The organism is Moraxella sp. 179-F 1C4 NHS (assembly GCF_045370505.1).
GTDB lineage: Bacteria > Pseudomonadota > Gammaproteobacteria > Pseudomonadales > Moraxellaceae > Faucicola > Faucicola tetraodonis.
This window is the reverse complement of the sequence record NZ_JBIQEC010000020.1, coordinates 1-45,630: the sequence shown is the minus strand read 5'-3', so window position 1 is coordinate 45,630 and position 45,630 is coordinate 1. Positions and strand designations below refer to the sequence as shown.

General features: G+C 42.1%; 40 protein-coding genes and 1 pseudogene. 23 read left to right on the top strand and 18 right to left on the bottom strand.

What is annotated here, in order from left to right; translation table 11 throughout:
- Window positions 1-75: 75 nt before the first annotated feature.
- From ACH0AB_RS09425 to dld, 3 genes and pseudogenes are all read left to right on the top strand, one after another.
- A pseudogene (locus ACH0AB_RS09425) lies at window positions 76-411 on the top strand (L-threonine dehydrogenase); the annotation flags it as partial.
- 133 nt (window positions 412-544) lie between these two features.
- Window positions 545-844 (top strand): hypothetical protein, encoded by a 300-nt coding sequence (locus ACH0AB_RS09420; protein ID WP_050324237.1) that lies wholly within the window; start codon window positions 545-547, stop codon window positions 842-844.
- Window positions 845-881: 37 nt separating this feature from the next.
- The gene (gene dld / locus ACH0AB_RS09415) at window positions 882-2,585 is read left to right on the top strand and encodes a D-lactate dehydrogenase (RefSeq protein ID WP_406878007.1); all 1,704 of its coding nucleotides are present in this window, start codon (window positions 882-884) and stop codon (window positions 2,583-2,585) included.
- A gap of 240 nt (window positions 2,586-2,825) precedes the next feature.
- On the opposite strand, the gene metF is transcribed toward dld, so the two are convergent.
- The gene (gene metF, locus ACH0AB_RS09410; protein WP_406878011.1) at window positions 2,826-3,668 is read right to left on the bottom strand and encodes a methylenetetrahydrofolate reductase [NAD(P)H]; all 843 of its coding nucleotides are present in this window, start codon (window positions 3,666-3,668) and stop codon (window positions 2,826-2,828) included.
- 166 nt (window positions 3,669-3,834) lie between these two features.
- The gene (gene ahcY, locus ACH0AB_RS09405) at window positions 3,835-5,223 is read right to left on the bottom strand and encodes an adenosylhomocysteinase (RefSeq protein WP_406878010.1); all 1,389 of its coding nucleotides are present in this window, start codon (window positions 5,221-5,223) and stop codon (window positions 3,835-3,837) included.
- Window positions 5,224-5,698: 475 nt separating this feature from the next.
- Here ahcY and ACH0AB_RS09400 point away from each other — a divergent pair, with 475 nt between their 5' ends.
- Entirely contained in the window at window positions 5,699-6,508 is an 810-nt protein-coding gene (locus tag ACH0AB_RS09400; RefSeq protein ID WP_406878006.1) for a hypothetical protein, read from the top strand.
- Window positions 6,509-6,573: 65 nt separating this feature from the next.
- Here the strand turns inward: ACH0AB_RS09400 and ACH0AB_RS09395 are convergent, their stop codons facing one another.
- On the bottom strand, window positions 6,574-7,044 hold the full coding sequence (locus ACH0AB_RS09395; protein WP_036601597.1) for an Lrp/AsnC family transcriptional regulator: 471 nt from the start codon (window positions 7,042-7,044) through the stop codon (window positions 6,574-6,576).
- Between the two features lie 164 nt (window positions 7,045-7,208).
- Between ACH0AB_RS09395 and leuA the strand changes: the two genes are divergently transcribed.
- The 6 genes from leuA (at window position 7,209) to ACH0AB_RS09365 (ending at window position 14,526) form a co-directional block, all read left to right on the top strand.
- On the top strand, window positions 7,209-8,939 hold the full coding sequence (gene leuA / locus ACH0AB_RS09390; protein WP_406878005.1) for a 2-isopropylmalate synthase: 1,731 nt from the start codon (window positions 7,209-7,211) through the stop codon (window positions 8,937-8,939).
- 206 nt (window positions 8,940-9,145) lie between these two features.
- The gene (locus ACH0AB_RS09385) at window positions 9,146-9,466 is read left to right on the top strand and encodes a YcgL domain-containing protein (RefSeq protein WP_095355610.1); all 321 of its coding nucleotides are present in this window, start codon (window positions 9,146-9,148) and stop codon (window positions 9,464-9,466) included.
- Window positions 9,467-9,532: 66 nt separating this feature from the next.
- Window positions 9,533-9,988: a resolvase gene (locus tag ACH0AB_RS09380; protein WP_201664355.1), complete on the top strand. Its 456-nt coding sequence runs from the start codon at window positions 9,533-9,535 to the stop codon at window positions 9,986-9,988.
- A gap of 148 nt (window positions 9,989-10,136) precedes the next feature.
- Window positions 10,137-11,039, top strand: a complete 903-nt coding sequence (locus ACH0AB_RS09375; protein ID WP_406878004.1) for an AAA family ATPase — start codon at window positions 10,137-10,139, stop codon at window positions 11,037-11,039.
- A gap of 73 nt (window positions 11,040-11,112) precedes the next feature.
- Window positions 11,113-13,287 (top strand): AAA family ATPase, encoded by a 2,175-nt coding sequence (locus tag ACH0AB_RS09370; protein ID WP_406878003.1) that lies wholly within the window; start codon window positions 11,113-11,115, stop codon window positions 13,285-13,287.
- A gap of 51 nt (window positions 13,288-13,338) precedes the next feature.
- Window positions 13,339-14,526: a vWA domain-containing protein gene (locus ACH0AB_RS09365; RefSeq protein ID WP_406878002.1), complete on the top strand. Its 1,188-nt coding sequence runs from the start codon at window positions 13,339-13,341 to the stop codon at window positions 14,524-14,526.
- 114 nt (window positions 14,527-14,640) lie between these two features.
- Here ACH0AB_RS09365 and ACH0AB_RS09360 read toward each other — a convergent pair whose 3' ends face one another.
- Both ACH0AB_RS09360 and rodA read right to left on the bottom strand, forming a co-directional pair.
- Entirely contained in the window at window positions 14,641-15,225 is a 585-nt protein-coding gene (locus ACH0AB_RS09360) for a septal ring lytic transglycosylase RlpA family protein (protein WP_099833790.1), read from the bottom strand.
- A 425-nt stretch (window positions 15,226-15,650) separates the two neighbouring features.
- Window positions 15,651-16,796 (bottom strand): rod shape-determining protein RodA, encoded by a 1,146-nt coding sequence (rodA, locus tag ACH0AB_RS09355; protein ID WP_219333131.1) that lies wholly within the window; start codon window positions 16,794-16,796, stop codon window positions 15,651-15,653.
- A 335-nt stretch (window positions 16,797-17,131) separates the two neighbouring features.
- On the opposite strand from rodA, the gene ACH0AB_RS09350 reads away from it, so the two are divergent.
- The gene (locus ACH0AB_RS09350) at window positions 17,132-18,070 is read left to right on the top strand and encodes a D-Ala-D-Ala carboxypeptidase family metallohydrolase (RefSeq protein WP_406878001.1); all 939 of its coding nucleotides are present in this window, start codon (window positions 17,132-17,134) and stop codon (window positions 18,068-18,070) included.
- A gap of 30 nt (window positions 18,071-18,100) precedes the next feature.
- On the opposite strand, the gene ACH0AB_RS09345 is transcribed toward ACH0AB_RS09350, so the two are convergent.
- Complete coding sequence (locus ACH0AB_RS09345) at window positions 18,101-19,573, bottom strand: M16 family metallopeptidase (RefSeq protein ID WP_406878000.1); 1,473 nt, start codon at window positions 19,571-19,573, stop codon at window positions 18,101-18,103.
- 97 nt (window positions 19,574-19,670) lie between these two features.
- On the bottom strand, window positions 19,671-21,185 hold the full coding sequence (locus ACH0AB_RS09340; RefSeq protein WP_406877999.1) for a M16 family metallopeptidase: 1,515 nt from the start codon (window positions 21,183-21,185) through the stop codon (window positions 19,671-19,673).
- Window positions 21,186-21,505: 320 nt separating this feature from the next.
- Between ACH0AB_RS09340 and ftsY the strand changes: the two genes are divergently transcribed.
- The 3 genes from ftsY to ACH0AB_RS09325 are packed head-to-tail and all read left to right on the top strand — an operon-like array spanning window position 21,506 to window position 24,368.
- The gene (gene ftsY / locus ACH0AB_RS09335; protein WP_406877998.1) at window positions 21,506-22,717 is read left to right on the top strand and encodes a signal recognition particle-docking protein FtsY; all 1,212 of its coding nucleotides are present in this window, start codon (window positions 21,506-21,508) and stop codon (window positions 22,715-22,717) included.
- Window positions 22,718-22,720: 3 nt separating this feature from the next.
- A complete protein-coding gene (locus tag ACH0AB_RS09330; protein ID WP_188874319.1) occupies window positions 22,721-23,842 on the top strand; it encodes a DUF4268 domain-containing protein in 1,122 nt (373 codons plus the stop codon).
- A 1-nt stretch (window position 23,843) separates the two neighbouring features.
- Complete coding sequence (locus ACH0AB_RS09325) at window positions 23,844-24,368, top strand: methylated-DNA--[protein]-cysteine S-methyltransferase (RefSeq protein WP_406877997.1); 525 nt, start codon at window positions 23,844-23,846, stop codon at window positions 24,366-24,368.
- 19 nt (window positions 24,369-24,387) lie between these two features.
- Here the strand turns inward: ACH0AB_RS09325 and ACH0AB_RS09320 are convergent, their stop codons facing one another.
- Complete coding sequence (locus tag ACH0AB_RS09320) at window positions 24,388-27,057, bottom strand: AAA family ATPase (protein WP_406877996.1); 2,670 nt, start codon at window positions 27,055-27,057, stop codon at window positions 24,388-24,390.
- A gap of 303 nt (window positions 27,058-27,360) precedes the next feature.
- Here ACH0AB_RS09320 and glpK point away from each other — a divergent pair, with 303 nt between their 5' ends.
- From glpK to ACH0AB_RS09305, 3 genes are all read left to right on the top strand, one after another.
- Window positions 27,361-28,959 carry a glycerol kinase GlpK gene (glpK, locus tag ACH0AB_RS09315; RefSeq protein WP_406877995.1) on the top strand — a complete coding sequence of 533 codons (1,599 nt, stop codon included), beginning with the start codon at window positions 27,361-27,363 and terminating at the stop codon, window positions 28,957-28,959.
- 380 nt (window positions 28,960-29,339) lie between these two features.
- Window positions 29,340-30,347, top strand: a complete 1,008-nt coding sequence (locus tag ACH0AB_RS09310; RefSeq protein ID WP_406877994.1) for an endonuclease/exonuclease/phosphatase family protein — start codon at window positions 29,340-29,342, stop codon at window positions 30,345-30,347.
- Between the two features lie 20 nt (window positions 30,348-30,367).
- On the top strand, window positions 30,368-31,057 hold the full coding sequence (locus tag ACH0AB_RS09305) for a TetR/AcrR family transcriptional regulator (protein ID WP_007116896.1): 690 nt from the start codon (window positions 30,368-30,370) through the stop codon (window positions 31,055-31,057).
- Between the two features lie 99 nt (window positions 31,058-31,156).
- Here ACH0AB_RS09305 and ACH0AB_RS09300 read toward each other — a convergent pair whose 3' ends face one another.
- Window positions 31,157-31,297 (bottom strand): entericidin A/B family lipoprotein, encoded by a 141-nt coding sequence (locus ACH0AB_RS09300; protein WP_099807879.1) that lies wholly within the window; start codon window positions 31,295-31,297, stop codon window positions 31,157-31,159.
- A 290-nt stretch (window positions 31,298-31,587) separates the two neighbouring features.
- Between ACH0AB_RS09300 and ACH0AB_RS09295 the strand changes: the two genes are divergently transcribed.
- Window positions 31,588-32,112, top strand: coding sequence for a tRNA (cytidine(34)-2'-O)-methyltransferase (locus ACH0AB_RS09295; protein WP_406877993.1), 525 nt, complete (start codon window positions 31,588-31,590; stop codon window positions 32,110-32,112).
- A 9-nt stretch (window positions 32,113-32,121) separates the two neighbouring features.
- On the opposite strand, the gene ACH0AB_RS09290 is transcribed toward ACH0AB_RS09295, so the two are convergent.
- From ACH0AB_RS09290 to tusD, 3 genes are read right to left on the bottom strand one after another with little or no spacing between them, the layout of a single operon-like run.
- Window positions 32,122-32,442, bottom strand: a complete 321-nt coding sequence (locus ACH0AB_RS09290) for a TusE/DsrC/DsvC family sulfur relay protein (RefSeq protein ID WP_099833799.1) — start codon at window positions 32,440-32,442, stop codon at window positions 32,122-32,124.
- A 5-nt stretch (window positions 32,443-32,447) separates the two neighbouring features.
- Window positions 32,448-32,780, bottom strand: coding sequence for a hypothetical protein (locus ACH0AB_RS09285; RefSeq protein ID WP_406877992.1), 333 nt, complete (start codon window positions 32,778-32,780; stop codon window positions 32,448-32,450).
- A 30-nt stretch (window positions 32,781-32,810) separates the two neighbouring features.
- The gene (tusD, locus tag ACH0AB_RS09280; RefSeq protein WP_406878009.1) at window positions 32,811-33,251 is read right to left on the bottom strand and encodes a sulfurtransferase complex subunit TusD; all 441 of its coding nucleotides are present in this window, start codon (window positions 33,249-33,251) and stop codon (window positions 32,811-32,813) included.
- Between the two features lie 330 nt (window positions 33,252-33,581).
- Between tusD and ACH0AB_RS09275 the strand changes: the two genes are divergently transcribed.
- Window positions 33,582-35,030 (top strand): glycosyltransferase family 4 protein, encoded by a 1,449-nt coding sequence (locus ACH0AB_RS09275; RefSeq protein ID WP_406877991.1) that lies wholly within the window; start codon window positions 33,582-33,584, stop codon window positions 35,028-35,030.
- A gap of 147 nt (window positions 35,031-35,177) precedes the next feature.
- Window positions 35,178-35,774 carry a phosphatase PAP2 family protein gene (locus ACH0AB_RS09270; RefSeq protein WP_406878008.1) on the top strand — a complete coding sequence of 199 codons (597 nt, stop codon included), beginning with the start codon at window positions 35,178-35,180 and terminating at the stop codon, window positions 35,772-35,774.
- A gap of 32 nt (window positions 35,775-35,806) precedes the next feature.
- Here the strand turns inward: ACH0AB_RS09270 and truC are convergent, their stop codons facing one another.
- From truC to ACH0AB_RS09240, 6 genes are all read right to left on the bottom strand, one after another.
- Window positions 35,807-36,619: a tRNA pseudouridine(65) synthase TruC gene (gene truC / locus ACH0AB_RS09265; RefSeq protein WP_406877990.1), complete on the bottom strand. Its 813-nt coding sequence runs from the start codon at window positions 36,617-36,619 to the stop codon at window positions 35,807-35,809.
- 70 nt (window positions 36,620-36,689) lie between these two features.
- Window positions 36,690-38,078 carry an APC family permease gene (locus ACH0AB_RS09260; RefSeq protein WP_406877989.1) on the bottom strand — a complete coding sequence of 463 codons (1,389 nt, stop codon included), beginning with the start codon at window positions 38,076-38,078 and terminating at the stop codon, window positions 36,690-36,692.
- A 252-nt stretch (window positions 38,079-38,330) separates the two neighbouring features.
- Window positions 38,331-39,056 carry a Smr/MutS family protein gene (locus tag ACH0AB_RS09255; RefSeq protein WP_007116885.1) on the bottom strand — a complete coding sequence of 242 codons (726 nt, stop codon included), beginning with the start codon at window positions 39,054-39,056 and terminating at the stop codon, window positions 38,331-38,333.
- An 81-nt stretch (window positions 39,057-39,137) separates the two neighbouring features.
- A complete protein-coding gene (gene trpC / locus ACH0AB_RS09250) occupies window positions 39,138-39,959 on the bottom strand; it encodes an indole-3-glycerol phosphate synthase TrpC (protein ID WP_406877988.1) in 822 nt (273 codons plus the stop codon).
- Window positions 39,960-39,974: 15 nt separating this feature from the next.
- Entirely contained in the window at window positions 39,975-41,105 is a 1,131-nt protein-coding gene (gene trpD / locus ACH0AB_RS09245; protein ID WP_406877987.1) for an anthranilate phosphoribosyltransferase, read from the bottom strand.
- Between the two features lie 127 nt (window positions 41,106-41,232).
- On the bottom strand, window positions 41,233-41,859 hold the full coding sequence (locus tag ACH0AB_RS09240) for an anthranilate synthase component II (protein WP_406877986.1): 627 nt from the start codon (window positions 41,857-41,859) through the stop codon (window positions 41,233-41,235).
- Window positions 41,860-42,361: 502 nt separating this feature from the next.
- Here ACH0AB_RS09240 and glnA point away from each other — a divergent pair.
- The 3 genes from glnA to ACH0AB_RS09225 all read left to right on the top strand — a co-directional run bounded on the left by glnA (window position 42,362) and on the right by ACH0AB_RS09225 (window position 45,395).
- A complete protein-coding gene (gene glnA / locus ACH0AB_RS09235; protein WP_036604344.1) occupies window positions 42,362-43,771 on the top strand; it encodes a type I glutamate--ammonia ligase in 1,410 nt (469 codons plus the stop codon).
- A gap of 144 nt (window positions 43,772-43,915) precedes the next feature.
- Window positions 43,916-44,668, top strand: coding sequence for a DUF4124 domain-containing protein (locus ACH0AB_RS09230; protein ID WP_406877985.1), 753 nt, complete (start codon window positions 43,916-43,918; stop codon window positions 44,666-44,668).
- A gap of 52 nt (window positions 44,669-44,720) precedes the next feature.
- Entirely contained in the window at window positions 44,721-45,395 is a 675-nt protein-coding gene (locus tag ACH0AB_RS09225) for a 4'-phosphopantetheinyl transferase superfamily protein (protein WP_406877984.1), read from the top strand.
- Window positions 45,396-45,630: the final 235 nt, after the last annotated feature.

The following is a 45,630-nucleotide window of genomic DNA, read 5'->3' as shown; positions in this document are numbered from 1 at the left end:
TGTCCAGTATCATTTGTCGGTAGTCGGTTGAGTATGCCATTTTGTTATTGTAGCACTTCTATATTTCTTTAACTATACAATCTGCCGCACGGTGTCTGTAATGCGATTTTGTTACCGCACGTCTGTGAATTTAACCTCATCTCGACACCTGAGCGTTATGCAGATATTGCACAATTTATGGGCATCGACATCAAAGACATGACTCGAGCAGAAGCAGGTAAAGCAGGCATCAATGCAATTCGTGAGCTGTCCCAATCGGTAGGTATTCCTACAGGACTTACTGAACTTGGTGTTAAACAAGAAGACCTTGCCATCATGGCAACCAATGCCCAAAACGATGCTTGTATGCTTACTAACCCACGTAAGGCAAATCATGAACAGGTCGTAGCAATCTTCGCAGCTGCCATGTAATCATGTAACATCAAACTAAAACAGACTCACAGCAGTAAAAAAGGGGACTTTAATAGTCTCCTTTTACATTGAGCGCTGATACAAAGCGCATAAATTTTTGCGTAAATTGATTAAAATATAGTAGCATACAGGGATGAAACAAAAACCCATCACTCGCTTAGACCACTGCCAATACTTACGGGTAACCCAAGTAAACTATCCACCCAGTCAATATGCCAAGCCTCATCTAGCAAAAAATCTGGTAGCAAAAAATCTCCTAATAAAAAATCTAATAGCACAAATCAGCGATAACCGCATCTATAATCGAGCCACCGATGGTAGACGCACACTTGACCATGTTAACGCTATGCGCAGCCATACTATCGAACACAATCCTATCTTTGATAAAACCAGACCGGTTCAACTATCAACAAGTCAATACAATCGCCAATAAAACCTCATGACTCATTTAATCAATAAGGATATTTATCATGTTAAAACAGTATAAGCCGACAGTCGATAAATTAACGAAGATCGTCGGGAAGTCTTATGTACTCATCGATGAACAAGATACCCGTCATTATCGACAAGGCATACGTTTTGGTGAGGGAAAAGTGTTGGCTGTGGTATGTCCAGGTACCTTACTTGAACAATGGCAGGCACTACAAACCATTATTGAGGCAGATTGTGTGGTAATTATGCAAGCTGCCAACACAGGATTGACAGGCGGCTCTACCCCTTATGGGGATGACTACGATCGTCCAGTCATCATTATGAGTACTCGGCGTCTACAAGGCATTCAAGTGATTTTAGATGGCAAACAAGTCGTGTGTTTACCAGGCGCTACTTTAGATAATCTTGAGCGTACTTTAAAGCCTTATAATCGTGAACCGCATTCTGTGATTGGGTCGTCATGTATTGGCGCTTCAGTTTTAGGTGGGGTCTGCAACAACTCAGGGGGCGCGCTGGTACGTCGTGGACCTGCTTATACTGAAATGGCGTTGTATGCCCGTGTTAATGAATCGGGTGAATTAGAATTGATTAACCATCTAGGTATTGATTTAGGCACCACCGCCGAAGAAATACTCACCAGACTTCAAACACAAGACTATGAAATGGGTCAGGTAACTACCCAAACCAGCCAGCTGGCATCAGACAATCGTTATGCCCATGACGTTAAGCAAGTCGATGCAGACAGTCCTGCTAGATTCAATGCAGATCCGACACGATTATACGAAGCATCGGGTTCAGCGGGTAAAGTCTGTGTGTTTGCGGTAAGACTCGACACCTTTGAAAAAGTTGAGAGTAGGGTTTTTTATATTGGCTCAAATGATCATGATGACTTAACGGCCATACGTCGTTATTTGCTGACATCGTTACCCAGCTTGCCGATTGCTGGAGAATATATTCATCGGGATGCCTTTAGTATTGGCGCAAAGTATGGCAAAGATACTTTCTTGTTTATTGAGCGTTTTGGCACGGTTAATATACCCAGAGCATTAGCCCTCAAAGATCGCATTGACGGATGGTTGGAAAAAATCAAGATACGGGGGTTGACTGATCAAATTTTACAAGCTATCACTTTTTTCTTACCCAGTCATTTACCGCGGCGCATGCTAGCGTTTCATCAGCGTTTTGAGCATCATTTGATTCTACGAGTAGATGAGCAAAGCGCAGAACAGACACAGCAGTTTTTAAATGAGTATTTTGCCGTTCATTCTACTGGCTCGTATTTTGCCTGTACGGAGGAAGAAGGTCGCAAAGCTTTCTTACACCGTTTTGCTGTTGCTGGGGCGGCGATACGATATCGTGATACCCACCGAGCAGAGGTTGAGGATATTGTGGCATTGGATATTGCGTTACGACGTAACGATAGAGAATGGGTAGAAAAAATCCCTGCAGATCTCGAACAACATATGTTGCATAAATTATATTATGGGCACTTTTTTTGTCATGTATTTCACCAAGATTACATTGTCAAAAAAGGCACTAATCCACTGGATATTGAGCATCAGATGTGGCAGCTGCTAGACGAGCGTAGGGCAGAATATCCCGCAGAACACAATGTGGGTCATTTATATGTTGCTAAGCCTGCATTAGCCAATTTTTATCGAAAGCTAGATCCTACCAACACCTTTAATGTGGGGATTGGTCACACTTCAAAGTTAAAATACTGGCGCAAATCTAATGCATAACGACATTTAACTAGGTAAGCATAATTGGGTAAGCATCTGACCATCAGGGCAATGGCACTATAAAATTTTATCGAACAGTAACTGCTCAAGATAAACTGTTCCAGATAAATTGTTTAAGATAAGCGTTATTTTGCGATGCCCCAATTTTACGAGGTTAAACAGAGAGTTTAACCTCGCCATTATCATTTTTTTGTTTAGTGGCAGGTTTACTGCCAGATAGTGGGTAAGGTCTATCCCCAATTAAACCAATCCAAGCGCTTCAATCAATTGTTTATTTGGGCTGACTTGGTTCATGCTGTAAAAATGCATTGACGGCACGCCTTCGGCAATCAAACGCTCACAGAGATTGACCATCACTTCAAACCCAAATTGACGAATGGCTTTTTTGTCATCGCCATAGTCTGCAAGCTGTTTACGGATAAAACGTGGAATATCTGCCCCACAGCCATCGGCAAACCGAATCAAATTTGACGCATTGGTGATGGGCATAATGCCTGCGATAATTGGAAACTCATCTTGAGTCACCCCTTTTTTGGCAAGGGCATCACGCAGATAAAGATAGCTGTCAGCGTTGTAGAAAAACTGGGTAATCGCTTCAGTCGCACCTGCGCGGTATTTATTGAGCAAGTTTTGGATATCGGCATCAAAGCTTTTGGCTTGCGGGTGCATTTCTGGATAAGCAGCCACTTTGATACGAAAATAATCACCGCTATGCTCACGTATGTATTTAACCAAATCGACAGCAAACGGCAGCTCGCCAAGACCCACCATACCCGATGGCAAATCACCGCGCAGCGCCACCAAGCGATTAATGCCTAACGATTTATAATAATCCAATAACTCGCCAATTTTGGCTTTATCATCGCCAATACAGGATAAATGCGGGGTGATAGGTGTGTCACTTTTTTCACTCAGTGCCTTAACGATACCTAAGGTGCGCTCACGGGTTGAGCCACCTGCGCCATACGTGACGCTAAAATATTGAGGTTTTAAAGCATTTAATTCATCAAAGGTTGCCAATAATTTGGTTTGACCGTCATCGGTCTTGGTGGGGAAAAACTCAAAAGAAAACGGTGTTGTCATGGTGGTCATGAAAGTATCCAAAATGATAAAAAATACCACCATTATAACGGGTAAAATAATAAAAAAATTGAATTTTTTGGCATAAATATTGAGTTAAACTGCATAAAAAAGTCATGCCCATTGGCATGACTTCGATTGAACCTTTAACAAATAGTATTTTTAGCTGTTAGTATTTATAGCTATCAGGTTTGAATGGACCGTCAACTGGCACACCGATATAATCGGCTTGTTGCTGCGTCAATTTAGTCAGTACCCCGTTAAAGCCTGCGACCATGGCTGCTGCCACTTCCTCATCGAGTTTTTTTGGCAACACTTTGACATATAAATTGTCCGCTTTTTTGTCCGCAGGCAAATCAGCAAATTTTTCTTTAAATAAATGCATTTGCGCCAATACTTGATTGGCAAAAGAACCATCCATAATACGTGATGGATGACCTGTGGCATTACCCAAATTGACCAAACGACCTTCCGACAATAAAAGCAAGTAATCGTTTTCATCTTCTGATCGATAGACTTGGTGTACTTGAGGCTTCACTTCCACCCATTTCCAGTTGTCACGCATAAACTGGGTATCAATCTCAGTATCAAAGTGACCAATATTACAAACCACTGCGGTGGCTTTTAAGGCTTTTAGCATATCGCTATTACAGACATGGTAGTTACCAGTGGTAGTGACCACCAAGTCAGTATCTTGCATAAGGGTTTTGTTGACGCCTTTGGCAGGGTCACCTTCCACAAATGGCGAGACCAATTCATAGCCATCCATACAAGCTTGCATACCACAAATTGGATCGGCTTCCGTCACTCGTACTACCATGCCTTCTTGACGTAGGCTTTGCGCAGAACCTTTACCCACATCGCCATAACCGATAACAAGTGCACGACGACCCGCTAACAGCATATCGGTACCACGTTTGATGGCATCGTTTAGGCTATGACGACAGCCATATTTGTTGTCATTTTTTGATTTGGTCACTGCGTCATTGACATTAATGGCGGGTACTTTTAGCGTGCCTGCATTGAGCATTTCAATTAGACGATGCACCCCTGTTGTTGTCTCTTCTGAGATACCGTGAATGTTGTCGAGCATTTGCGGGTAGTCGTTATGAATCAGCGCCGTCAAGTCGCCGCCATCATCTAAAATAATATTGGCATCCCACAGCTTGCCTGTGGCTTCACCGCCTTCAAAAATCTGCTGGCGAAGACACCATTCGTATTCTTCCTCAGTTTCGCCTTTCCAAGCAAATACAGGAATACCGGCTGCTGCGATGGCGGCAGCGGCATGGTCTTGGGTTGAAAAAATATTACAAGAAGTCCAGCGTACTTCTGCACCCAGCGCCACGAGCGTTTCAATGAGGACAGCAGTTTGGATGGTCATGTGGATACAGCCCACAATCTTGGCGCCTTTTAAAGGCTGCTCGGCTTGGTAGCGTTGGCGTAAGCCCATCAAAGCAGGCATTTCAGTTTCAGCCAGTTTGATTTCTTTGCGACCGTAGTCGGCAAGGCTAATATCGGCAACTTTGTAATCAGAAAAATTTGAATCAGTAGAATTGATAGACAGGGACACTGCGTCCACTCCTTAAAACCGGTAAAAAAAGTTAAAGTAAAAACGCAGATGCCGTTATTTATTTTGGATTTATTTGGGTTAAAACACAAAAAACGAGCCTAGCACAGGCAAGCAAATATAAATTAAGCGAACCTTAAGCTGCAGCATCTCTCGATAGGCGTATTGTAAAAAAAATTAACATAAAAGTCATTCTCTTAATTGCAACATCAACTTAAGTCTTTTAAAAAAGCAACATTTTTGATAAAATATTACACTTCATCCTATGTAATTACATAAACATATAGAAAAGTTATACAAAATTAAAAGACATTGCTGAAAAATTACGTTTTAATATACCTAAGAGAAACGTAACAAAATATGTCAACTAATTTACTTTTCTTTATATGTCATTCATCGCTTGAAAGTCTTTTAGATTTTTAAGAGAAATGGTAAATTTACTTTATCTTGTCCTTAGGAGATTTATATGAAAGTTTTGAAATTAGCTGCTATTCCTGCTGCTTTAATCGCAACTTCTGCTTTTGCTGAAACTGTCGTTGTTGATCAACAAATTGTTGCACAGCCTGTCGCCGTATCTACTACCACCTACGATCCAAACTTAGGTGTAGTAAAAAACACAACAACTCAATTGGTTACTGGTACTAGAACGTTTTTTGATACCGTAACACATCCTGCTGCTATCAGTGCCGAAGTCGGTACCTTAGGTTATGGTGCCAATATTGGTTGGGGTTTAAATGATAAAACTGAGCTTGTAGTTGGTTGGGCTGGCGGCGATATTGGTGATTTAAAAGACACCATCGAAATTGAAGATGTTGAATATGACTTAGAAACAGATTCAAGCAACCCGTATATTGGTGTAAATTTACGTCCAGCTGGAAATTGGTTTACTGTAGGTGTTGGTACCATTTTTGGTGATAACGAAATCACCTTGAAAAAACAAGCGACTGAAACCAAACCAGTTAACATCAATGGTAACTCTTACTATGGTAACATTGAAGCGTCAGCTGAAAACAAAAACACTATGAACCCATACTTAACTATTGGTTTCCGTCCTAATATCACTAATAACTTTGGTGTATTTGGCGAAATCGGTGCAGCTTATACTGGTGGCTTAAAAGTTACTGATGCTAACACACGAGTTCTAAATGCCAATGGTGAAGAAATTGCAAAATTTGACAATAATCGTTTAAAATCTGATTTACAACAAGATTTGGATGATTCAAATTATTCAAAATGGTACCCAATCGCTAAAATCGGTGCAACTTACCGTTTCTAACTTCAGTCAATTACTAAAAAAGATACTCCTTCGTGGGTATCTTTTTTTATACGCTAAATACAGCATCATATAGTATCTGTGATAATGGGAAGAGAGAATACCTCTCGTAATTCAAAACTGGTATGTACTTGTGCGATACCTTCAATACGGTTTAGACGATGCAATAAAAATTCTTCATAATGCGCCATATCTTTGACCAAAGCTTTGATAAGATAGTCTTCACTGCGCCCTGTCACAATACTACAGCTGACCACTTCAGGAAATTCTCGTAGTTTTTTTTCAAAATTGCTAAAGCGTTCTGCTGTATGTTTATCCATGCTAATGGCAATATAGACTGACAGTTGATAACCTAATTTTCTAGGGTCGGTGGTGACACTATAACCGGTGATAACACCGGCATCTTCTAATTGTTTGACTCTGCGCGCACAGGGAGTAGGGCTTAAGTTTACGCTTTCTGCCAATTCAAGGTTACTCATGCGCGCATTTTCTCGTAATAGCGCTAAAATTTGTCTGTCTATTTTATCTAATGAAGCCATGGTAAATTCTTAATATTAGTGATTTTAACTAAACAATATAATTATAGTAGCCATAAATATCAAATTCTATGTATTTTATAGCAAAATTTAGTTACTTCAACTACAAAAAAATGGGTATAATTTCATCATAGAATTTTAAGTAAAATTAAGTGTGGAGCATTAGCATGTCAATACAACCCAAAAACGCGGCTTTTAATCATAAAAAATACCAACCCTTTGCGTTTGCACCAAAGATGACCCAGCGTACTTGGCCCGATAAAACCATCACCAAAGCGCCCATATGGACGTCGGTGGATTTGCGAGATGGTAACCAAGCCTTGATTGAGCCGATGAGCATTGAACAAAAAATGCGCTTTTTTGATTTGTTGGTGCAAGTGGGTTTTAAAGAAATTGAGATTGGTTTTCCATCAGCGGCGCAAGTTGAGTATGACTTTACCCGCAAATTAATCGAAGGCGGACACGTACCCGACGATGTGACCTTGCAGGTATTGGTGCAGGCGCGCGAACATTTGATTCGCCGTACCTTTGAGTCGTTAAAGGGTGCCAAACGTGCCATCGTCCACGTGTATAACTCAACCTCAAAAGTGCAACGCGAGAAAGTGTATCAAAAAGATTATGATGACATTATTGCGATTGCGGTTGAAGGCGCGACATTGTTGCGTGATTTGGCGAAAGAATACCCTGAAACCGAATGGATTTTTGAATATTCCCCTGAAAGTTTCTCGCAAACCGAGGTCGATTTTTCGGTCAAAATCTGTGATGAGGTGTGTAAAGTTTGGCGCCCTGACTTAGGTCAAAAAGTAATCTTTAACTTGCCATCAACAGTAGAGAGCTCAACGCCCAATATTTATGCCGATCAGATTGAATATTTTTGCCAAAACTTACCCATGCGTGAGCATGTGATTGTGAGCCTTCACACCCACAATGACCGTGGCTGTGCCGTGGCTGCCAGTGAGTTGGGTTTGATGGCAGGGGCTGACCGTATTGAAGGCACGCTTTTTGGCAATGGCGAGCGCACAGGCAACATGGACATTATGGTTATGGCGATGAATATGTACAGCCAAGGGGTAGACCCACAGCTTGATTTTAGTAATATGAGCGAAATCGCCCAAGTGGTGAGTGAGTGCAATCAGTTACCGATTCATCCACGCCATCCTTATGTGGGCGAATTGGTATTTACCGCTTTTAGTGGCTCGCACCAAGATGCCATCAAAAAATCGTTAGATTATAACGAGAAAAATGCCGAAACCACCCAAGGCTTATGGGATGTGGCGTACTTGCCGATTGACCCTGCTCATATCGGACGCGGCTATCAGGATGTCGTGCGTATCAATAGCCAGTCAGGGAAAGGCGGTGTTGCTTATATCTTGCAACGTGACTTTGGTTTTCATTTGCCGCGCTGGACGCAGATTGACTTTAGCCGTGTCATTCAGCAAGAAGCCGAAAGCCGTCAGACAGAATTGACATCAGATGATGTCATTAGCGTGTTTGAAGACACCTATTTGAACCAATCTACTTTGGCGTTGCAAGATTATGAAATCAAAAACACCGCTGGCTCAGTGAGCTTTTCAGGCTCTGTACGCATGGGAGATGACATCATAGACGTTGTTGGTAATGGCAATGGTCCGTTGTCTGCCTTTATCAATGCCATCTCTGCCAAATTGAACAAAAATATTCACGTTATCAACTATGCAGAGCATGCATTAACGGTTGAAAGTCAAAGCCCGCTCACCCAAAATAACAGTGATGCCAATGCCGTTGCTTACTTACAGTTGAATATTGAAGGTGAGATTTATTCAGGTATCGGCACTTGCTCAAGCACCGTATCAGCAATGTTAAAAGCCGCATTGTCTGCGTTGGCACAAGCGCAGATTGCCGATACTGAGCATCATTAATTAGCTTTTATAAAGCGCAAATTTATCAGTAGCTTTTATCACCAAAAGAGCAATTGCCCTAGTTGCTCTTTTTTTATGGGCTAACATGTGAAATGCCTAGATTAATAGTAAACAGGGCTAATAGCAAAAGGGGTGCAATTCCAGACATACTATTTTATGGTATGATAGAGGCACTTTAAATTTTACAGTAATAATAGAGTTGTATGATGCATTGCGATATTTATAAATTTAGCAAAAAAGATGACCTGTATGTGTACATTGCTCGTCCAAATTATCCCAATGACACTGACGAGATTCGTGATTGGCTATCGGTGTTACCCAAGGATTTTCGCCAAGCGATTGGACGCGAAACCTTTGTGATGCATTTGGATTTGGCAAATACGCCAAAGCTTGCACGGGTCAATAAAGCAGAAGTGTTAGAAAAATTACAAAGCCAAGGGTATTTTGTGCAGATGCCGCCTGAAGACGTGTTGTTACGCCAAGCAAAATTGAATATGGCAGAAGCGCAGCAGAGCAAGTGGCAATAGCAAAACTTTAACCAAATGATTTGAATCATGCTAAAATAAGCTATCTATTTTTGGCAAGGCAAAATTATGTTTGCATTTTTATCACTCGACCAAATCGGTAATGTGCTAGGCGAAATCATCATTTGGTGGGCGCAGCTGGTTCAAGGTGTGCCGCCAGACAAATTACCCTTATATGCTTATGTGGGATCTTCCATTGTCGTATTACTGCTTTGGATTTTAGTGGTACGGATTTTGCCAAAAACGCTTGCAGGCTTGAGTTGGATTATTCTATTTGCGATTTTGCTCACGCCCACCACTTCCCTTGGCACCCCGCCTGACATCGCACCAGCGAGTATTTCCGTGGTGTATGGGATTTTACTCAAAGATCCAGCAATTATCTTTAATGGGTTGCTACCAATTATGGTTGTGATTACAGTGGGCTGTATTTTGGGTTTTATTTGGCAAATTATTCGAATGGGTATCGATAAAACCAACAAAAAACATGCGTTAAATAACGCCAATATCAGCCAGCCTAGCCGCTAAGCTATGATAGTGATAAGCCAGCAAGCTGTAACCGCTTAACTTTTTATAGCTTAATCTTTTACAGCTTAACCTTTTACTTATAGCTTAACTTTCCCTAAAACTTATGATAGTCTGAAACTCATTTTTGACGATTATCATAGGTTTTTTTATGTCTGACCATCAGCAAAATGCTGCCATCCAAAACAGCGCAACCCAAAGCAGTTTTGCAAGCACCGATAGTTATATCGCCACTGACAACCTAAAACTTGCCGTCAACGCTGCGATTCAATTGCAAAAACCGTTACTCATCAAAGGGGAACCTGGCACGGGTAAAACGCTACTGGCTGAAGAAGTGGCAAAAAGTTTAGATATGCCACTGTTAACTTGGCACATCAAATCAACCACCAAAGCTGAACAAGGCTTGTATGAGTACGATGCGGTATCACGCCTGCGGGATAGTCAATTGGGCGATGACCGCGTGTATGATATTGCTAACTACATCAAGGCAGGCAAGCTATGGCAAGCATTTACCAGTCCTGAGCGTGTGGTACTGCTCATTGATGAGATTGATAAAGCGGATATTGAGTTCCCTAACGACTTGCTACATGAGCTCGATAAAATGTCATTTTATGTGTATGAAACTGGCGAAACGATTACCGCCGATCATCGTCCCGTTGTCATTATCACGTCAAACAATGAAAAAGAACTGCCTGATGCCTTCTTGCGTCGTTGCTTTTTCCATTATATTGATTTTCCTGACCAAGCAACCATGCGTGAAATTGTGGATGTGCATTTCCCCAATCTACAAGCAGACTTGGTGGATGAAGCACTCAAGGTGTTCTACGGTCTGCGTGAAGTCAAAGGCTTAAAAAAACCGCCATCCACCTCTGAGTTGGTAGATTGGATACGTTTGCTGATGGCGGATGAGTTGGGTGAGGGCGAAGGCAAGGCGGTGGCACAGTTAAGCCATCCGACCGAGAGTCTGCCGCCGATGGTGGGGGCATTGTTAAAGAATGAAAGTGATGTCAGTTTGCTTGAAAAGTTGGGGTTTATGCTGCGGTTAAATCGCTAAATTTGATTGAAAAAGGACAAAGATGTAAAGATAAAGATTAGACAATTATGGATGGATTTTTTAGGAATACATAATGATTGAAAAAATTCAAATATCTAACGTTGCAAGTTATACAAATTCAACTATTTTGGAATTATCAAAATCTAACTTTGTTTATGGAGCAAATGGTAGTGGCAAAACTACAATTAGTAGAATTATTGCCACCCCTTCAAGCTATTCATATTGCACAATAAATTGGCAAAGTGGAATTCCACTTAAAACTATCGTATATAATAGTGACTTTGTACGTGATAACTTTTCTCAATCTGAAATTGTTAAAGGTGTATTCACACTTGGTGAAAATCGAGTTGAAATAGAAAAACAAATCGCTGATGCAAAAGCTGAAATTGACAAAATTAACTTAAAAATCGCTAGTAAAAATTCTTTGCTTAGTGAAAAACGCATTGAATTAGATCAAAAAGAAAGCGAATTTCTTGAGGTTTTTTGGAAAACAGAAGATAAATATGATGATAGTTTTAAAAACATACTAACTGGATATAGAAATAGTAAACAGAAATTTAAAGAAAAAGTTAAAAGTGAATTTCAAGCTAGAAAAAGTAATTCTAAACCTATTAATATTGATGAATTAAAAAGCCAGTATAAATCTATTTTTAATTCTGATAGGCGATTAATAGCTCGAATATCCGTTATTAATATTGATTTTTCTAGGCATGAGCAAAATCCTATTTTACCCAAGAAAATTATTGGTAGCCAAGATGTTGCTATATCCAATCTAATCCAAGAATTAAATAATAGTGATTGGGTGAAGCAAGGACAATATTATCTTGCACAATCGAATAATCAATGCCCTTTTTGTCAGCAACAAATTAGTAATGATTTAGATGAGAAATTAAAAAAATATTTTGACAAAACATTTGAACAAGATATTTCTGCGTTGGAGAGCTTAATTAATAGCTATAATAATTCCTATCAACAACTAAAAAATGATATTCAGTCACTTAATTCCCCTTTTTTAAATAATCAAGAAATAGAAATAAGACTTAATAAGCTAGATTATATTTTTGATAAAAATATTACTGAGCTAAATAATAAGAAATTACAACCAAGTATATCAATCTCACTTGAGAGTGTGATTGATATTATAAAAGAAATCAATGAAGTGATTAATTATGCTAATCAAGAAATAGATAGCCACAATAGTATTATCAATAATATCGAACAAGAAAAAGATAATCTAACCAATTTATTTTGGGATTTTTTAATCCAAGAGATGAAGCTTGATATTGAGCGTTATTACTCTGAAACTAGTTCTATAAACCAAGCTATTAATGGCTTAACTGTAGCTTTGAGTAATGAACAGCAGAGAATGTCAGAGCAAAACACTTTGTTAAATAAATTGGAAAGAGAAATTACTAGTATTAAACCTACTGCAGATGCCATTAATCGGTTACTAAAGTCATTTGGTTTTACAAGTTTTTCATTAAAAACAACGGAAGATGAGAAAAATTATAGAATTATCCGTGAAAACGGAGTAAGTGCGTCTGAAACATTGAGTGAAGGTGAAAAAACTTTCATTACGTTTCTGTATTTTTATCAGTTAATTAAAGGTAGTCATACTCAGAGTGGCATTAATCAGAATTGTGTTATCGTAATTGATGACCCTATCTCAAGTTTAGATAATGATGTTCTATTCATTGTTAGCAATTTAATTCGTCAATTATATGTTGATATGGATACTACTACTAGTAATTTAAAACAATTAATTATTCTTACACACAATGTTTATTTCTACAAAGAAATTACTTTTATTAAAAAATTCAATAAAACAAATTATCCAAAAAAACCAAGTTATCATATTGTGAGAAAAATTGATAAGTCTTCTTCAATTACAAAATATGAAGATATCCCAATCAAGACTTCATACGAGTTGCTTTGGCAGAATATTAGAGAAAAACAATATAGTTCAGCAACTATTCAAAATATTTTACGTAAAATTTTGGAAAATTATTTCAAAATTCTAGGTGGTATTAATTTAGACAGCCTAAGTGAAAAGTTTATTGGTAAAGACCAAATATTATGTAACTCTTTATGTTCTTGGATTAATGATGGCTCTCATTTTACTAATGATGATATTTTTGTTGCAATAGATGATGAAAGTGTTGAGAAATATTTAGATATTTTCAGAAGGATTTTTGAAACTCAAGGACAAATTGCACATTATAATATGATGATAAATCAACATAACTAGACCAATTAATCGCAAAAATTTAATTACTCTGTCACATTACAAGAGAAAAACGTGTTTATCAATCTTTTTTACACCTTACGCACTTATGGCGTGCCAGTTTCTACCCGTGAATTGCTAGACCTTTATGCTTTGCTAGAAACAGGCATTGTGTTTGCCGACCGTGAACAATTCTACGAGCTGATTCGCCTATGTATGGTCAAAGACGAAAAATACTTTGATAAATTTGACCGTGCCATGGCGGATTATTTTGAAGGTATTGATACACTCGACATTGACGAGCTGATGGCAAAATTGGGTGATATCCCCAAAGAATGGCTGGAGCTCAAGCTTGACCCCAACAATCTCACCGAAGCCCAGCGGCGCCTACTCAAAAAATATGGTTCGCTTGAAGCACTCATGAAAGCCCTAGAGGAACGCCTAAAAGAACAAAAAGAGCGACACCAAGGCGGTAACAAATGGGTTGGCACAGGCGGCTCATCGCCTTTTGGTGCGTATGGCGACCATCCTGAAGGTGTACGAGTAGGGGGTGAAAGCCGAAAACGCAGCGCGGTTAAGGTGTGGGAGCAGCGCAAATACCGCGATTTGGACACGGATAACCAGTTAGAAACCCGCTCCATGCAGATGGCACTGCGAAAACTGCGTAAATTCGCCCGTGATGGGGCGGCTGATGAGCTTGATATTGGCTCAACCATCAAGAAAACCGCGCAAACGGGGATGCTCGATGTGCAGCTGCGTCCCGAACGCCGCAATCGTGTCAAAGTGCTCATGCTATTTGATATCGGTGGTAGCATGGATAGCTATATCGAAGCGTGTGAGCGCTTATTTACTGCCGCTAAAAACGAATTTAAGACGCTTGAATTCTTTTATTTTCATAACTGCGTGTATGAGTATGTTTGGACAGAAAATGCCCGCCGTAATGCCAGTGCCGTGCCCACATTGGATGTGCTACACAAATACGGCAGTGATTATCGGGTGATTTTTGTGGGGGATGCCGCAATGTCGCCTTATGAGTTGTTATCTGTTGGCGGCAGCGTTGAGTATATGAGCCAAGATACAGGGCAGGCGTGGCTAAAGCGTATCACTAACCATTTTGATAAAGTCGCATGGCTCAACCCTGAGACACAAAGCTACTGGCAATATACGCAAACCATCGGCTTAATCAAAGATATCATGCAAGGTCATATGTACCCGATGACCTTGCATGGTATTGAAGATATGACCAAGTATTTAGCGCGGTAGTATTGTTAAGGCAATTAAAAAAGCATGAATCAATTTCATGCTTTTTTTGTGCTAAAAGGCTGCTAGTTTACCTAAAATCTGCTAGTAACCTAGAAGCTGCTAGTTAGCTAAACATTAGTTTGGACCTGCCACACGCTCAATAACGACGTTGCCCGTACCCGTGCTTGCTAAGCCAATTTGTTTGGCGGCGGCATACGATAAATCTAAGACACGGTGGCTTGAGAATGGACCGCGGTCATTGACTTTTACCACAACGCTTTTGCCGTTTGATTTGTTGGTCACTTTGATATAACAGTTCATTGGCAATGAGCGATGGGCAGCCGTCAACGAATTGGAATCAAAAGTATCGCCGCTAGCAGTTTTACGACCTTGAAATTGACGACCATACCAAGAGGCGACACCCGTTTGGCTAAAACGATTGACCGTATTAGATGCAACGGCAGAAAGACGCTCTAACACGTCTGCATCTTTGCTAGCTTGTGAAGTGTCTTGGCTGATAAGTTGGCTTTCTAAGGCAAGGTTGCGAGGTTGACGCGCGGATTTGACTAAGTCTGATGCATTGTTGTGCTGGCGGGTTAACTCATTAAGTACGTGATCTAAATTGCTCGTGGCTGCTTGGGTAGTTGAGCTAAGCGCCGTTACGCCACAAAAGCAAAGTAACGTCGCTACGTTAGCTAAATTCGATTGACGTTTTGACATAATGTCCTCTGAACAATCGCTCTTTACGATGAGCGCCTAATGTTTGGGAGCCAATAAGCCTTTATATGTCATTCATACAAATTGCTTATAAGTCACCACGAAAATTTATGAGATTTAACAATTAGTTTACAAATTTTACTTTGTTTCGGTATGTAATTGTTCAATCTTGATGACCCACAATAAGCAATTACGCGGTTAAAATCACGATTTATTTAGATAAAAGGTATAAAAAAACAGATAAACGGTAAAACTATTAAGTTTTACCATCATAATTATTTAAAAATACTCATAAAAAAGATATCTTTTATGCTAACCATTCTACGTTTTTTACATTTAAAAATACCTATTTACATAAATAGTTACATAAAGAATTGTTTATAAATAGCCTATTTACAAACGAAAAATTTTTGAAAATAGTCTAAGAGTTATTTAACATTATGCGAGGCAATTGACATTACTAAACCAAATCCTGCCATCAAAGTAATTAACGCGGTACCGCCGTAGCTGATAAATGGTAGAGGAACGCCGACAACTGGCAAAATACCTGCCACCATGCCGGCATTCACAAACACATACACAAAAAATGACATGGCAATCGCGCCAGAGAGTAATTTGCTATAGACAGCAGTATTGGAGTAAGCGATAAATAAGGCACGGCATAGAATACAAAAATACAGGAACATCAGTAAACTGACACCGATTAAGCCAAACTCCTCAGAAAAAGCCGCAATGATAAAATCGGTGTGACCTTCTGGTAAAAAGTGTAGATGAGATTGTGTGCCTTGCAAGTAGCCTTTACCTGTGAGTCCCCCTGAGCCAATCGCGGTTTTTGATTGCATGATATTCCATCCAGCCCCCAAGGCATCGCTTTCAGGGTCTAGCAAAGTCAGGACGCGTCTGCGCTGGTAGTCGTGTAGCAGGTATTCCCAAGCCACAAAAACAAAGGGAATAAACAGTGCCACAGCAGAGCCAATCATCCACCAAGGTAAACCCGATAAAAACAGCACAAATAAGCCACTAGACGCCACCAATAAAGAAGTACCCAAGTCGGGCTGTTCAGCAATTAGCAGCACTGGAATACCAATCGCCACCAGCGTGATAAGCACTGTCGATAAACTTGGCGGCAAGTCGCGTTTGGATAAAAACCAAGCAGTGAGCATCGGCATGCCAAGCTTCATAAATTCTGACGGCTGCACACTACCAAACCCAGGAATATCAATCCAGCGCTGCGCACCCAGTCGCACCTCACCAATAATTTTGACCAGTATCAGTAACCCCACGCCCCCCACATAAAAAAACGGGGTAAAATCACGGTAAAGACTGGGCGGGATTTGCGCCATGACAATCATCACCACAAACGCGATGGTAAAACTAATGGTTTGACGGATGACCATTCCCATATCTTGAGTAGAGGCACTGTATAAAATGGCTAAACCAAACAAAGCTGTGACAAACAATAGCATCAATAACCAAGGGTCTAAATGCACGCGCTGCCAAAAAGAGGGTAGACTGTCATTACCAAAGTGATGAGCTTGCCTAGAAAAACGGTACTGTCCAATCTTATCTACCATACACACCAAACATCAAATTAACCCGGTGACAATAAGTCTGTAAAAAGACACAAAAATAGGCTCAATAGTTTATATGGCTTAATGTGATTTTGGTAGTCTTAATAATGTAATAGTTTATAACACTTGTTTCGTAGAAATAAGTCACTATATTAAATTAAGTGAGCTATTAATTAAGCTTAATTATGTAGTGAACATAACTATTAAGTGAAAATTAGTTAAGTAAAAACAATTATCAAGTAGGCATGGTTACCTAAGAATATTAAGCCTACTTTTTTGACAGTTGCTCATAAGTCCGTGGTGTTTTTCCATTTTGACGAAACGTGAATAGGCAGTCCATGACACATCAAAACAAGACCAAAAATAAACCAACCATTATCGAAGACAACGCGCAAACAGTAAAGTATGGCAAGCCCGAGAGTGCCAATACCAAGAATATCAACATTACCAAGACTCAGAACACTAAAACAAAGATTTTAACAGGCATTGTTGGCTCAGGGATGATAATGACATTGCTTATCGCGTGTAATCATCCTGTCACACCCGTCGATAACCGAAAACCTACTACGACCATCGTTCATCAAACCCAGCCAAACCCTAAAAATCCCACCGTGACACAGACTGACAATATGCGCGGTCTTATTCTAAATCGTCAAAACCCAACCCGACCTACAACAGACTATCGCGCACTCAAAAATAGCACACGATACAATAGCAACGTTGTCTATACCAATGATGCAGATTTTAAGGATTGGCTGGCTAGCCACAGCTATCAGCAATCAGAAGTGTTGGCTTATCAAAATTATTTGCAAAGCCAATTAGGCACCATTCCGCCGATGGATCAGTTAATCACGAGTGCCAGAGATGCGCGCCGCTGCGGTTTTGAGCCGTATGAAGTGCCGCCTGCGTCACTATGGCAAAATATCGTGCCCACCCTGCAAATGCTTCAGCAACTGCAAAAACAAGGTTATTTGCCGTATTCGACAGTGATACGCTCCGTGTATCGAAACCCTGCATTGAATGATTGTGCGGGCGGTGCAGGCGAGAGTAAGCACATGACCAATGGCGCAATTGATATTTGGATACCTGAAAACGAAGCCAACAAATGGGCGATAGAAAGTACCTTTGATGGGCTTTGCCAGTTTTGGCAGTCCAACGGGCAAGCCTATAGCTTTGGACTTGGCTTGTATCCGACAGGCTCGGTACATCTTGATACGCAAGGCTTTCGAAAATGGGGCGCAAGCCATAGCTCAAGCTCATCACCCTGCCGTTTTTAACCTAGCGCAAGTGTTAAGCTTTAACATGGGCTATTTAGCGGGTTTTGTTGTGCCTTGCGTGGCGCTGCCAACTGTCACAATCAAAAACTTGTTAGGGTCAATGAGGTCTTTATAGCTTTGATTGACAGCGTTAAGGTCGGCGCGCTGTACGCGCATCACGTAATCGGTCAAGTAACTATCTGGCAGCTGATAAAACCCCATCATACCAATCGTGGAATTCATGGCGGCATTGCTAGCAAAGCTAGTTGGGAAACTGTTGATTAGACTGTCTTTGGTTAAAGCCAATTCGTTTGGCGTTACCCCTTTTTCTAGCGTATTTTTGATGACTTGCTTGGTCGCCTCAATTGCTTCTTGCGACTTTTGGTTACGGGTAGAAAAGCTAACGGTATAGCTACCTTGGGCAAGCATCGGCGTGGTGCTGCTATAAATGCCATAGGTGAGCCCGCGTTTTTTACGGATATCTTCCATCAATCTGGCTTGAAAATTGCCGCCCCCGACGATTTCATCGGCAATGGCAAAGTTGGTTTGATGCTGCAAGCCTAAGGTATCCGCCACGCGTTTTTGACCCAATTGCCCCATCAAGACGGTGGTTTGGGTGCTGTCAAATGGAATATGAATCGTTTTAGCGGCGTTCAAAGGCTTGGCATCGGCAAGCTTTGGGGCAGCTGTGCCAACAGGCATTTGAGCGGTTAGCTGATTGGCAAGCGCCCGCGCGCGCTCAAGACTGATATCGCCTGTAATAGCAATATTCGCGTTCTTCGCCACCAAAAACTGCTGGCCAAAAGCTTTGAGATCGGTGGCATTGATTTTGGCAATGCTCTCTTCCGTGCCTTGGGTGGGGTGGGCATAGGGATGATTGCCATAAAGCGCCGCAGCAAAGGCGTTGCTTGCGATGCTATCGGGGTCTTCTTTGGCCTGTTGCAGGCTGATTAGATACTGGGCTTTGGTACGTTCAAAATTTTTGTTTGGAAACGTAGGCTGGGTCATCATATCGCTCATTAAACCAAGCGCAGGGGATAAACGCGCTTCATCGGATAGACTGCGCAAACTCACAATAAACATGTCTTTATAAGCACGGGTAGATAAATCAATCCCAAGCTGCTCACTGGTTTCGGCAATCTCATCTTCGCTTTTATGGCGTGTGCCCTGATCGAGCATACTCGCGGTCAGGCTGGCAATCCCAAAACCGCCTTTTTTAATGGCTTCATCACGAGCTGAGCCTGCATTAAAATACACACTGACATCCACAATCGGTAAATGATGGGTTTGTACCAAAGCGACTGGGGTACCCGAATCCGTTGTAAAGTGGATGATATTTGGTAATGTCACTTTTAACGGTGGTGTGGTTTTTAGACTGGTTAACTTGTCTAAAGCGGCAATGGGTGCATTGGGGTCAATATTGCCACTACTGTGAGCGTCGCTATGAGTGGCAGGTTCTGCATGGCCCGCTTGCGTGGCAATGGTAGTCATTAGTAATAAGATTTTAGCTAAGCGTGTTTTCATTTTTTTTCTCAACATTCTAAGGATGGTCTGACAGCAATGAAGGTAAGTCAAGTGAGCGCAACTTAAGTCAGGATAAGTTAAGTTACTGGTTTTATAGTTATTTATTGGGTTTATTTTCTTTTACCACATTGAGCACGGTTAAATTGTTGTTAACCAAATATTTGCTAGCAGCAGCGTGTAAGTCACTTTCTGTGATGCTATCTAAGATTTTGGGTAGGTTAAACACCATCCGATCATCAAGCCCAATGCTGTTTAGACTGCCAATCATCTGCGCCTGTCCACTGATACTATCTTGGCTATAAATCAAACTGGTCATGGTGTTGGTTTTGGCACGGGTCAGTTCACTTTGTGCAATCGGTTGGGTTTTAAGCGCGTCAATCTCATCAATGATTGCTTGTTTGGCTTGGGCAAGTGTAACGCCGTCGCGTGGGGTGGCTTGGATTAAAAATAGCCCATCGCCCCGACTAAAGGCACTGTAACCACTGCCGACCGAGGCTAGTAGCTGTTTTTCCCGTACTAGGCGTTTTTCTAGGCGCGCAGATAGACCACCATCGAGCACATCGGCTAGCAGCGATAGACTATAGGCGGTTTTGGGGTCTTTTGCTGTGGTAAGCGTAGGCACATTAAACGCCATCATGACCATAGGCACTTGTACCGGCAATTGGGTGGTTTTTTCTTGATAACCACGAAAGCCTGGCTGTATCACACTGGGGCGCGTTGGCAGGGTTTGCGGTTTTCTATCGGCAAAGTATTTTTTAACTTCATTGATGACCTGCGTCGGATTGACATCGCCCACGATTACTAAGGTTGCATTGTTGGGCGCATACCATGTTTTATACCAATCGGTTAGGTCGTTTAACCCAATGGATTCGATTTCTGCCATGGGGCCAATGACCGATTCTCCTTTGGGACTATTGGGGTAAGCCATTTTGCTAAACTGCTCATAGGCGCGGGCGTTTGGGTTGTCATCGGTGCGCTGGCGGCGCTCTTCCATCACCACTTGGCGCTCAGCGGTAAAGTCACTGTCCTTTAGCTGTAAATGGGTCATCCGATCGGCTTCAAGCTCTAGGGCGAGCGCTAAGCGATTGGCAGGGAAAATTTCATAATATGCGGTGTAGTCATAACTGGTAAAAGCATTATTGCTACCGCCAAATTTGGCGATAAGGCGTTCAAAATCTGCTGAGGACACGTTTTTTGTTCCCTTAAACATCATATGCTCAAGCAAATGCGACATACCGCCTAAGTTAGTGGGTTCATCCGCAGCACCCACGCGATACCATACTTGGCTTATCACCACAGGGGAGCGGTGATCTTCTTTGATAATCACCTTTAAGCCATTATCCAGCGTATATTCATGGCGCGTTGCTGCATTGTCGCTGTCAAAATCTGTGTGGCTTGGCGTTTGCTCGGTGGCATCGGTTACCGCGTTAGCAGTTGGGTGGGCGTTAATAGGCGTATTCGCTAAAGTCGGGGTGGTTTTGGTCGGCATGGTTTTGGCTGCGATGGGCTGTGCAGTGCTGCAACCTGATACACTGAGCATACAGGTCAGGGCGGCAGCAAGGATGGTAAGATTACAAAATGTAGGCTTTGACACAGGGTTTCGGTTTAACATAGTTTCTCTTTAACTTTTAATCTTTAATCTGTTTTTTTTGATTTTGGTGTAATGGGGTTTGCAGGCATTATAAAAGATAAACCATGATAACGGATGTTGGCATTGATTGCTATTTGAAAGCCCACTGCACGATTAAATCTGAATAAATACGAGCTTCAAGTTTTTAGCGCAGCAAGCTGTAAACGGACAGTTTTTTCCCATACCATACATCCTATGGGGTTAAGGGATTGACAGCATGTTTATTTCAAACTGCGAACAAACACTGTTATAATTTTATACATCTCAATATTTTAATGACAAATTTAACCATAGGCGATGATATGAGTAGCAACCAATTTAATAACAATGCTTCTAATAAGGTGGTAATTAATTTTAATAACCAACCGACTAATTTTGATGATGCTACGATACCCAATCTGCCTGTGCAAGATGTGCCAATTATTGAAACGCCGCGTATCGCTGAAGCCGCCCAAACATCAACACTGCAAGCACCCGTGACACCCCAATCTGTGTCACCAATGCCGCAAAGCCAATATCAAGGGCAGCCTGCACCCACACAGCAGCCATCTGTCAATACGGCTGAGCCAAGCGCAGAACCTGAACAAAAAGGGGGTTGGTTTAGCCGCATGAAGCAAGGCTTGTCAAAAAGTCGTAAAAACTTGACCGAAGGCTTAACCAATATTTTGATTGGTGGTAAAGAAATTGATGATGAACTACTGGAAGAAGTCGAAGACCAATTGTTGGTCGCCGACATTGGGGTGAATGCTACCAATCGCATTATCAAAAACTTGACCGAAGCCACTGCTCGCGGTGATTTGATTTATTCGCATTCACTGTATAAAGCGCTACAAAAAGAACTAACCGATATCTTGACACCCAAAGTTGCACCGCTAGTAGTGGATGCTAGTACAAAACCGTTTGTTATCTTGGTCGTTGGGGTCAATGGCGTGGGTAAAACCACCACCATCGGTAAACTTGCCAAACGTCTGCAAGCTGAAGGAAAATCAGTGATGTTAGCAGCGGGTGATACGTTCCGTGCGGCAGCCACCGAGCAATTGCAAGTTTGGGGGGAGCGCAATAATATTCCTGTTGTCGCCCAAGGTCATGGTTCAGACAGTGCCTCGGTGATTTTTGATGCCATTCAATCTGCCAAAGCCCGTGGCATTGATGTGCTGATTGCCGATACCGCAGGGCGTCTACAAAATAAAACCAATTTGATGGAAGAGCTGAAAAAAGTGATTCGCGTCATGCAAAAAGCCGATCCGACAGCGCCGCATGAATCCATGATTGTGCTCGACGCGGGTACAGGACAAAATGCCCTAAATCAAGTAGAAATATTCAATGAAGCAGTGCCACTGACAGGCGTGACCGTCACCAAATTAGATGGCACGGCAAAAGGCGGTGTGGTATTTAATATCGCTGAAAACACCAATGTACCGATTCGTTTTATTGGCGTGGGCGAAAAAATTGATGATTTGCGCCCATTTCACGCCAATGATTTTGTCAAAGCCCTGTTTGAAAAAGATGAGTAACTCATGTATCACTTAAATATTGCTAATAGGCAGATGACTAATATTGATAAAATTCAATTTAGTGAAGTGGGTTTTAGAGAGCGCCAAGATTTGCAAGAATGGATTGTGAGCAATCCAGAATGTCTTGGCGAGCCATTATTAATTATTCAAAAAGAATTTAACGGGTTTGACAATACGTCTGAAAGATTAGATTTATTGGCGTTAGATAAAAGTGGTAATTTAGTCATTATTGAAAATAAAACGGATAGTTCTGGTAAAGATGTTGTATGGCAGTCTGTGAAATATGCATCTTATTGCTCTCGACTTACAGATGAGAAAATCATAAATATTTTTGCTGACTATCTTAGAAAATATGATAGCCAAAACTCTGATGATTATATTGCAAGCGCTAAACAAAAAATAAATGAATTTCTTAGCGATAGCACAGAAGATGATATTGGATTAAATCCCAATGAAACTTCGCAACGAATCATTTTAGTCGCTGCTGAATTCCGTCAAGAAGTAACATCAGCTGTATTATGGCTGATGAATTTTGGTATTAATATCCGTTGTATAAAATGCCAACTTTTTAAATTTAATAATGACTTTTTCTTTGATACTCAGCAAATTATTCCTGTACCCGAAGTTGAAAGCTTTATGATAGATATTGCGGAGAAAAAACAAGAAGACATTCAAATCAAAAATAATAAACAAAGCGTACTAATAAGTTTTTGGTCGCAATTTATCAATGCGACTTTATCAAATGCTGAAAATTTATATGCTAATAGGACACCAAGTAAAGATAATTGGTTAGGTACTAAATTAGGAAATGGTGTCGGAATAAGTGTTGTAATTACAAAGGAATCTGTAAAAATTAGAGTTGAAATAAAAGGTAATAATAAAGAAGACACTTTAAAAATATTCGACTATTTATATCAGCATAAAGAAGAAATCGAGTCAAAATTTCAATATCCTGTTAATTGGGAGCGTTGTCCTGCAACTGTATATAGTTTTATAATTATCACAAACGAAGCAGTTGGATATTCAGACAAGTCTGAATGGCGGGGTGCAAATGAATTTTTGATTGAAGAAAGTTATAAAATGCAGAAAATTCTTAAATCACTTCTAGATAAATTTGTCTTATAAAATGCTTACCACAAACTACCAACTATCAATCAAATTACCAACAATTACCCTTGTCGCACATAAGGGTTGTCTTATCGCGCTTGATTGGCAAACCCAAAAAATCCTACAACAATTAACTGCACAAGCGCACTATATACAAAGCAAAGATTTGGCTGACTCAGTAGATGACGATGCCAAAGTCTTAGGAAATACCATCAGTCAACTTGACGAATATATTAATGGACAGCGACAAGTGTTTGATATGCCCATCGCCCTCTACACAGGCACACCCTTTCAGCAAAAAGTATGGCAAGCATTACGACAAATCCCTTACGGTCAAACAATCAGCTATGCACAGCTTGCGCTACAAGTGGATAATCCCAAAGGCTTTCGCGCAGTCGCGCAGGCCAATGGTCGCAACCCACTAAGTCTCATCATTCCTTGCCATCGCGTGATTGCCAGCGATGGCAAATTGGGCGGTTACACCGGTGGGGTTGAGATTAAGCAAACATTGCTTGATATAGAGCAAGCAAGTTATCAGCGATAAACAATAACCCAATGAGGCGTTATTCTTTGTCATCTGCGTCTTTTTCTTCCCAAGTTTCTAAGCGTTCATAAATACGACCATAAACGGTATTTTTACGATATTTGCCTTTTTTGGTCATCTCATCCGGCGCCAGACCCGTCAATAGATACATGGCTTCATTGACATGCTCTACAGCATAGATGGTAAATTTACCTGCCGTTACGCTATCGATGATATCTTGACGTAGCATCAATTGCGCCAAATTGGCTTTGGGCACAATCACCCCTTGTTTACCCGTCAAGCCTTGCTCGACACACGCATCATAAAACCCGGCGATTTTGGCATTGACGCCGCCGACCGCTTGGACTTGACCAAATTGGTTCATCGAGCCAGTCACCGCAAAGCTTTGATTAATCGGGGTTTGCGATAAGGCAGACAGCAGCGCGCAGGTTTCGGCTACTGTCGCGCTATCGCCATCGATACCGCCATAACTTTGTTCAAAAGCCAGCGATGCGGTAAAGTTGAGCGTGTGGTCTTCTGCAAACAGCGCTTTTAAATAACTGCTCATAATCAGCACGCCTTTGGCATGGATAGAGCCGCCTAAATCCACATCGCGCTCGATATCAACAATATCGGCATGCGCGGCACTGTGATGCACTGACGCTGTCAATCGCGCAGGCATGCCAAATTCACTATCTGCGTAGCTGATGACTGTCAGTGCATTGATTTGACCAATCGCTTTGCCTTGGGTGCTAATCAGCTGTTGCCCTTTTTCTAGTTCTTGCCAGAACAATTGTCGTAAATAGCCCGAGCGATGGCGAATATCCTCAATCGCTTGACGGACATGGCTAGCGGTTACTGTGTTTGCAGGGCTAAGCTCTGATTGATTGATGACCGCATGACGATTGGCTTCGAGTAATAGCTGCGCCAATCTATCCCCATGTAAGCTTAACTCATGCTGGTCTTCCGCTTGCTCGCTGAGATAATCCAATAAACAAGCCAACGCGGTGTTATCAAACGTTAGCAATTGGTATTTGCTTATCATATCAGCAATTTTGGCGGTCATCGCTTGTTCATTGGCGTGACTGCGTACCACGCGATCATGAAAATCTGCACGGATTTTGAATACGGCATTAAATTCAGGCTCAAAATCTAGCAGGTCATAATACAAGTCTGGCTCACCGAGTAAAATGACTTTGACATCAAGTTTAATCGGTTGTGGCTCAAGGCTGATACTGCCGGTCAATGTCAGCATTTGCTCAAGGCTCGACATCTTGATTTGACGGCTTTGCAGCGCGCGTTTGAGACCTTGCCACGCATACGGATATTCAAGCAAATTAGTTGCTTCAAGCACCAAATAACCGCCATTCGCACGGTGCAGTGAACCGGCGCGAATCAGACTGACATCTGTTGACACAGTACCCAAATGGGTAATTTGCTCGACATGACCGAGTAAATTTAAATGGGTGGGTAAGTCTTCAAACACAATCGGTGCGCCTTGATCGGGCGCATGGCTTGCAATCACATTGACAAAATAGCGCGCAGGCAATGGCGAAAAATGGCTGGGCAAAAACTCTTCATCATCTTCATTGATAATTCGTTCTACATGATTGACGATATCGTCATGCACGTCTTGCAAATACTTACGAACCTTTGGTAAGTCTTGATACTTGTCAAATAACGGCTCCATCAATGGTTTTAAGGTACGCCGAGTCAATGAGTGGTGTAGCGCTTGTAGGGTCTGATTGGCTTCATCTTCAATTTGCTCAAGCTCAACGGTCAATTGGCTCAAGCGTTTTTGCATGTGGTTTTTATCTTGATAATTGGCAACATACGGCGATTTTGGGGTTAAGCCAAAGCTGGCTTGATTGGTTGCGCTCGAGGTATTATTAGAGGCGCTAGTTGTGGTGCTAGAGGTTTGATTGGCTTTAACTGGTAAAACTGGTGCTTTGCCACTGGATTTTTGGCGACCCAATTTATTAGCAGGTTTGATTGATAAATAACCACCGCTTGGCTCAATATCATTGTAACTGTCATTGTCATTGTCATTGCCATCGGCTCGGTTGTCACTAAAATCCGATTTGATAAAAATCGGTTTATTGTCCGAAGGTCGCAGCGCCAACGCAAGTGAATATTGTTTGCCTTCTTCATGCAGCGCATGATAGACCTGTTCTTCACGAAGGCTAATTTCATTCTTTATGGCTTCTACCTTACTTTGGTAGTGCTCACTGCGAAAACGCTGATTGAGCTGACGCTTGGTGGTTAGCCAAAAGGTTTTGACATCTTCCGCTAATTGCTTGCCCATGCCAGCAGGCAGGTCAAGCGCAATCGGGGTGCGCGCATCAACAAAATTATGCACATACACCCAGTCATTGGGCGTGGGTTTTTGTTTGGCGTGAGCTTGTAGCAGGCGAGTGATTAAGGTGCGTTTGCCCAGTCCGTTTTCACCTGCAGCAAAGATATGATAACCATTGGCGTTGATATCAAGCGCAGTGGCAATCGCTTTACAGGCTCGCTCTTGCCCAAAGCCAATTTCAAGCGTTTTGGTATGCTGGCTATCTTTTGGCAAGGTCGCTGGGTCGGTATAACGGCGCAAGTGCGAGATTGCAACAGGCTGTAAATTGTCAGATTTGATGGTATCGGTAATGATAGAGGCGGATTTTGAAGTAACAGGGGTAGTACGAACAGATTTTGCAAGGGTATTTTTCATAAAACAAGTTTCATCAACGCATTAAAAAGCGGTAGTGGGAAAGATAAACAATGACAGTGACAGTTAGAGTGACAGTGCTTAGGGGCTAAGGTCTAAGATATAGGGTCACTTATAGTTAACAGATAGGTTTTGGTAAGTGGTAATAAAGTATCAGTATGATGTGGTTTTTTGTTGATAAAATCAATGGCTATTTTTTCGCGAATCGTTGCCTTAAGGTTTCAGCCGCAGTAATATAAAAGTTGATGGGTAAGTATTTGCTAAGATAACATATGGACGCTTAACACAATCGTTTGAGACAACAACATGGCTAAAACAGAAAACGGATTTATTTTAGCGCTGGATCAGGGCACTACCTCAAGCCGCAGTATCATCTTTGATAACCAATTAACACCCATCGCCATCGCCCAAAAGCCGCTTAATATCATCACCCCAAAAGCCGGGTTTATCGAGCAAAATGCCAATGACATCTGGCAAACCCAAATTAGTACCGCCCAAGAAGTGATTGCCAAAGCAGGATTGTTGGCGACAGATATCTCAGCCATCGGTATCACTAACCAACGTGAGACCACCATAATTTGGCATAAAAAGACGGGTAAGCCTGTCGCACCCGCCATTGTCTGGCAAGATAGACGTACCCATCAGTGGTGCAGAGACTGGCGTGATAAAGGCTTTGATGCCAAAATCCAACAAATTACCGGACTACGTATAGATCCGTATTTTAGTGCCAGCAAAATCGTATGGCTGTTAAACCAAAACCCTAAGCTTCGCCAACAAGCGCTAGCAGGTGAGTTGGCTTTTGGTACCGTGGATAGTTGGCTACTGTTTAACATGACAGGCGAGCATAGCATTGATATCACCAACGCCTCACGCACCATGCTGATGTCTTTGCAAACAGGCGACTGGTCTGATGAATTATTGGATTTATTTGATATTCCCAAAACCATGTTACCTACCATCAAGCCATCGGATGGCGATTTTGGGGTCACCAAACAAGGGATGTTTGGCAAACAAATCCCAGTCACGGCAGTGCTCGGCGATCAGCAAGCGGCATTGTATGGGCAGGGCTGTAACCGGGCTGGCATGGCAAAATCCACCTATGGCACCGGCTGTTTTTTATTAATGAATACCGGCGATAAGCCGTGTGTCAGTCATCAGCAATTACTCACTACCGTTGCTTGGCAAACCACAGAGGCGAATCACACTCGTCAACCTAACCGTCATGAACCCTCAGGTAAATTGCCCAACTTGTTAAAACCTTTACAAAATTTACAACGAAATAAAAAAACAAGCGTCACGCAGACACAATATGCGCTTGAAGGCAGTGTGTTTATGGCAGGTGCCATCGTGCAGTGGTTACGCGATAATTTAGGTATGATAGCGCGCAGTGAGGACATTGAAACCTTGGCGGCGCAAGTACCAGATAGCCAAGGAGTGACCCTGATTCCTGCCTTTACCGGACTTGGCGCACCTTATTGGCGAGCAGATGCCACCGCAAGGCTTATCGGGCTGACACGCGGCACTACCAAAGCGCATATCGCTAGAGCCGCCTTAGAAGCGATTGCGCTACAAGCTTATGATGTGTTAATCGCCATGCAAAAAGACAGCCCGGTACCACTGCACGAACTGCGCGTGGATGGGGGCGCTGCCAATAACAATATCTTAATGCAATTTCAAGCCGATATACTCAATGTCCCTGTGCTGCGACCGACGACCACTGAGAGTACCGCAAAAGGGGTGGCATTATTGGCAGGGCAAGCGGTGGGACTATATGATGACACTAGCATTGGTGAAAGTTGGCAGTTAGACCGTATCTTTGAGCCTAAGATGGCCTTATCTGAACGCCAAGCCATCGTGGAGCAGTGGCAGTTTTATATCAATCAACTATTAAATGAACAAAATTAAAGCAAGAAAATCATTAACATAGCTCTAAAAGAGTAAAAATAATGTAAAAACAAATAGTTAACCATATGAAAAATTTTTTTAAAGACTCGACACGAGAGTGATTTTCGTTAGCAGTTAAGTGCATTAAGTAAAAAAAAGCACTTTATTTACCCAATTTTTAAACCCTGCTTAAAAATATCAGCAAATTTTGGCTAAAAAAAGTGATTTTTTGTGTAGAAATTGAATAAAAAAATGTATAATGCTTCAAAATTCGACACTGTGTTGACAGTGATAAAAGTTACTATGATAAAAGTTACGAAGATGAAAGTCAGAAAATTTTTTGGACAATGTTGCTACAAGCAAGCAGGGATAACTGGTAACTCAACATTAAGGATATGACAGTGGACAATCAATTTGTTATCGCGACGGCAAATCTACTCAATTTTGCACTGCCCAATCGGGTTTTTTATCGAAACCAAGACGTGTATACGCCGCAGCAATATCAACAAAAAATCAATGCACTTGCCCCCATTTTTCGGCAATTGCAAGCTGATATCATTGGTTGCCAAGAAATTTGGGATGAGCAAGCACTGATTGACTTATGTCATGCAGCCGGTCTCAATGACTATCATGTCACTGTGCCACTAGCCAGTAATCAGCCAGACAGTCCATTAACCCAAGGACGAGGCGCAGTTGGCACCCCGAGCGTAGGCTTGATATCACGTTTTGAGATTATTAACACCCAATTGCTCACGCAGATGCCTGCGATTGCGTTGTTAGAGGTACCTGATATTGGGCTTTATCAACAATTTAACCGCCCGCCGCTGATTGCTGACATCAGATTGCCAAATGGCATGGTGGTCACCGTAATTGTGGCGCATCTAAAAAGCAAACGCCCTGAGTTTTTAGAAAACGCGCAAGGCGAGCCGTTAGAAGATCGCAATGATCCGCTAATTCGAGTCCGCGCCAAGCTGCGCAGTCTTTGTATGCGGGCAGCGGAAGCGGCAGGCATTCGCCAAGTGGTTATTGAAAAACTGTCGCACAACAACCATCCGCTGATTTTGTTAGGGGATATGAATGATGTGATGCAGAGTGTCACTTGTCAGCTTTTAAGCGAATCGGGCGAAGTATTTTATGATAAGTCGATGCGGGATATCGTACTGTATGATGCCTCTACGATACAAAGTCGTATGCACTGGCTTAAAGATGTGGCGTACACCCATATCCACCAAGGTATGCCAGAAGTGCTTGACCAAATTTTGGTATCTGAACAATTTTTAGCTGATAGTAAATTTAACATCGGTGAAGTATTACAAGTTGATTATTTTAATGATCATCTCAAATTTATTGTAGAACAACGCCCAACCGATCATGGATTGGTACGGGCACAAATTAAACTTTATTCATAATCAGTCGATAGAGAGGAAATATGTCAAGCGCTTATGATGAAAAAATTGAGGATGTATTGGTGGACTCTGAGCTCGCTCGCCGCTTAGTCCCTAACAAATTCAAGTTCACTAGCCAGCAAGGTCGTTTGCGTCGCCAAAAATTATTAGCCGCTGCCAAAGAGTTGAGCGCGACCCGACCTGTCAGTGAGATTAGTTTGGCTGATGTGTGTGAACGAGCCGACATTCCCAGAGCCTCAGCATATCACTTCTTCCCAAACGTTGAAGCGATTTTTTTGGCATTACGTTTTTTAAATGCGATAGAAATCTTTAACAAGCTTGAAAAAGTGGATGCCAAACAATTTAGTCGCTGGCAGGCCTATATCACCACAGTCATTGAGACAGGCGTTGATATTATTCAATCTGATTTAACGGTTGCCCGTTTGATTTATGAGACCAATACCCCAGATTTTGAGGGCAATGCCTTTGGCAGTGAAATCGAAAAAAGCCTCGCCCAAATGGTGTATGATAAGTTGTCTGAGCATTATAAAATGCCGGCTTTAGAAACCATTCATCAGCAATTGTTAGTCGCGTACGGTATTATCAATGGTATTTTTATTTTAGCTTATCGCTCAGAAAAAGAAATCACCGATGCCTATCGTCAAGAAGCGATTACAGCGGTGATAGCTTATCTACGTTGTTATTTACCTGAAAATTTGCCAAAAAACGGCTAATTTTATAACCTACTAGGGTTATAACCGATAGCCAATAAAATAGGCAATAAAAAACCCATCAGCGAGATGGGTTTTTTTACTTAAACAGAAAATCTACTATTAGATTTTGTTTTCAGTTTTTTGTGCAGTAGTGGTTACTGCGTCACCTGTTTTTGATACGTCTTTACCAAAACCTTTGACTGTATTACAACCTGTAACAGCAAACATAACAGCGATTGATGCGGCGATTAATTTTTTCATTTTAAATTTCCTCAGATATATCCATTATTTTTTAACAGTTTTTAGCTACCAGGTTAAATCATGCGACTTTATTGACTTATAGAAGTTAAAATAAAGTAAAACATGCTTGGTAGAGTCATGGTAATGCAGGTTAGTCTAACGTCGCTATAGCGTTAATGTAACCAAAACTATCAAGTTGTAAAAAAAACTTAAATTTACGCAATAATTATAGGTTTTTTGTAAATTAATCTTCGCATTTAGCGCTTTTTTATTTCAATCTGTTTTATTTTAATCTGGTTAAGGATGTCGATATGATTCATGTGGTATTAGTTGAACCCAAGATGCCAAGCAACACAGGCAATATTATTCGGTTATGCGCCAATACGGGCGCAACCCTACATTTGGTTGAGCCACTAGGGTTTGAGTTAGAAGATAAGAAATTACGCCGAGCAGGGCTAGACTATCATGAATGGGCAAATGTCAAAGTACATGCCAATTGGCAGGATGCACAGGACAGTCTAAGCCAAAGTGGGGTACAAAGAATTGTTGCCTTGACCACCAAGCTTAGCAAACCTTTATATGATGAAGATTTTACGCAAGTGGCAAATATCGCTTTGGTATTTGGGTCAGAGACAGCCGGATTACCCGAGCCAATTCGCGCGGCAATTGGGCAAGACAACTGGTTACGTTTGCCTATGTTGCCGACCTCTCGCAGTCTGAATTTATCTAACAGCGTGGCAATTACATTATTTGAAGTTTGGCGTCAGCAGGGGTTTGGCGGTGATAACGGTCACAGTATCGGTTATGACAATCTCATCCCTTATGACCCAAAATAATCTCAAAATTTATAAGCAATTTGCAGGTTTGGGCAACCCTGCAATGCGGTTGACATGGCGCGCGACAAGACCCGTGTTAAACATGGCTTGCAGTTTGGTGTTATCAATCGCCAATGAGGGTAATTGCTTGGATAAAAACTTGATTAAAGGACGGGTCGTCGGTGGATGGCTGTATAAATCATAATATTGACGTACTGCGTCTATGATTTGATAGTGCTCAGGGGTTAACGTGACATCCAGTGTGTTCGCCAATTGTTGGGCGATATCGGGTGTCCAGGTTTGATGAGCTATCAAATGACCGTCTTGGTCAAGTTCGGGAAGTTGGGTCATAGTATTTATAAATCAAAAGTGGTATCAAAATGAGGCGATGTAGTTGGCTGTAGCGCGACTTGAGCGCACCAATCAAAGTCTGCTGATAGCTTCGCTTGCCATGCTTTGAATCTATCAAAATCTGCTAGCGCTAGCCAAGCGGGCGGCATATCATACATATCAAGCGATGCTAGCATATGGGCAAGCTTGCCTGTGGGCGCATCTAATAGTAAGTTTAGCATGCTATCACCAATAGTCAGCTGAACTTGGTGGTCAAACGCCGCCAGCGCAAACGCCATTGATAAGGCTTCATGACAAAGCAAAAACGTGTCAGCGTGGATATTAATTACAATTTTCATAGTCAACCGCTATTGCTAAACCCATCCCAATTAAAACTGATAAACCGTTTTTGCTCTGTGCAGATGCATGGCTAATTCACCCAAACCGACTAATTCAAAGCCATCTGCCAAATTGTCACCTTGTAGCTGATGTCTAGTCGCATTGTCAACATCTGTCACCCCGCGAGCCAAAGCGGCACTCACACACACTTGAATGGTTAAATCATGACTCATAGCAAAGTGTTGCCAATTTTTTGCCAGATTTTCGATATCATCGGGCAGCCAAATTAATCGGTTGGCCAACATCACCGCATCACTATATAAGAAAATTTTAAAATCGGTATTAGTTAACGGGTTTTGCTCAACGGTTGTTTTACTATCGTTTGCCCATAGCGATTGGGCGCATTCAAGCGCTTGTTTGGTAAGCGGATGACTAGGCGCATGTGTCATTAGCATCACAATCGGTGTATCGAGCGTCGAAGTATTTGGCATAGCGGTATTATTCGATGTAGTTATCAAATCAGTCATTTAACCATCTATAAGGCATTAATCTATAAAGTGCAATATGCCCGCTATTTTAGCAAAATCGACCCCTATTTGCGATGCAATTGTCATCAAACTGTTATCAAATTGACATGAGGTTGTCAATGGCGACTTATAAGCTTAACCCATACAAAGGATTGATTTAATTTACCGAAACGGCTTTCGTAGTCAAACAAAGCAGTCGGTTGTAATGGTTGATAACATACTATGAGTGACAACACTTTAAACACTAATTTCTACCAGGCTTCGTCTGACACTCAGACGACGTCAGCAAATCACATGAATCTCTCAACTCAAGTTGCAGGCACGCCTTTTCATGACAATAGGCCATCATTGCATATCGCTTTGGTGACTGAAACTTGGTTGCCAGATATCAATGGGGTAGCCTCAAGCGTTTATCAAATCATGCGCGAACTCAAATCGATGGGTCATCGCATTACGTTGATTCGCCCCAAACAAAGCGATGAAGTCGAACAACATACCCTAACGACAGGGCTTAACACTGCGGCTGTTACCACTGATTTACAAGTGCCAAGTTTGCCCATTCCTTATTATCCGCATCTGCGCATGGGGCTACCTTGTTACCGATTTTTAACGAAGCAGCTGCGCAAGCTTCGTCCTGATATCGTGCATATCGTGACGGAGGGTCCTTTGGGGCTTGCGGCGTTGATTGCTGGCAAACAGCAAAGCATTAAAGTCTCTTCTGGTTATCACACTGCGTTTCATGATTTTAGCCGATATTTTGGCTGGAAAGTTGTCTCAGTGCCTCTGCTTGCGTATATGAAGCGTTTTCATAACCAGTGCAATGCTACGTGTATTCCAAGCCAGACCACCCAACATCAGCTGGCTGAATTTGGTTTCAAGCATTTGTACCAAGTCGGTCGTGGCGTTGATACAGCGCGCTATGCACCGAGCAAACGTAGCCAAGCATTACGGCAAAGTTGGGGCGTGGGCGAGGGCACCACAGTGTTAATGTGTGTGAGCCGTGTTTCCCCTGAAAAAGGTATGGATACCGTCATTAAAAGCTTCAAAGCGCTACAATTACAGCAGCTGCATCGTCATGTCAAATTAGTGATTGTCGGTGATGGACCATATAAAGAAGCGCTCGTTAAACGGCATGCCAATGATACAAGCATTATTTTTGCAGGCTTTAAAACAGGCGAGGCGCTGGCAAGTTATTATGCCAGTGCCGATGCTTTTGTGTTTGCTAGTCAAGTGGAAACTTTCGGTAATGTCGTCACCGAAGCGATGGCATCGGGGTTACCAATTTTTGCCTATCATGATGCGGCTGCGGCGCTGTTGGTGGATGATAGTTGTGGTAAAACTGTACCGCTTGGGCAAGAACAACGCTTTGTAGAGATGATTAGTGAATTGCCTAAACAACAACAGCTTGATCAGATGCGACTAGCTGCAAGGCACAAGGTGGCTGCTTTTTCTTGGCAAAAACCTGCCCAAGAAATGTTGACCATGTTTTATGAAGTGCTATCAATTCAGACGAACACCCTAACAGCCAGCACAGTGACGCCAACCATTTTGCCTTCTCAAGCACTCGCTCAACATCCGCTCGCGGATTTAACAATCGCCCTCACACCTGAGTCAGTTCACCCGACTGTCGGGGCAAAAAAACAGCCACGATATAGTCATTCACTCCAAAGTAGCCACTCAACCCAAAATAGTCACCCAACCCCAAGACCCGCTGAATCTGCCGCGTTTTTCTCCAAAACGTGAGGTTCAAATAGGCAAAAAAAGGATGGCGCCATGAATCACCCCATCAATCAATCCATGAATCAACCCATAAAACAATCCAAACTGTCACTTGCCAATTCAGAACTCACCTGTACCTCTGTTAGCTCTGTCGAAAACTTACCCAATTTAATGCGCAATTATTATCAATTTTTGCACAGTAAACCTAAACTATATCATTTGCAAAAGCGCGTGCTGCAATGGGATACTCGCTTATGTTTACGGGTAAATTTGCTGTCGCAATTGAAGTTTTTTGCGCAGTTTTTCAAAACCATCAGCCGCTTAGGCGATGGTTGGTTTTGGGCGCTATCGACGGTAGTGATGTTAGTAGCGTTATTCTCACAAGGACTGGTCGCTAGTATCGTTGCTATGAAAGTGTGTGCGGTGTTACTCAGCAGTTTTTGCGGTTATTTGCTGTATAAGTATTTAAAAGTACACACAGTGCGTCCACGCCCTTACCAAGTACACCAGACCATTACTTTAGGCGAACGGCCTTTGGATGTATTTAGTTTTCCATCAGGGCATACGCTGCAAGCGGTATTGTTTACCACCATGATAGGGCATCAAGTGCCGATGATGTTATGGGTGTTGCTACCATTTACGATGCTGGTGGCATTATCGCGCTTGGTGCTTGGGTTACATTATCCCACCGATGTGTTGGTGGGTGCAGGCATTGGCGCAACATTTGCGACCATCGGCAGTAAAGTGAGTGATTACTTGGTGGCGTAAATGATGTCGCCAAATAATGATATCGCAAACTATTAAGGCAAATGAAAGCCAAACTGCGCACACATCGTTAACCAATCTGTATCCACGGGTGCAGTGATATCAACACGCCGATTGTCGGTCAGTCTATTAAAAGCCAAGGTATGCGCATGTAACATCAATCGATGTACGCCGATGTGTTGACGGATGGCACGATTTTGGTGATGATCGCCATAGCTGGTATCACCAATAATCGGATGAAACACATGCTTCATATGGCGACGTAGTTGGTGTTTTCGTCCAGTAATGGGCGTCAATCTAGCCAGGCTAAAGCGTGAAGTGGGATAGCGGCCGCGCGCTTGAAACGGCTGTTCAGTTGTTGCCAAGCATTGCCAATGCGTTTGCGCAGGTTGCAGTAAGGTTAATTCTGTAGGGTTTCTAAGGGATTCATCAAACATGTCTGTCGAACTAACCTTTCTTTGTTGTAGCGCCTGCAAACTTGGTTTATCGCCAATTTTATCCAAAATTTGTGCGAGTGGGTAATCAATCAGCCCAGATGTCTGCTGGGATGTCTGCGCATTAACTGTCAAATATCCGCGCACGATGGCTAAGTAAGATTTTTGCACTTGCCTGTTTTCAAATTGCTCACACAGTTGCCGCGCTGATTCGCTCGATAAAGCAAACAGTAACACCCCCGATGTCGGCCGGTCTAAGCGATGAATCGGATAAACATATTGAGCCAATTGATCGCGCAGGGTCTGCATCACAAACTCGGTTTCATGACGGTCAAGCCAGCTTCGATGGACAAGCATACCCGCAGGCTTATTGACTGCCACACAGTGTTCATCTTGATATAAAATTTCTAACATGCCGTTTTCCCAAAAGCCACAGACATAAAAAAGGTCAGAATCGTATCTGACCTTTTCACTACCTTAACCATTATTCATGTTCATTGTGCATCGGTGGGTGACGCTTAAAACCACCGGTTTTAAATGCCAAGTAAATTATACCGATTACTGCCCAGCTTAAACCCATTTTGATGGCGATGGGCTCACTTTCTTTCCACATCAGCGCAACACTGATAAAGCCCAACAGCGGCACAATCAAATACATAAACAAATCATACGCGCTGTGGTAGCGTTTTTCACGGATGATGTAGGTCGCAATCACGGATAAGTTAACAAAACTAAACGCCGTCAATGCCCCAAAACTAATCAAATGCGCGATGACATCAAACTCAATAAAACCCGCGGTTAATGCAATTATACCCGCGATATAGATGTTGTAGGTTGGAGTCAAGTATTTTGGATGAATATGACCAAAAATACGTTTATTAATGACCCCATCACGCCCCATTACATACATCAAACGAGAGACACCGGCATGTGCAGAAATACCTGACGCCATCACCGTGACAATTGCAAAGCCCAGTACAGCGGCTTGAAACGCAGAACCACCGACCAACATCAAAATATCTGGCTGGGTAGCAGCCACATCTGGGAAATATTTGTCAGGGGTTTGTGGGAAATAAATCTGCATAAAGTAAGTACTAATGATAAACACAATACCTGCAATCAATGCGGTTAAGAAAATTGCTTTTGGTAGGGTTTTTTGCACATCTTTGGTTTCTTCTGCCAATGAGCTTAGTGAGTCAAAGCCTGTGAAAGAGAAACATAAAATGGTTGCACCACTGATGAGTGCCGTCATGTTGGCAATATCACTCCAAAACGGCTTTAAGCTCCATAATTGGTAAGCTGCGGCATTGATAGTGCCGTCCGCATTGGTGCCCGCCATCAATTTGCTATACACCAACCACGTAAATACACCAATAATCAATAGCTGAATAAACACAATCCAACTATTAAAATAAGCCACGACTTTGGAGCCATGCACATTAATCCAGGTCATAAATCCCGTCAGAATAAATACCCAAATCCATTTGTTGACATCCGGGAACAGTGCTTCAAGATAAATCACCGCTAGGATAATATTCACCAAAGGTGACAATAAATAATCCAACCAAGAAGACCAACCCACCATAAACCCGACATTGGGATGAATCGATTTTTGCGCATAGGTATATGCCGAACCCGCCGAAGGATAACGACGAATCATGCTACCGTAACTTAGCGAGGTAAGCAAAATAGCAATCAATGCAATAATATAAGATGTTGGAACGTGCTGATGACTGGCTTCAGAAACCAAGCCAAAGGTATCAAATACGGTCATGGGCTGAATGTACGCCAAACCAATAATGATAATGTGCCAGAGTGCCAATTGACGTTGCAATTTAGCCGGCGAATGAGTCGCAGTGGTGGTATTGTTCAAAGTTACCTTTCTCCTATACCCAGTGGTGTTAAAAACAGTCAGCTGTCAAAAGACAAATGGGCGCTGTTTTTAGCCAGTTGAGAGTAGATTAATGCAGCGCATTTAATCCATGAAAAAAAAGAGCCTATTATAAACAAAAACTAAGAATAAACTATTAACAATTAAAAAATCCTGTTAAAAAAAATCATGCATCGCTTGTTTTATGCATGATTTTGTAAAATTTAACCTATAGTCAAAATAGCAGTACAATGGTTATTGGTCGCGATTGGCTTTTTCGCGTTTTTTGAGTAACACCAATACTGCACCATTGCCACCTTGTGCCGCAGGCGCTGAGCAAAAAGCAAGCACTTCAGGAATCTGACGCAACCAGCCATTGACGCAAGTTTTTAAGATACTATCAATGCCCTTGCCATGAATGATTTTTACGCAATTTTCATTGTTTTTTTGAGCCTGCAAAATCAACTGACTCATGGCTTCACGGGCCTCTTCAATGGTGGCACCGTGTAAATCTACGGCATCATACCAGCGAATCTTGCCTTGTTTGAGCTCATTAAACACTTTGTTTTGTAGCGTTGCGGTTTTATAACTTAAATAAGCATCGCCAGAGACGGGGTTGAGCAGCGCTTGCATATCAGACAATACATGCCCGCTATCATCGTCACCACCGACTGCCGCCGCGCGTTTGGCTAGCGTCGTCGCATCAAGCTTATTGCCAGCGTTGTTTTTATCCGCCAAGTTTTTATCTTTGATTGGCTGCACGCCTGACATGGCTTGCATAAATAGCAATTTATCGTCATCAAGATGTTCGCTATTATATTTTTTAACTTGTTTGGCGACTTGTTGCTTGCTCAGTAAACCCACGGTTTCAGTCGGTTTGCCGTTTTCATCGGTCTCTTTGGTTTGGCTGCGACCTTTACCTAGTTCAGCTTTAAGCTGCTTTAACTGGTCTTGCATTTCTTTAGAAAATAAATTTGCCATACAATAACTCTATAAATCGGTATAAAAAATAGGGCGTTTATCGATGAAACGCCCTAACATCAATTATTTAACTTGGCTATTTTACGCATTTTGTTGTGATTGTGCCAATAACTTTGCTAAAGCACTACCTGCATCACCCGTTTTCATAAACTGCTCACCAATCAAAAACGCATGGATGTCATGGCCCAGCATCAATTTTACATCCTCTGCCGAATGAATCCCGCTTTCTGTCACCAATAAGCTATCTTGTGGAAACAGTGTTTTTAGGCGTAGGGTAGTGTCCAAACTCACATCAAAGTTATGTAGATTGCGATTGTTAACGCCATACACGTTTTGGCGATGCGTTGGCAAGCGTAACGCACGTTCGACTTCTATCTCATCATGACACTCAATGAGTACACTCATGCCAAGTTTTAACGCCAATTCATGCAGCTCAGCGACTTGCGCATCCGATAAACACGCCATAATCAGCAAAATACAATCTGCCCCAAGCGCACGTGATTGCAAAATGTGATACGGCTCAATCATAAAATCTTTGCGTAGCACAGGTAGGCTTACCGCTTGGCGCACTTGCAATAAATACGCATCCGAGCCTTGGAAGTAGTCGGTATCCGTCAATACCGATAGGCAAGCGGCACCCCCTTGTTCATAGCCGACTGCAGTGGCGACAGCATCGAAATTAGGGGCAATGATGCCTTTGGATGGCGAGGCTTTTTTGACTTCCGCAATGACACGGATACCCGCTTTGCGCAAACTGCCGGCAAAATCAAGGATGTCATCGCGGTTCGTTGCGGCAATTTGCTCAAGGTCGTGCCAAGATTGTTGTTGTTTGGCTCTGGCTAGTTCTTGACGTTTGGTGTCGACAATTTTTTGTAATACCGAGGGGACTGCTTGATGAGGCATGGTTTTTCCAAAAATTTAATGAGAGGTGAATTGCTGAGTAAAGCTTGCTAATGCTGCCATTTTTTGCAAGGCTTTGCCACTACTGATGATATCTTGTGCCATGGCTACGCCTTGTTTTATGGTATCTGTTTTACCTGCCACATAGATGGTCGCACCGGCGTTTAAGGCAATCATATCCGCGGCTTTTTTGGCGATGGGGGTTTTATTAGGATTGTTAGCCAGTGCTTCGCGGATGAGCGCTAGGCTTTGTGCGGGACTGTCAATGATTAAGCCTTTAAGCGTTTGCGATTCGATACCCACATCTTCAGGTTCGATATCATACACGCTGACTTTACCGTCTTTAAGTTCAGCCACGTGGGTATAAGTCGCCAGTGAGATTTCATCAAGGTTATCCACTGAGCCGACGACTAGCACATGCTCCGCGCCAAGGTTTTTGAACACATTGGCAAGCGGTTCGCACAGCGAGGGATTAAATACCCCAATCATGGCATTTTTGACGCCCGCAGGGTTGGTCAAAGGTCCCAAAATATTAAATACCGTGCGTGTTTTTAGGGTACGGCGAATGGGCATCGCATGTTTCATTGCCACATGGTGATTGGGCGCAAACAAAAAACCAATACCATGCGTTTTAATCGACTGGGTAATCTGCTCGGTATTTAACGCCAAATTAATACCCGCTTGCTGCAGCAAATCGGAACTGCCCGATTTACCGGAAACGCCGCCATTACCATGCTTGGCGACATGGCAACCGGCAACCGCTGCGACCATGGTAGCGGCGGTAGATACATTAAACAAATTTGCGCCATCGCCCCCTGTACCCACAATATCGACGACATGGGGCACATCCGATAAATCCACTTTAATCGCAAGCTCCCGCATTACTTGGGCGGCGGCGGTGATTTCTCCGATGCTTTCACCTTTCATACGCAGTGCAGTGAGCAGCGCGCCCATCATGGCATCGGGGCATTGACCTTGCATGATGGCTAGCATGACGCCGCGCATTTCTGCATAGGTCAGATCAATGGTATTGATGGCGCGATCCAGTGCCGTGGTAAGCAGTAGTTGGGTTTGTTCTGGCGTTAATGGTTGGTTGTTTTCAATAGCCGTGGTAATGTCACCAAGATAGGGCGTTACAGTATGGGTCATGTCAGTCTCGTATGAGTTTTATGGCTTACACTTTATATATCATTGTACTAGTATACTATAACAAAGCCAAGCTTTAAAGCCAAGTTTTAAAGCCAAACTTTAACCCGCAAAACTCAATTACTCCAGTCTAAGGGTTAGCGTTTTGATAGTTTTTATAGTTTTCATAGTTAACTAAAAAATTTTTCAAAATCGCATACCCATGCTCACTCAAAATAGATTCTGGATGAAACTGCACCCCTTCAATCGGCAATGTTTGATGTCTAATGCCCATCACCGTAGTGGATGGCAAAGAATTATGTGGGTGAATATCATCACACCATGCGGTAACCTCTAGACAGTCAGGCAAACTGTCTGTGGCAATCGCTAAAGAATGATAGCGAGTGGCGTTAAAAGGTGAGGGAAGCCCGGCAAAAATCCCTTGATGGTGATGAAAAACTTGCGACACTCGCCCATGCATAATCGTTGGGCAACGCATGATATGGGCGCCAAATGCTTGCCCAATCGCTTGATGACCCAAGCAAACGCCTAATATAGGAATAATACCGGCACAGTCTTTGATAATATTCAACGTATTGCCCGCATCGCTGGGGGTGCAAGGTCCAGGACCAATGACCAAATAATCGGGATTTAAACGAATAATGTCTTCACTGCTGCAAGCATCATTGCGCCAGACTTCAACGGGTTGTCCCAATTGCTCAAAATACTGCACCAAATTGTAGGTAAAACTGTCGTAATTATCAATAAAAAGTAGCAATCCAGAAACCCTATGCTGTAATTGTCGGATGATGGTTAGCCGATGAAAAAACTTCACCGTTATTTTAATCAATTATTTTATCACAACCATTCTACAAGTGACTGACAGCAAGTGAATGAAACCGAATAAATGAAGCCGAATCGCAGGCTATAATGTTAATGATTTTCACTAAAATAGTTAAACACATATTTTATGCACCATAAAAGTGAATAGTAATGAAATTCTAATTAAAATAGTGCAATTCTTGCAGCCGCATAGCCATTTGAAGGTTATCTAGGCAGATAGTCATATCAGCCAACTTTATCAGTAAATCCACTCTCAAATAACTCATTGAATTTGATATAAAAATTTAATGTTTGGCATGATAGCGCAAAAGTTGGCACATAACTTGAAAGTTTAACTTCAACAAGCACCACTTTGTTTATCTCTTGTCACAGCACCAAAAAGAGTATAAAGTGGCGTAACGTTTTTTAATCATTTTTTGCGTAAAAGGAAACGAGCAATGTCGAATAAATTTTTAGATTTAATCAAATCTAGCGAAGCAAAGTGGGTAGATTTTCGCTTTACCGATACTAAAGGTAAAGAGCAACATGTAAGCTATCCAGCTGACAGCATGGACGAAGACATTTTTGAAGAAGGTAAAATGTTTGATGGTTCATCAATCGCTGGTTGGAAAGGCATTGAAGCGTCAGATATGATTTTGATGCCAGATTCTGATACCGCCTTTGTCGATCCTTTCTTTCGTGAAACGACCGTTGTTGTGACCTGTGACGTTATCGAGCCATCAACCATGCAAGGTTATGACCGTGACCCACGCTCAATCGCGCGACGTGCTGAAGAATACCTAAAATCAACGGGCATTGGTGATACCGCATTCTTTGGTCCAGAGCCAGAATTCTTCGTATTTGATGATGTAAAATGGTCAATCGACATGTCAGGCGCCCGTCACACCATCTCAGCTGATGAAGCCGCTTGGTCAACCGATAAAGAAATGGAAGGCGGTAACTATGCGCACCGTCCACGCGTCAAAGGCGGTTACTTCCCAGTACCACCGGTTGATAGCTCACAAGATATGCGCGCTGATATGTGTGCCGCGGTAGAAGCGATTATGGGTGAAGGCCGTGTTGAAGTCCATCACCATGAAGTTGCCTCTTGCCAGCTAGAAATCGGCGTATCATTTAACACCCTAGTTCGTAAAGCGGACGAAGTACAACAGTTCAAATATGCGGTGCACAACGTTGCACACGAATATGGTAAGACCGCGACCTTTATGCCAAAACCGATGGTTGGTGATAATGGTTCAGGTATGCACGTTCACTTGTCAATCCAAAAAGATGGCAAAAACACCTTTGCCGGTGATGAATACGCAGGGCTGTCAGAAACTGCTTTATACGCAATCGGTGGTATCATCAAACATGCTCGTGCATTAAATGCCATCACTAACCCATCAACCAACAGCTATAAACGCCTAGTACCGCATTACGAAGCGCCTATTAAACTGGCTTATTCAGCGCGTAACCGCTCAGCGTCAATTCGTATTCCATACGTGGCAAGCCCGAAAGGCAAACGTATCGAGGCACGCTTCCCAGACCCAGCAGCCAACCCTTACCTTTGCTTTGCCGCATTGTTGATGGCAGCGCTTGATGGTATCCAAAACAAAATCCATCCAGGTGAAGCCGCAGACAAAAACTTATACGACCTGCCACCAGAAGAAGAAGCATTGATCCCAACGGTGGCGGAGAACTTGGAAGTTGCGCTTAAAGCGTTAGAAGACGACCATGAATTCTTAACCAAAGGTGGCGTATTTACCAAAGAAATGCTTGACGCTTACATTGCCTTGAAAAAAGAAGAAGTAGAGCGTTACAACGTATCAGTTCATCCAATCGAATTTGATATGTACTACAGCTGCTAATAAGTTCGCTTTTCAAAAAACCCAGCTTATATAGGTTGGGTTTTTTTATGTGAAATTTTTAGGCTAATAGGCAAAATTATTTAGGGATTGATTATCAAGCTTGCTAAAATATGCACAATAATGGGTTTTGAGGGGAAGGCTTATATGATTTTGAAAAAATACAGTACCGATCATAATAGTAGTTTGCGGTATAGCTTTATACTCACGGCTGTAGTGTTATTGCTGTCACAGTTAAGTCATGCTGAAGTGTATAAGACGACAACCTCAGAGGGGCAAGTGGTATATACCGATAATATCAATACCGCTTATCAATACGATAAAAACAGCAAGACTATCAGCGTATTAGATAAATTACCCAGCCAATCACAAGTATCATCGACGACCAATCAATCAACAACGACATCTAATAACTTGAACAATGAAGTTGATAATGCAGCGAGTACGGCTACTGACAATCGCTTGCCTGATAGATTAGGTGATAGCTTAACTGGTCGCTTATCGACCCAATCCATCTCAGCGAGCCAGCAGGGCGATTATGTCATAAAAATTGTAGCGCCTGCAGCCGGGCAAACGCTGCGACGGGGAAGTCAACCAATTGAGGTTAGCGTTGCTTTGACGCCGAGTTTAAAAACAGGGGATAGAATCGTCTATCAACTCAATAACCAAACCTTAGCGACCATAAAAGACACTAGCTATACTATTGCAACTACCACGCTCGATCCTAACCCTTATACCATTACCGTAGGGGTTGAAAACGTCTTAGGGGAAGTCATCGCGCAAGACACTCGCGCTATCACTCTCATCAGTAATAATGTACTGTATCAAAAGAAACGTAAAGCGATTGCGCAAGCACAAAAGAAGAAAGCCAACCAACCTTGGTATAAAAAAATACTTTAATACTTTAAGCTATCGTTAAATTTGCTTATACCATAAGGCACTACCATAACCGATGCAGCTTTATCCAATCAAACACCATAGCTGGGTGGCTATTGATATTCACCATAATTTGGGTGAACAGGCTACCTTACCAACAAATAAAATAAGCTCAATCAATAAATCAGGGTCAACCCATAAATCAGGGCCGATGTCTTGTCGTCAATTGCTAAAAAACCTACAGCAAGCGCTCAATTTGACAGGCGAGTTAATGGAGGCAAACTTTCCTTATCATTTTATAACGGCTGATGGTTTCACTTGGTATGTCAGTTTTAGCCATAGCCGCCAACATGCCGCAGTATTGATTTCGCCCTATGCCAATATCGGCATTGATGTTGAAGACAGCGCAATTAGTCATCAGGTTGCTTCACGCTTTTTTTCACCGCATGAATACCAATGGTTGAATCAAAAGCCTGCAGTCAATCAGGCAGTTTTACGAAACTTGCTATGGCGACTTAAAGAATGTGCCATCAAAACCCATCAACATGCCGATAAGCAATTAATCAAAGAATTAAAGCATGATGTGCTAGGTGAATGGGGTGAGGAGGTTATCAGGCAACTTATTGGCGTCGATGAGATAAATGCTAAAGATAAGTCTAAAAATAAGCCCATACAATGTGTGCAAACCGACGCTAAAATAATTGGCAATTTTAGTAGCAAACCTTGCAGTTTTATTATTGTAAACCGTTAAATAAGGCTAAAAAATCGCTGTTTAAAAAAATAACCAATTCTTACGAAATTACTTTTTTTTGTAAAAAACCCATGCTATGATTGCTATAAGAACAATTTACTATGTAAGCGACATTGTAGAGAAATGTTTTAACAAACTATTACAAAAGCTTAACTAGTAGAAACCTTTGCGCGAATAAACACACAAAAGTTCATTAAATTGGTATAATACAATAAAATCAATCACCTAGCAAAAG

Coding starts and splice junctions, on each gene's coding strand:
- ACH0AB_RS09420 (WP_050324237.1), top strand. CDS start 545: ATGAAACAAAAACCCATCACTCGCTTAGACCACTGCCAATACTTACGG.
- dld (WP_406878007.1), top strand. CDS start 882: ATGTTAAAACAGTATAAGCCGACAGTCGATAAATTAACGAAGATCGTC.
- metF (WP_406878011.1), bottom strand. CDS start 3,668: ATGACAACACCGTTTTCTTTTGAGTTTTTCCCCACCAAGACCGATGAC.
- ACH0AB_RS09400 (WP_406878006.1), top strand. CDS start 5,699: ATGAAAGTTTTGAAATTAGCTGCTATTCCTGCTGCTTTAATCGCAACT.
- ACH0AB_RS09395 (WP_036601597.1), bottom strand. CDS start 7,044: ATGGCTTCATTAGATAAAATAGACAGACAAATTTTAGCGCTATTACGA.
- leuA (WP_406878005.1), top strand. CDS start 7,209: ATGTCAATACAACCCAAAAACGCGGCTTTTAATCATAAAAAATACCAA.
- ACH0AB_RS09385 (WP_095355610.1), top strand. CDS start 9,146: ATGCATTGCGATATTTATAAATTTAGCAAAAAAGATGACCTGTATGTG.
- ACH0AB_RS09380 (WP_201664355.1), top strand. CDS start 9,533: ATGTTTGCATTTTTATCACTCGACCAAATCGGTAATGTGCTAGGCGAA.
- ACH0AB_RS09375 (WP_406878004.1), top strand. CDS start 10,137: ATGTCTGACCATCAGCAAAATGCTGCCATCCAAAACAGCGCAACCCAA.
- ACH0AB_RS09370 (WP_406878003.1), top strand. CDS start 11,113: ATGATTGAAAAAATTCAAATATCTAACGTTGCAAGTTATACAAATTCA.
- ACH0AB_RS09360 (WP_099833790.1), bottom strand. CDS start 15,225: ATGTCAAAACGTCAATCGAATTTAGCTAACGTAGCGACGTTACTTTGC.
- rodA (WP_219333131.1), bottom strand. CDS start 16,796: ATGGTAGATAAGATTGGACAGTACCGTTTTTCTAGGCAAGCTCATCAC.
- ACH0AB_RS09350 (WP_406878001.1), top strand. CDS start 17,132: ATGACACATCAAAACAAGACCAAAAATAAACCAACCATTATCGAAGAC.
- ACH0AB_RS09345 (WP_406878000.1), bottom strand. CDS start 19,573: ATGAAAACACGCTTAGCTAAAATCTTATTACTAATGACTACCATTGCC.
- ACH0AB_RS09340 (WP_406877999.1), bottom strand. CDS start 21,185: ATGTTAAACCGAAACCCTGTGTCAAAGCCTACATTTTGTAATCTTACC.
- ftsY (WP_406877998.1), top strand. CDS start 21,506: ATGAGTAGCAACCAATTTAATAACAATGCTTCTAATAAGGTGGTAATT.
- ACH0AB_RS09330 (WP_188874319.1), top strand. CDS start 22,721: ATGTATCACTTAAATATTGCTAATAGGCAGATGACTAATATTGATAAA.
- ACH0AB_RS09325 (WP_406877997.1), top strand. CDS start 23,844: ATGCTTACCACAAACTACCAACTATCAATCAAATTACCAACAATTACC.
- ACH0AB_RS09320 (WP_406877996.1), bottom strand. CDS start 27,057: ATGAAAAATACCCTTGCAAAATCTGTTCGTACTACCCCTGTTACTTCA.
- glpK (WP_406877995.1), top strand. CDS start 27,361: ATGGCTAAAACAGAAAACGGATTTATTTTAGCGCTGGATCAGGGCACT.
- ACH0AB_RS09305 (WP_007116896.1), top strand. CDS start 30,368: ATGTCAAGCGCTTATGATGAAAAAATTGAGGATGTATTGGTGGACTCT.
- ACH0AB_RS09300 (WP_099807879.1), bottom strand. CDS start 31,297: ATGAAAAAATTAATCGCCGCATCAATCGCTGTTATGTTTGCTGTTACA.
- ACH0AB_RS09295 (WP_406877993.1), top strand. CDS start 31,588: ATGATTCATGTGGTATTAGTTGAACCCAAGATGCCAAGCAACACAGGC.
- ACH0AB_RS09290 (WP_099833799.1), bottom strand. CDS start 32,442: ATGACCCAACTTCCCGAACTTGACCAAGACGGTCATTTGATAGCTCAT.
- ACH0AB_RS09285 (WP_406877992.1), bottom strand. CDS start 32,780: ATGAAAATTGTAATTAATATCCACGCTGACACGTTTTTGCTTTGTCAT.
- tusD (WP_406878009.1), bottom strand. CDS start 33,251: ATGCCAAATACTTCGACGCTCGATACACCGATTGTGATGCTAATGACA.
- ACH0AB_RS09275 (WP_406877991.1), top strand. CDS start 33,582: ATGAATCTCTCAACTCAAGTTGCAGGCACGCCTTTTCATGACAATAGG.
- ACH0AB_RS09270 (WP_406878008.1), top strand. CDS start 35,178: ATGCGCAATTATTATCAATTTTTGCACAGTAAACCTAAACTATATCAT.
- truC (WP_406877990.1), bottom strand. CDS start 36,619: ATGTTAGAAATTTTATATCAAGATGAACACTGTGTGGCAGTCAATAAG.
- ACH0AB_RS09255 (WP_007116885.1), bottom strand. CDS start 39,056: ATGGCAAATTTATTTTCTAAAGAAATGCAAGACCAGTTAAAGCAGCTT.
- trpC (WP_406877988.1), bottom strand. CDS start 39,959: ATGCCTCATCAAGCAGTCCCCTCGGTATTACAAAAAATTGTCGACACC.
- trpD (WP_406877987.1), bottom strand. CDS start 41,105: ATGACCCATACTGTAACGCCCTATCTTGGTGACATTACCACGGCTATT.
- glnA (WP_036604344.1), top strand. CDS start 42,362: ATGTCGAATAAATTTTTAGATTTAATCAAATCTAGCGAAGCAAAGTGG.
- ACH0AB_RS09230 (WP_406877985.1), top strand. CDS start 43,916: ATGATTTTGAAAAAATACAGTACCGATCATAATAGTAGTTTGCGGTAT.
- ACH0AB_RS09225 (WP_406877984.1), top strand. CDS start 44,721: ATGCAGCTTTATCCAATCAAACACCATAGCTGGGTGGCTATTGATATT.